Annotated in this window: 54 protein-coding genes (2 of these 54 only partly in view); 26 read left to right on the top strand and 28 right to left on the bottom strand. The window is 64.3% G+C overall.

Going from position 1 to position 55,576, the window contains the following annotated elements; translation table 11 throughout:
- From JFY56_RS18490 to JFY56_RS18475, 4 genes are all read left to right on the top strand, one after another.
- Positions 1 to 190, top strand: partial view of a YkvA family protein gene (locus JFY56_RS18490; protein ID WP_208315423.1) — the end only. It extends 236 nt beyond the left edge of the window; 190 of the gene's 426 nt are visible here — the last part of the coding sequence; its start codon lies off the left edge, out of view; the stop codon is at positions 188 to 190.
- 191 nt (positions 191 to 381) lie between these two features.
- Positions 382 to 705 (top strand): helix-turn-helix domain-containing protein, encoded by a 324-nt coding sequence (locus JFY56_RS18485; RefSeq protein ID WP_208315421.1) that lies wholly within the window; start codon positions 382 to 384, stop codon positions 703 to 705.
- Positions 702 to 1,067: a hypothetical protein gene (locus JFY56_RS18480; RefSeq protein WP_208315419.1), complete on the top strand. Its 366-nt coding sequence runs from the start codon at positions 702 to 704 to the stop codon at positions 1,065 to 1,067. Before JFY56_RS18485 ends, JFY56_RS18480 begins: the two co-directional genes overlap by 4 nt.
- A 6-nt stretch (positions 1,068 to 1,073) precedes the next feature.
- Positions 1,074 to 1,553, top strand: coding sequence for an SEL1-like repeat protein (locus JFY56_RS18475; RefSeq protein ID WP_208315616.1), 480 nt, complete (start codon positions 1,074 to 1,076; stop codon positions 1,551 to 1,553).
- A gap of 237 nt (positions 1,554 to 1,790) precedes the next feature.
- On the opposite strand, the gene JFY56_RS18470 is transcribed toward JFY56_RS18475, so the two are convergent.
- The gene (locus JFY56_RS18470) at positions 1,791 to 3,872 is read right to left on the bottom strand and encodes a carboxy terminal-processing peptidase (protein WP_208315412.1); all 2,082 of its coding nucleotides are present in this window, start codon (positions 3,870 to 3,872) and stop codon (positions 1,791 to 1,793) included.
- Positions 3,873 to 4,014: 142 nt separating this feature from the next.
- Between JFY56_RS18470 and JFY56_RS18465 the strand changes: the two genes are divergently transcribed.
- A complete protein-coding gene (locus tag JFY56_RS18465) occupies positions 4,015 to 4,977 on the top strand; it encodes an NAD(P)H-quinone oxidoreductase (RefSeq protein ID WP_208315410.1) in 963 nt (320 codons plus the stop codon).
- Between the two features lie 107 nt (positions 4,978 to 5,084).
- Here the strand turns inward: JFY56_RS18465 and JFY56_RS18460 are convergent, their stop codons facing one another.
- Complete coding sequence (locus tag JFY56_RS18460; RefSeq protein ID WP_208315408.1) at positions 5,085 to 7,271, bottom strand: patatin-like phospholipase family protein; 2,187 nt, start codon at positions 7,269 to 7,271, stop codon at positions 5,085 to 5,087.
- 66 nt (positions 7,272 to 7,337) lie between these two features.
- Between JFY56_RS18460 and JFY56_RS18455 the strand changes: the two genes are divergently transcribed.
- Both JFY56_RS18455 and rfaD read left to right on the top strand, forming a co-directional pair.
- Positions 7,338 to 7,622 carry a SelT/SelW/SelH family protein gene (locus tag JFY56_RS18455; RefSeq protein WP_208315406.1) on the top strand — a complete coding sequence of 95 codons (285 nt, stop codon included), beginning with the start codon at positions 7,338 to 7,340 and terminating at the stop codon, positions 7,620 to 7,622.
- A gap of 333 nt (positions 7,623 to 7,955) precedes the next feature.
- Complete coding sequence (gene rfaD / locus JFY56_RS18450) at positions 7,956 to 8,951, top strand: ADP-glyceromanno-heptose 6-epimerase (RefSeq protein ID WP_208315404.1); 996 nt, start codon at positions 7,956 to 7,958, stop codon at positions 8,949 to 8,951.
- 133 nt (positions 8,952 to 9,084) lie between these two features.
- Here the strand turns inward: rfaD and JFY56_RS18445 are convergent, their stop codons facing one another.
- From JFY56_RS18445 to JFY56_RS18430, 4 genes are all read right to left on the bottom strand, one after another.
- Complete coding sequence (locus tag JFY56_RS18445) at positions 9,085 to 9,930, bottom strand: DMT family transporter (protein WP_208315615.1); 846 nt, start codon at positions 9,928 to 9,930, stop codon at positions 9,085 to 9,087.
- Positions 9,931 to 9,937: 7 nt separating this feature from the next.
- Positions 9,938 to 10,273, bottom strand: coding sequence for a tRNA-binding protein (locus JFY56_RS18440; RefSeq protein ID WP_208315614.1), 336 nt, complete (start codon positions 10,271 to 10,273; stop codon positions 9,938 to 9,940).
- A 90-nt stretch (positions 10,274 to 10,363) separates the two neighbouring features.
- Positions 10,364 to 11,128, bottom strand: coding sequence for an AraC family transcriptional regulator (locus JFY56_RS18435; RefSeq protein ID WP_208315402.1), 765 nt, complete (start codon positions 11,126 to 11,128; stop codon positions 10,364 to 10,366).
- Positions 11,129 to 11,241: 113 nt separating this feature from the next.
- Positions 11,242 to 11,490, bottom strand: coding sequence for a hypothetical protein (locus JFY56_RS18430; protein WP_208315400.1), 249 nt, complete (start codon positions 11,488 to 11,490; stop codon positions 11,242 to 11,244).
- A gap of 432 nt (positions 11,491 to 11,922) precedes the next feature.
- Between JFY56_RS18430 and JFY56_RS18425 the strand changes: the two genes are divergently transcribed.
- Positions 11,923 to 12,903: an IS110 family RNA-guided transposase gene (locus JFY56_RS18425; RefSeq protein ID WP_208315398.1), complete on the top strand. Its 981-nt coding sequence runs from the start codon at positions 11,923 to 11,925 to the stop codon at positions 12,901 to 12,903.
- Between the two features lie 90 nt (positions 12,904 to 12,993).
- A complete protein-coding gene (locus JFY56_RS18420) occupies positions 12,994 to 14,118 on the top strand; it encodes a GNAT family N-acetyltransferase (protein WP_208315396.1) in 1,125 nt (374 codons plus the stop codon).
- On the opposite strand, the gene JFY56_RS18415 is transcribed toward JFY56_RS18420, so the two are convergent.
- The 5 genes from JFY56_RS18415 to JFY56_RS18395 form a co-directional block, all read right to left on the bottom strand.
- Complete coding sequence (locus tag JFY56_RS18415) at positions 14,119 to 14,406, bottom strand: DUF2790 domain-containing protein (RefSeq protein ID WP_208315394.1); 288 nt, start codon at positions 14,404 to 14,406, stop codon at positions 14,119 to 14,121.
- A gap of 386 nt (positions 14,407 to 14,792) precedes the next feature.
- A complete protein-coding gene (locus JFY56_RS18410) occupies positions 14,793 to 16,625 on the bottom strand; it encodes an ABC transporter ATP-binding protein (RefSeq protein WP_208315392.1) in 1,833 nt (610 codons plus the stop codon).
- Positions 16,626 to 16,799: 174 nt separating this feature from the next.
- Entirely contained in the window at positions 16,800 to 17,360 is a 561-nt protein-coding gene (locus JFY56_RS18405) for a peptidylprolyl isomerase (protein WP_208315613.1), read from the bottom strand.
- Positions 17,361 to 17,362: 2 nt separating this feature from the next.
- On the bottom strand, positions 17,363 to 18,175 hold the full coding sequence (locus JFY56_RS18400; RefSeq protein ID WP_208315390.1) for an alpha/beta fold hydrolase: 813 nt from the start codon (positions 18,173 to 18,175) through the stop codon (positions 17,363 to 17,365).
- 12 nt (positions 18,176 to 18,187) lie between these two features.
- On the bottom strand, positions 18,188 to 19,111 hold the full coding sequence (locus tag JFY56_RS18395; RefSeq protein ID WP_208315388.1) for a LysR family transcriptional regulator: 924 nt from the start codon (positions 19,109 to 19,111) through the stop codon (positions 18,188 to 18,190).
- Between the two features lie 48 nt (positions 19,112 to 19,159).
- On the opposite strand from JFY56_RS18395, the gene JFY56_RS18390 reads away from it, so the two are divergent.
- Both JFY56_RS18390 and JFY56_RS18385 read left to right on the top strand, forming a co-directional pair.
- On the top strand, positions 19,160 to 19,477 hold the full coding sequence (locus JFY56_RS18390; RefSeq protein ID WP_208315386.1) for a 3-phosphoglycerate kinase: 318 nt from the start codon (positions 19,160 to 19,162) through the stop codon (positions 19,475 to 19,477).
- Positions 19,478 to 19,628: 151 nt separating this feature from the next.
- The gene (locus JFY56_RS18385; protein WP_208315384.1) at positions 19,629 to 20,228 is read left to right on the top strand and encodes an FMN-dependent NADH-azoreductase; all 600 of its coding nucleotides are present in this window, start codon (positions 19,629 to 19,631) and stop codon (positions 20,226 to 20,228) included.
- Between the two features lie 177 nt (positions 20,229 to 20,405).
- Here JFY56_RS18385 and JFY56_RS18380 read toward each other — a convergent pair whose 3' ends face one another.
- Positions 20,406 to 21,314, bottom strand: a complete 909-nt coding sequence (locus JFY56_RS18380) for a LysR substrate-binding domain-containing protein (protein ID WP_208315382.1) — start codon at positions 21,312 to 21,314, stop codon at positions 20,406 to 20,408.
- A 101-nt stretch (positions 21,315 to 21,415) separates the two neighbouring features.
- Between JFY56_RS18380 and JFY56_RS18375 the strand changes: the two genes are divergently transcribed.
- The 6 genes from JFY56_RS18375 (at position 21,416) to JFY56_RS18350 (ending at position 29,564) form a co-directional block, all read left to right on the top strand.
- The gene (locus JFY56_RS18375) at positions 21,416 to 22,501 is read left to right on the top strand and encodes a tartrate dehydrogenase (RefSeq protein WP_208315380.1); all 1,086 of its coding nucleotides are present in this window, start codon (positions 21,416 to 21,418) and stop codon (positions 22,499 to 22,501) included.
- A gap of 237 nt (positions 22,502 to 22,738) precedes the next feature.
- Positions 22,739 to 24,361 carry a BCCT family transporter gene (locus JFY56_RS18370; RefSeq protein WP_208315378.1) on the top strand — a complete coding sequence of 541 codons (1,623 nt, stop codon included), beginning with the start codon at positions 22,739 to 22,741 and terminating at the stop codon, positions 24,359 to 24,361.
- Between the two features lie 140 nt (positions 24,362 to 24,501).
- Positions 24,502 to 25,623, top strand: a complete 1,122-nt coding sequence (locus JFY56_RS18365; RefSeq protein WP_208315377.1) for an aromatic ring-hydroxylating oxygenase subunit alpha — start codon at positions 24,502 to 24,504, stop codon at positions 25,621 to 25,623.
- Between the two features lie 60 nt (positions 25,624 to 25,683).
- Positions 25,684 to 27,132 (top strand): NAD-dependent succinate-semialdehyde dehydrogenase, encoded by a 1,449-nt coding sequence (locus tag JFY56_RS18360; RefSeq protein WP_208315375.1) that lies wholly within the window; start codon positions 25,684 to 25,686, stop codon positions 27,130 to 27,132.
- Positions 27,133 to 27,196: 64 nt separating this feature from the next.
- Positions 27,197 to 28,168 (top strand): PDR/VanB family oxidoreductase, encoded by a 972-nt coding sequence (locus JFY56_RS18355; RefSeq protein WP_208315374.1) that lies wholly within the window; start codon positions 27,197 to 27,199, stop codon positions 28,166 to 28,168.
- Positions 28,169 to 28,478: 310 nt separating this feature from the next.
- Positions 28,479 to 29,564, top strand: coding sequence for a PAS domain S-box protein (locus tag JFY56_RS18350; RefSeq protein WP_208315373.1), 1,086 nt, complete (start codon positions 28,479 to 28,481; stop codon positions 29,562 to 29,564).
- Positions 29,565 to 29,645: 81 nt separating this feature from the next.
- Here JFY56_RS18350 and glpD read toward each other — a convergent pair whose 3' ends face one another.
- The 4 genes from glpD to glpK form a co-directional block, all read right to left on the bottom strand.
- Positions 29,646 to 31,193, bottom strand: coding sequence for a glycerol-3-phosphate dehydrogenase (glpD, locus tag JFY56_RS18345; protein ID WP_208315372.1), 1,548 nt, complete (start codon positions 31,191 to 31,193; stop codon positions 29,646 to 29,648).
- Positions 31,194 to 31,420: 227 nt separating this feature from the next.
- Positions 31,421 to 32,179, bottom strand: coding sequence for a DeoR/GlpR family DNA-binding transcription regulator (locus tag JFY56_RS18340; protein WP_208315371.1), 759 nt, complete (start codon positions 32,177 to 32,179; stop codon positions 31,421 to 31,423).
- Positions 32,176 to 32,946: a Mut7-C ubiquitin/RNAse domain-containing protein gene (locus JFY56_RS18335; protein WP_208315370.1), complete on the bottom strand. Its 771-nt coding sequence runs from the start codon at positions 32,944 to 32,946 to the stop codon at positions 32,176 to 32,178. Before JFY56_RS18335 ends, JFY56_RS18340 begins: the two co-directional genes overlap by 4 nt.
- A 93-nt stretch (positions 32,947 to 33,039) precedes the next feature.
- Positions 33,040 to 34,545: a glycerol kinase GlpK gene (gene glpK, locus JFY56_RS18330; RefSeq protein ID WP_208315369.1), complete on the bottom strand. Its 1,506-nt coding sequence runs from the start codon at positions 34,543 to 34,545 to the stop codon at positions 33,040 to 33,042.
- A gap of 120 nt (positions 34,546 to 34,665) precedes the next feature.
- Here glpK and ybaK point away from each other — a divergent pair, with 120 nt between their 5' ends.
- Together ybaK and JFY56_RS18320 are read left to right on the top strand one after the other, a co-directional pair.
- A complete protein-coding gene (gene ybaK, locus JFY56_RS18325; RefSeq protein ID WP_208315368.1) occupies positions 34,666 to 35,136 on the top strand; it encodes a Cys-tRNA(Pro) deacylase in 471 nt (156 codons plus the stop codon).
- Positions 35,137 to 35,229: 93 nt separating this feature from the next.
- Positions 35,230 to 36,012, top strand: coding sequence for a PhzF family phenazine biosynthesis protein (locus JFY56_RS18320; protein ID WP_208315367.1), 783 nt, complete (start codon positions 35,230 to 35,232; stop codon positions 36,010 to 36,012).
- 138 nt (positions 36,013 to 36,150) lie between these two features.
- Here JFY56_RS18320 and JFY56_RS18315 read toward each other — a convergent pair whose 3' ends face one another.
- Positions 36,151 to 37,251: an ABC transporter ATP-binding protein gene (locus JFY56_RS18315; protein WP_208315366.1), complete on the bottom strand. Its 1,101-nt coding sequence runs from the start codon at positions 37,249 to 37,251 to the stop codon at positions 36,151 to 36,153.
- 123 nt (positions 37,252 to 37,374) lie between these two features.
- Entirely contained in the window at positions 37,375 to 38,292 is a 918-nt protein-coding gene (gene argF, locus JFY56_RS18310; RefSeq protein WP_208315365.1) for an ornithine carbamoyltransferase, read from the bottom strand.
- Between the two features lie 543 nt (positions 38,293 to 38,835).
- On the opposite strand from argF, the gene JFY56_RS18305 reads away from it, so the two are divergent.
- The 3 genes from JFY56_RS18305 (at position 38,836) to grxD (ending at position 42,032) form a co-directional block, all read left to right on the top strand.
- Positions 38,836 to 39,273, top strand: coding sequence for a hypothetical protein (locus JFY56_RS18305; RefSeq protein ID WP_208315364.1), 438 nt, complete (start codon positions 38,836 to 38,838; stop codon positions 39,271 to 39,273).
- Positions 39,274 to 39,488: 215 nt separating this feature from the next.
- Positions 39,489 to 41,582, top strand: a complete 2,094-nt coding sequence (locus JFY56_RS18300; protein ID WP_208315363.1) for a molybdopterin oxidoreductase family protein — start codon at positions 39,489 to 39,491, stop codon at positions 41,580 to 41,582.
- Between the two features lie 123 nt (positions 41,583 to 41,705).
- Positions 41,706 to 42,032 (top strand): Grx4 family monothiol glutaredoxin, encoded by a 327-nt coding sequence (gene grxD, locus JFY56_RS18295; RefSeq protein ID WP_208315362.1) that lies wholly within the window; start codon positions 41,706 to 41,708, stop codon positions 42,030 to 42,032.
- 195 nt (positions 42,033 to 42,227) lie between these two features.
- Here grxD and bfrB read toward each other — a convergent pair whose 3' ends face one another.
- Positions 42,228 to 42,704, bottom strand: coding sequence for a bacterioferritin BfrB (gene bfrB / locus JFY56_RS18290; protein WP_208315361.1), 477 nt, complete (start codon positions 42,702 to 42,704; stop codon positions 42,228 to 42,230).
- A gap of 202 nt (positions 42,705 to 42,906) precedes the next feature.
- Entirely contained in the window at positions 42,907 to 43,125 is a 219-nt protein-coding gene (locus tag JFY56_RS18285) for a bacterioferritin-associated ferredoxin (protein WP_208315360.1), read from the bottom strand.
- 256 nt (positions 43,126 to 43,381) lie between these two features.
- Here JFY56_RS18285 and JFY56_RS18280 point away from each other — a divergent pair, with 256 nt between their 5' ends.
- Positions 43,382 to 43,984 (top strand): peroxiredoxin, encoded by a 603-nt coding sequence (locus JFY56_RS18280; RefSeq protein WP_208315359.1) that lies wholly within the window; start codon positions 43,382 to 43,384, stop codon positions 43,982 to 43,984.
- Positions 43,985 to 44,258: 274 nt separating this feature from the next.
- Here JFY56_RS18280 and rnt read toward each other — a convergent pair whose 3' ends face one another.
- Together rnt and pyrC are read right to left on the bottom strand one after the other, a co-directional pair.
- Positions 44,259 to 44,933, bottom strand: a complete 675-nt coding sequence (rnt, locus tag JFY56_RS18275; RefSeq protein WP_208315358.1) for a ribonuclease T — start codon at positions 44,931 to 44,933, stop codon at positions 44,259 to 44,261.
- Positions 44,930 to 45,976, bottom strand: coding sequence for a dihydroorotase (pyrC, locus tag JFY56_RS18270; RefSeq protein WP_208315357.1), 1,047 nt, complete (start codon positions 45,974 to 45,976; stop codon positions 44,930 to 44,932). The genes rnt and pyrC overlap by 4 nt, the downstream gene beginning before the upstream one ends.
- A gap of 132 nt (positions 45,977 to 46,108) precedes the next feature.
- Between pyrC and JFY56_RS18265 the strand changes: the two genes are divergently transcribed.
- The 3 genes from JFY56_RS18265 (at position 46,109) to gloA (ending at position 48,931) form a co-directional block, all read left to right on the top strand.
- Positions 46,109 to 47,026 carry a flagellar protein MotY gene (locus JFY56_RS18265; protein WP_208315356.1) on the top strand — a complete coding sequence of 306 codons (918 nt, stop codon included), beginning with the start codon at positions 46,109 to 46,111 and terminating at the stop codon, positions 47,024 to 47,026.
- 138 nt (positions 47,027 to 47,164) lie between these two features.
- Positions 47,165 to 48,379 carry an argininosuccinate synthase gene (locus JFY56_RS18260; protein ID WP_208315355.1) on the top strand — a complete coding sequence of 405 codons (1,215 nt, stop codon included), beginning with the start codon at positions 47,165 to 47,167 and terminating at the stop codon, positions 48,377 to 48,379.
- Positions 48,380 to 48,538: 159 nt separating this feature from the next.
- Positions 48,539 to 48,931, top strand: a complete 393-nt coding sequence (gene gloA / locus JFY56_RS18255; RefSeq protein WP_208315354.1) for a lactoylglutathione lyase — start codon at positions 48,539 to 48,541, stop codon at positions 48,929 to 48,931.
- Positions 48,932 to 49,385: 454 nt separating this feature from the next.
- Here the strand turns inward: gloA and JFY56_RS18250 are convergent, their stop codons facing one another.
- From JFY56_RS18250 to JFY56_RS18225, 6 genes are all read right to left on the bottom strand, one after another.
- The gene (locus JFY56_RS18250) at positions 49,386 to 51,470 is read right to left on the bottom strand and encodes a YjbH domain-containing protein (protein WP_208315353.1); all 2,085 of its coding nucleotides are present in this window, start codon (positions 51,468 to 51,470) and stop codon (positions 49,386 to 49,388) included.
- Positions 51,467 to 52,240 (bottom strand): capsule biosynthesis GfcC family protein, encoded by a 774-nt coding sequence (locus JFY56_RS18245; RefSeq protein WP_208315352.1) that lies wholly within the window; start codon positions 52,238 to 52,240, stop codon positions 51,467 to 51,469. The genes JFY56_RS18250 and JFY56_RS18245 overlap by 4 nt, the downstream gene beginning before the upstream one ends.
- Complete coding sequence (locus JFY56_RS18240) at positions 52,237 to 52,899, bottom strand: YjbF family lipoprotein (protein ID WP_328824917.1); 663 nt, start codon at positions 52,897 to 52,899, stop codon at positions 52,237 to 52,239. The genes JFY56_RS18245 and JFY56_RS18240 overlap by 4 nt, the downstream gene beginning before the upstream one ends.
- An 18-nt stretch (positions 52,900 to 52,917) precedes the next feature.
- Positions 52,918 to 54,024 (bottom strand): polysaccharide biosynthesis/export family protein, encoded by a 1,107-nt coding sequence (locus JFY56_RS18235; RefSeq protein ID WP_208315350.1) that lies wholly within the window; start codon positions 54,022 to 54,024, stop codon positions 52,918 to 52,920.
- A 176-nt stretch (positions 54,025 to 54,200) separates the two neighbouring features.
- A complete protein-coding gene (locus JFY56_RS18230; RefSeq protein ID WP_208315349.1) occupies positions 54,201 to 54,527 on the bottom strand; it encodes a hypothetical protein in 327 nt (108 codons plus the stop codon).
- Between the two features lie 400 nt (positions 54,528 to 54,927).
- Positions 54,928 to 55,576, bottom strand: the final stretch of a protein-coding gene (locus tag JFY56_RS18225) for an undecaprenyl-phosphate glucose phosphotransferase (protein ID WP_208315348.1). It continues 767 nt past the right edge of the window; the window shows 649 of its 1,416 coding nt (coding positions 768–1,416); its start codon lies beyond the right edge, outside the window; it ends in the stop codon at positions 54,928 to 54,930.

Here is a 55,576-nt window from a genome sequence, read left to right as displayed (position 1 = left end):
CCCTGTGGATGCGATCCCGGACTGGATCCTGGCGTTCGGCCTGCTCGACGATCTGGCGGTGCTGGCCTGGGTGGTCCGTCGCTGGCAGTCGGAACTGGATGCGTTCAAGGTCTGGCGCGACAACCAGAGCGCGGAAGTGCGCGCATCCCTGAAAACCCTTCCGCTGCCGGAAAAGGTCGAACGAACCTGATCCGGCAGCGGCAATTCCATACGGGCAAGCGGCCGGAGTTTCGCGAACCACGGGCCGGGGCCGTTGTCCGACATTCTCGCGCTGCACGCGTAGGCGGCCAGACGCTGTTTCATGGTCGATACTGAACGTGCAGGGCATGCCAATTCAGACGGTCCCGTAGCTGTCAGTGACGGCTTGCAAGGAGTGTTGTCATGAACGTTCAAGTGATCACGCGTGACGGCGAAGCAGAGTATGCCGTTCTGCCCTGGGCAGACTACCAGGCGTTGCTGGCAGCGGCCGGCGTGAAGGCGGCGCAGCCTGCTTCTTCCACCATCGGTGCGGTTGCGGCCGACGCCAGTTCCGACTGGCGCGGGTTGCGCGAAGCGCGCGGCTATTCGCTGGAGCACGTGGCGCGCTCCGTGGGGATCAGCCCGTCCTACCTGGAACTGATCGAAAAAGGCGAACGCGAGGCCAGCGAAGCCATCCAGCATGGGTTGCGGCGGGCCCTGGGTGTGACTGCGGGGTCCGGCTCTTGAGCGTACACATCAGCCGTAGACACTGGCAGGGTCTGCTGGAGGAGCTCGAGGACGCCCGGCGCCAGCGTCATCTGCTCACCTACCGTGCCCTGATCGAGCGGCTGCAGTTGCCGACGCCGGCCATGACCACCCTGACTGCCGCCCTGGAACATCTGGCCGCCCTCGATGCGCGTGCCGGACGGCCATTGCGCAGTTCGCTGGTGATCAGCCAGGGAGCGAGCCGTCTGCCGCGCACCGGGTTCTTCGAGTGTGTGGAGCGTCTTGGGCGTTTTTCCGGGGCGCCTGATGGACCGGCCGCCGCCGGTTGGCATGCCTCTGAAGTGGTCCGGGTGTTCGAGTTCGATTATCCGGTGGATTTGTGAATGGCGATGCTCAACGAGCGCTTCTGGCGCCTGCGCGCCCAGGCGGGCTACACCGTGGCGCGACGCCTGATGGGCTGGCCCTGGCTGGTCAGGCAGCCGCGCGCCTGGCAGTGGATGCAGGGGCAGTTCGCGCGCATGGCGAATCTTGGCGATCTGCCGGCACAGAGTTTCTACGGGCACCTGCTGCTGTTCCGCGGGCAGGGCTTCGGCGCCCGCGAGGAAGGGCTGCGCCTGTTGCGCCTGGCCGCGGTAGGCGGTGACGCCAAGGCCGCCTATCAACTGGGTGTCCAGGCGCTGGCAGGGGACACCCGCGCAGCGGCGAGTGCCGTCGAAGCGGCCCGTTACTGGGAGCAGGCGGCAGAGGCGGGACATCCGCTGGCGGCGCGCAAGCTGGCGGAACTGTACCGCCAGGGCGGCCCTGGCCTGGCGCCGGACGAGGCTCAGGCGGCGCGCCTGGATCAGCGCGCGGGCCAGTTGGGGCTCTGAGTAAAACCTCCTTTGCTGGCGTTCCCGTAGGGCGGGTGCAACCCGCCATGGCGCTATGGTTCCTGCATGTTGGCAGGTTGCACCCGCCCTACAAAAAAGCGGTTCATCGCGGATTATCAGGGAAGCCAGGTAAGGCGGGTGAAACCCTCCGGTCCGGAAGAGTCATGACGGGTTGCGCCGCCCCGCAAAAAAGAAGGGCCGGTGGTTAGCCGGCCCTCTTTTTTGCATGACGTCCGCTCAGTGCTTGGCGACTGCGGAGTCGAGGTTCAGGTAGTCGATCAGGATGTGCCCGGACTCGGTCAGGTAGGCGTCGTCCTGCGGTTTGGTCTTGCTGTCGTCGTCCGGCAGGGCGTTCTCGTCTTCCTTCTTGAGTTCCTTCAGCGGTTCCTGGCCCTTGGACTTGCGCAGGGTGTTCTCCATCGCCAACTGGCGGTTCTCGATGCTGGTCTGCTGGGCGCGGCGCTTGGCTTCGTTGAGGGTGACGGTCTTCTCGCGCATCAGCTCCTGGGCCAGGGCCAGGCGCTCACGGGCATAGACGAAGTCGGCATTGCTCAGGGTGCGTGCGTCGTGGCGGCTGCGCAGCTGTTCGAGGAACGGCCGGAACGGGTTGGCTTCCACTTTCACCACCGGACGGATGGTGTCCCACGGCATCGAGTCGGGCAGGGCGCTTTCGCCGATTTCCTTGTCGTCGACGATGGACGGGTAGGTGATGTCCGGGATCACGCCCTGGTGCTGGGTGCTCTGTCCGGAAACCCGGTAGAACTTCGCCAGGGTCAGTTTCAGCTCGCCATGGTTGAGCGGCTGGATGGTCTGCACCGTGCCCTTGCCGAAGGTCTGCCCGCCGAGGATCAGCGCGCGGTGGTAGTCCTGCATGGCGCCGGCGAAGATTTCCGAGGCGGAGGCGGACAGGCGGTTGACCAGCACGGCCATCGGGCCGGTGTAGAACGCGTTGCCTTCGTCGTCGTCGAGCACGTCGACGCGGCCGTCGCTGTTGCGCACCAGCACCGTCGGGCCCTGGTCGATGAACAGGCCGGTCAGCTCGGTGGCTTCCTGCAGGGAGCCGCCGCCGTTGTTGCGCAGGTCGATGACGATGCCGTCGACATGCTCCTTCTGCAGCTCGCCGATCAGTTTCTTCACGTCACGGGTGGTGCTCTTGTAGTTCGGGTCGCCGGAGCGATAGGCCTTGAAGTCGAGATAGAAGGCCGGCACGTCGATGATGCCGAGCTTGTAATTGCGGCCTTCGTGGTCGATGTCGATGACTGATTTCTTCGCCGCCTGGTCTTCCAGCTTCACCGCCTCGCGGGTGATGGTGACGATCTTGCTGGTCTGGTCGTTCGGCGCATTGCTGGCCGGGATGACCTCCAGGCGCACCTGCGAGCCTTTCGGGCCGCGGATCAGCTTGACCACTTCGTCCAGGCGCCAGCCGACCACGTCGACTATCTCGTCCTTGCCCTGGGCGACGCCGATGATCTTGTCGGACGGGGAGAGCTGCTTGCTCTTCTCCGCCGGACCGGCCGGCACCAGGCGGACGATCTTCACGAAGTCGTTGTCGCTCTGCAGCACCGCGCCGATGCCTTCCAGCGACAGGCTCATGTTGATGTCGAAGTTTTCCGCGCTGTCCGGCGACAGGTACTGGGTGTGCGGGTCGTAGGTCTGCGCGAAGGCATTGATATAGGCCTGGAAGATGTCTTCGCCGCGAGTCTGCTCCAGGCGCATCAGCTGGTTCTTGTAGCGCTTGGTCAGTTGTTCCTGGATGGCCTTGTCATCCTTGCCGGAGATCTTCAGACGCAGAACCTCGTCCTTCACCTTGCGCCGCCAGAGGTCGTCGAGCGCCGTGCTGTTCTTCGCCCAGGCAGCTTTCTCGCGGTCGATTTCGAGGGTTTCGTCGGCCTTGAAGTCGATCTTGTCGACGCCCTTGCCAAGCATCGCCAGGGCGAAGTCGAGGCGCTCCTTCACCCGGTCGAGGTGGCGCTTGTACATGGTGAAGCCGGGGTCCAGCTCGCCGGTCTTGAGGAAGTCGTCGAACTGGGTGCGCCAGGGCGCGAACTCCTTGATATCGGCGGCGGTGAAGTACATCCGCGCCGGATCGAGGTTTTTCAGGTAGCTGTCATAGATCTTCGCCGAGCGCTCGTCGTTCAGCGGCGGCTTGCTGTAGTGGTGCCGCTTGAGCAGCTCCACGATGTTGAGGCTGGCGATCACCTGCTCCCTGTCCGGCTGCAGGCCGCTCCAGGCGTTCGGGCTGGAGGTGGCGGCGAACGACGTCAGGGCGGTCGCGCCAAGGACGAGCAACAGGGCGGTGCGGGGTAAAAATCGCTTCATGCTGATTCGACTGAGGGGAAAGTTATGACGCATATTAGGCCGTGTTTGCCGGCGCCGGGTTCACTCGACAGCAGGAATCGGCGCGAAGAGAAAAATTGGCCCGCCGCATGGGCAGGCACCTGGGAATCACTATGGAGGCAGCGTGAAAGCATTGCAAGGCATCGACGGACAGGTTGCATGGGGGGAGCGTGCCGCTCCGACCTGCGGGGCCGGGCAGATACGCATAAAGGTGGTGGCAGCGGGCCTGAATCGCGCCGATCTGCTGCAGAAAGCGGGGCTTTATCCGCCTCCGCCGGGGGCCAGCGACATCCTCGGTCTGGAGTGTTCCGGAGTGGTCAGCGAGGTCGGGGCGGGCGCGGCCTGGCAGGTGGGTGATCGCGTCTGCGCGCTGCTTGCCGGCGGCGGCATGGCCGAAGAGGTGGTGGTCGACGGGCGGCATGCGCTGCCGGCGCCCGATGGACTGTCGCTGGCGGAAGCGGCGGCGCTGCCGGAGGTGTATGCCACGGCCTGGCTCAACCTGTTCCAGCTCGCCGCGCTGCAGCCGGGCGAGAAGGTCTTGCTGCATGCCGGCGCCAGCGGCGTCGGCTCCGCCGGCATCCAGCTGTGCAAGGCGTTCGGCAACCCGTGCTGGGTGAGCGTGGGCTCGGCCGAGCGGCTGGCCTACTGTGAATCCCTCGGCGCCGAGGGTGGTGCCCTCCGCGGAGAGAGCCTGCAGGACCTGCGCGATTTCGCGCCGTTCGACGTGATTCTCGACCCGGTCGGTGCCAACTATGCGGCGCTGGACCTGGAACTGCTGCGACTGGACGGCCGCTGGGTGATCATCGGCCTGATGGGCGGGCGCAAGGCCGAACTCGACCTGGCCCAGGTGCTGGGCAAGCGCATCCAACTCATCGGCTCGACCCTGCGTACGCGCAACGACGAGTTCAAGGCGCAGTTGATTGCCGATCTGCGGGAAAAGGTCTGGCCGCTGTTCGCTGCCGGCAAGCTGAAGCCGCAACTGGAGCGCAGTTTCGCCGCCAAGGATGCGGAAGCCGCCTTCGAAGCACTGGCCAGCAACCAGGTGCAGGGCAAGGTGGTGCTGGTGCTGGATGAAAGCCTGGGCTGATGCCCCTCGGGCGACCTTCATTCCTCTCCGGGAGTCGTAGGGCGGGTGCAACCCGCCACGCCCTTGCCCTTGATACGGCGGGTTGCACCCGCCCTACAAATCCTGCCTTAGAAATTCCGTCCCAGCTCGATATACAGCGCATGCTCGCTGGCGTCGTTCAGGCCGTAGCTGAATGACAGCGGCCCCAGCGGCGTCTCGAAGCCGAACATCACGCTGCCGGCATTGATGTAGCCGGTATCGAAGCTGTTGTCCTCGTTCCACACCCGCCCGCGTTCCAGGCTGCCGCCGACGTAGAGCGGGAAGTCCAGCGGCAGGAACGAGCGCTCGGTGAGGCGCCGGTAGTAGATGACCCGGCCGAGGCTGTAGTTCTGCCCGGCCAGCGCGTCCTGGCGGAAGCCCGAGAGCTGCCGCGCGCCGCCGAGCAGGAAGCTGGACACCACCACGTTCGCCTCGTCCAGCGTGCGTCCGTAGCCGCCGCCGAACACGAAGGTGTCGGCGTCGAAGCTGATCGCCTTGTCCAGGCGCAGGTCCCACTGCCGGTAGCGGTCGTCGTCGCCCAGCGAGGGCGTGTGCTGGCTGAGGGTCAGGCGGATGTTCTCGCCTTCGCTGGGGATGTCGACGTTGTCCATGGTGTCGAACGAATACTTCAGCTCGTAATAGCCTTCGTCGAAGCTGAAGTCCGGCAGGTCCTGGTCGCCGACGCGCAGCTTGGCGTTGCCGAACGCCTGCGCCACGCCGAAGCGGATCTCGCCGTTGTTGGCGATCTGCCGGCCGAGGTTGAGGCCGTAGCCGTAGCGGTCCAGGCGGTACTCGGCGATCGGGTCGTTGTCGAGAGTGGCCTCGATGTTCTGCGCCTCGTTGAGCAGGTAGGGCGCCACGAAATAGCGCGAGCCGACGTCCAGCGGCTGGTAGAACTCGCTGTAGATTTCCTGGTGGTTGCCGATCTGTACGCGCGTCAGCCATTCCGCGCCGAGCCGGTTGATGCCGTTGACCCGGTAGCTGGCGCCGACGTTGAAGGTGCTGTCGCCGCGCAGGTCGTCCGACAGGTTCAGGCCCAGGCGCAGGTAGTCGGTGCCGCTGCGCTTGCCGTGGGCGTGGATGACCAGCACGTTGCCGCCCTGTTCGCGGACCACGCGGTACTGCACCTGGTCGAAGTAGTCGAGGCCGTACAGCGTGCTCATGTCGCTCTGCAGGCGGTCGAGGTCCAGCCGCTCGCCGATCGGCTGGCGGATGTAGTGGCGGATCACCGCGTCGCTGACCTTGGAGTCGTTCTCCACGCGGATGTCGCTGATCACCGGCTTGCGCCTGCCCGGGGTGCGGGCCTCGGCCAGCGCGCCGGTTTCGCCGTCTGCCGAAGGGCGCAGTTCCGCCAGGCGCGGACCGAGGACGGTGGTGGCGCGGTAGCCGGCGTCGATCAGTTGCTCGATCTTGTCGAAATCGGTGGAGCCGTAGGCGCTCAGCGGCGGCTGGATCAGCACGTCGGTGTTCTTCAGCGTGGCGAGTTGGGCTTCGGAATTGGAACGGGTCATCAGGGTGATCGACTGGTTCATCACATCCAGCACCGTGTGCAGGCTCTTGCGGTCCTGCAGCGGGCTGCCGATATCCACCGCGATGACCACGTCGACGCCCATCCGCCGCGCCACGTCGATGGGAATGTTGTCGACCATGCCGCCGTCCACCAGCAGCCTGCCGCCGACCTCCACCGGCGCGAACACCGCCGGGATCGACATGCTGGCGCGGATCGCCTGCGGCAGGTGGCCGTGGTCGAAGACCACCTTGTCGCCGCTGGAAATATCGGTGGCGACGGCGCGGAAGGGGATCGCCAGCTTGTCGAAGTCGCGGGTGTCGCTGGTGTGCACCAGCAGGCGCTCCAGCAGCATCGACAGGTTCTGCCCCTGGATCACCCCCAGCGGAATGCCGAGGGTGCCGTCGTCGCGGAAGCTGAGCTTCTGCTTGACCAGGAAATCGCGGTCGTCCTGCTTGCGGCGGAACGGGATGTCCTGGCGAGGCGGGGAGTCGGAAAGCGTCTGCTGCCAGTCCAGGCCGAGGGCGATGCTTTCCAGCTCCTGCGGGCTGTAGCCGGATGCGTAGAGACCGCCGATCACCGCGCCCATGCTGGTGCCGGCGATGGCGTCGACATGGATGCCCTGTTCGTCCAGCGCCTTCAGCACGCCGATATGCGCCAGCCCGCGCGCAGCCCCGCCGGAAAGCACCAGGCCGATTTTCGGCCGCTGTTCGGCGGCGCTGAGGAGCATGGGCAGGAAAAGCAGCAGGGCGAGCAGCAGGCGTCGCATGGGTGGGACCGTATACGCAGGCGAGGCCGGTATTATAGGTGGATACTCCCTAGCCAGAGCCGTGCCATGCCCGCCGCCAAAGCCGAAATCGTCATCACTTATTGCACCCAATGCCAGTGGCTGCTGCGCGCCGCGTGGCTGGCCCAGGAGCTGCTGAGCACCTTCGCCGACGACCTCGGCAAGGTCAGCCTGGAACCGGGCACGGGCGGGGTGTTCCGCATCACCTGCGACGGCGTGCAGATCTGGGAACGCAAGGCCGACGGCGGCTTTCCCGAGGCCAAGGTATTGAAGCAGCGGGTACGCGACCAGATCGATCCGCAGCGGGACCTGGGGCATAACGACCGGCCTTGATCCGCCCGGTTCGTTTCGGGCGCATGGCGCCCTCCTACAAAACATGGCCCGGCCGACCGTAGGAGCAACTGTCTTCGCATCGTCGCGAGATGCCCCTAGGCGTAGGGTGGACAACGCTCCGCTTGTCCACCTTCCCGGCCCCACGACAAGGTGGAAATGCTTCGCGATTTCCACCCTACGCTCTTGCCATACCTGTAGGGCCATGCCCGCGATAATCAAACCGCTTGGGAGCGAATTTACTTAGCAAGCTAACTTTCATGCCTTAAGTCAAAGGCCGTAGGCGCTTGTACGAATAGTCTGGCGACACCCCATTCTCCGAACCGAGTGTCCCACATGAGCATCATCGTCACTGGCGCCGCCGGCTTCATCGGCAGCAACCTGGTCAAGGCGCTCAACCAGCGTGGTGAAACCGACATCATCGCGGTGGACGACCTGACCGAGGGCGACAAATTCCGCAACCTCGCCGATTGCGAGATCAGCGACTACCTGGACAAGCGCGATTTCGTCGAGCGCTATTCCCGGGGCGTGTTCGGCGTGGTCCGCGCGCTGTTCCACCAGGGCGCCTGCTCCAGCACCATGGAGGGCGACGGGCGCTACATGATGGACAACAACTATCGCTACAGCTGCGATCTGCTCAGCGCCAGCCTGTCGCTCGGCGTGCCGTTCCTCTATGCGTCGTCGGCGGCGGTGTACGGCGGCGGCAACGTGTTCCGCGAGGATCGCGCCTTCGAGCAGCCGCTGAATGTCTACGGCTACTCCAAGTTCCTCTTCGACCAGCGCGTGCGTCGCGAACTGGAGCATGCCCGCAGCCAGGTGGTCGGCTTGCGCTATTTCAACGTCTACGGCCCGCGCGAGCAGCACAAGGGACGCATGGCTTCGGTGGCCTTCCACTGCTTCAACCAGTACCGCGCCACCGGCAAGGTGCAACTGTTCGGCCGCTATGGCGACTATCCGGCCGGCGGCCACCTGCGCGATTTCGTCTCGGTGGAGGATGTCGTCGCGGTCAACATGCATTTCTTCGACCAGCCCGCGCAGAGCGGCATCTTCAACCTCGGCAGCGGCCGCGCGCAGCCGTTCAACGATGTGGCGCTGGCGGTGATCAACACCCTGCGCGCCCAGGACGACCAGCAACCGCTGACGCTCGAACAGGCTATCGCCCAGGGCGTCCTGGAGTACAGCGAGTTTCCCGAGCAACTGCGCGGCAAATACCAGTGCTACACCTGCGCCGATATCGACCTGCTGCGCGAAGCCGGCTACCGCAAGCCGATGTTCACCGTCGAGCAGGGCGTGGAGCGCTACTGCCGCTGGCTGATCGACCGCGACGCCTGATGACCTGATCCCGATCCGGCGTCGGCCCCGAACAGGCCGCCCCGCATGCAGTCGTGCGATGAAATCCTCGAAGTTGCCTCCCCAGGTATGAGGGTTTCGCAGTACGCACAGTTGCGGGGCGGCCTTCTTTTTTCTATTTCGCCAGGCGCGCGCTGATGAAGGTGGCGAGGATGATCAGCGCGCCGCCGGCGAGCATGCGCGGGCCGGGTTGTTCGCCGAACAGCACGGCGGCGAAGGCGATGCCGTAGACCGGTTCCAGGGCGAAGATCACCGCTGCCGTGCGCGCCTTGATCAGGCGCAGGCTGGCGACGAACAGGCTGTGCGCCACGCCGGTGCAGAGCACGCCGAGCAGGACCAGCCAGAGCCAGTCGAGCGCGCGGATCTTCGGCAGTTCGACGAACACCAGCGGCAGCAGGCAGGCGAGGATGGTCAGGTTCTGGCACAGCGCCGCCAGGATCGGGTCGACGCCTTTCACGCTGACCCGGTTGGCCAGCGACAGCAGGGCGAACAGCAGCCCGGACAGCACGCCCCAGAGCAGGCCGGCGGTGGCGCCGGAGGTGAAATCCAGACTGGGCGTGACCATCACCAGACCGACGCAGACCAGCGCGACGACGCCGTACTCGCCGCGCGTGATGCGTTCGCCGAACAGCAGCCCTTCGAGCAGCACGGTGAAGGCCGGGAAGCTGGCAAAGCCGAGAGTGGCGACGGCGACGTTGCCGACCTTCACCGCAAGGAAGAAGGTCAGCCAGTGCGCACACAGCAGCAGGCCGCTGCCGACCAGCATCGCCGCCTGGCGCAGGTCGGGGCGGGATTGACGGGAAAGGTGGCCGGCGAAGCCGCCGAGAGCCAGCACGCCGAACAGCGCGCGGCCGAAGACGATCACCAGTGGGCCGGCGAGGATCAGTTTGCCGAAGATGCCGGAGAGCCCGAACATCAGCGCGCCGATGTGCAGGCCGAGGAGGGCGGAGCGGGGTGTCAGCTGCATGTCAGGCCAGGCGCGCCCCATTGGACAGCGACTTATCGAAGCCGGCCAGCACCACCTTGTCTTCGCTGTCGTAGACGCCGGTCACCAGCACTTCCGAGCGCACGCCGGCGATGGATTTCGGCGCGAAGTTGCACACGCAGAGCACCTGCCGGCCGATCAGTTGTTCGACGGCGTAATGCGCGGTGATCTGCGCGCTGGAGGTCTTCATCCCCAGCGGGCCGAGATCGACCTGCAGCACATAGGCGGGTTTGCGCGCCTTCACGTTGGGTTCGGCGTGGACGATGGTGCCGACGCGCAGTTCGACGCGTTCGAAGTCCTGCCATTCGATGGTTTGCATGGGTTCGGTCTGCATGGGTTCGCTCTGCATGGGCTTCCTCCTGGATGCCGCAGAGTCTAGGGCGCCGGGCAGGCTTTGTCTGTCGCGCGGCTAGCGGGAATTGTCGCGCGCCTCTCGGCGCACCTCGCGCGGGGTGGCGCCGAACTCGCGAACCAGCGCCGCGGTGAAGGCGCTCTGCGACGCGTAGCCGACCCGCGCGGCGATCTCGCCTACCGGCAGGTGCGTGCCACGCAGCATTTCGAGGGCATGGTGCAGGCGCCGGCTGCGCACGTAGTCCATAGGCGTCTGCCCGGTTTCGGCGAGGAAGCGGGCGTGGAAACGCGCGCTGGACAGCCCGGTCAGTCGTGCCAGATCGGCGACCTGCAGCGGGTGGCCGCTGTGGCGGTCGATGTAGCTGTCCAGGCTTGCCAGCGGCAACTGTGCCGCTTCGGCCGTTCTCTCGCAGTCGGCGGCCAGGCTGGCGAGCAGGAGGATGGCGCCCTGGCGGGCGATCACCGGGTCCTGCAGCGGACTGCCGGCGAGCCAGCCGACCAGTTGTTCCTGGTTGGGGCTGAGCCGCACCGGTCCCGGCCGCTCCAGCAGGCGTCGACCGGCGTCGGCGTGGAGGCCGAGGGTCTGCAGCAGGTCGTCCTCGTCTTCCAGGTCGAGCACCAGGCAATGGCTGCCCTGTGGGCTGGCGCAGGCGTGATGGGTCTCGCGCGGGACCACTGCGAGGGTCTGGCAGGTCACCAGGCTGCCGCGCCCGCCGATCTCGAAATCCAGGCGGCCGCTCAGACCGAGCACCAGTTGGGCGTGCTCGTGGCTGTGGGCGAGGTGCTCGTGGTTGTAGCGGCGCAGGGAGAGAATCGGACTCATTGCAGGCTCCGGCGGTCAGGCCGACAGTCTACTGTGCCGGGTCCGCTGGTGGCACTGCGTTCGGCAGGAGCGTGCCGGGCGGCGGGTGCTACAGCCGCCCGGTTCGATGTGGTTCAGAACAGCTGCCGGTCATGATCCAGGCACTGGTCGACCAGCCATTTGCCGTGGGCGATGGAAGCGTGCTGGGCCTTTTCCAGCTCGGCCATGAAGGCGTATTCCAGCGGCAGCGGCTTGCGCTTGGTGGTCTGCCCGTCCGGCGTGGTGATGTGGCATCCGCCGGCCCAGGGCGTGGGGATGCCCGGATGCTCGACGACATCGGCGGTGATGATGTAGTCACGGTGCGTGCATTGCATCAGGCTCATGAGATCGTCCTCGGTGTTGGTCCGCCATCGAGGTCGTGGGGAAGGCCTGATGGCGGGGTGGATGTCCCGGCTGTGAACAGCACTTCCTGCGTAACTGCCACCATAGACCAGTTGGGCGCGCGTGCAGCCGGCTGCCGACGAGTTGCCTTTTTCGTGCCCGTACCAGTAGGTTGGGCTGAGGTACGAAGCCCAACGAAATGGGTGCAGGCCCTGGCAGATGTTGGGCTTCGCTGCGCTCAGCGCCAACCTTGTATCTCTCCAGGGCAATGAGATTAGCTACCTCCTTGCCCGGAGCCGGGTGAGCACCGCGCCAACCTGAGAGTTCGACTCTGCGTTGTAGATTGTGCCCCCGGCTCTCTTTCTCCTAATCCTGAATGGTATCCAAGCCCCTCCACGGGAGTGAGGCTGCATGAACAAGGCAAGGATCGAGAGATGACCGTAATCGGTATCGACGTCAGTAAGCAGAAGCTGGACTGTCTGTGGTTGCGAGACCCGGAGAGTCTGAAGATCAAAACCAAGGTATTCGCCAACCAGCCGAGCGGCTTTGCGGCCTTGATCGACTGGTGCTGCGCCCAGACCGGAGAGACGGCTGGGCAGTTGAGAGTGTTTCTCGAGGCGACCGGGGTCTATCACGAGGCCCTGGCGTATTACCTGCATGACCGTGGGGTGCAGGTCTTCGTCCTGAACCCGGCCCACGTCCGCGATTACGCGCGCAGCCTGGGGGTACGCGGTAAGACCGACAAGCAGGACAGCCTGGTGTTGGCGCGTTATGGCTCCAGCCATCAGGTTCGTCGCTGGCAGCCGGAGCGACGTGAGATCCGCGAACTGAAGGCGATGATCGCGCGCTACGAGGCGCTGCAAGAGGACCTCCAGCGCGAAGCCAATCGCCGTGAGAAGGCGGAAATCACCGGCAGCAGCATCAGTGTCCTGGCCTCCATCGACACGATGCTCAGCGCCTTGCGCCAGGAAGCCGAGCGCCTCAGGCAGGACATCGACGATCACATCGATCGACATGACGGCCTCAAGCGCGATCGCGAACTCCTGCAAAGCATCCAGGGGATCGGCGAGGTGCTTTCACGCCACCTGCTAGCGATGCTGCACAGCCGCGACTTTGCGAGCGCCCGACAATGTGCCGCCTTTGCAGGGCTAGTCCCGAGACCCTGGGAATCCGGCAGTTCGGTGAAGGGCCGGGCGCATCTGACCAAGACGGGGCAGCCCCGGCTGCGGGCCAAGCTGTACATGGGCGCGATCGTCGCCAAACGCTACAACCCGACGGTGCGGGCGCTGTACCAGCGCCTGCTGGCCCGAGGAAAAGCCAAGAAAAGCGCCTTGGGCGCCGCCATGCGCAAGCTGTTGCAGATTGCCTACGGTGTGCTCAAGACGCAGACCCACTATCAGCCGCAACCAACTTGAACAGCTGGTTGCAACTGATTGGAGAGATGGTATCTACGCGACCTTGCTTCCGGCTTTTCTTCTCCGGTGACTCGCGCCAGACTCACGTCCATGCCAATCCAGACCCTTTCCCGCCTCGCCGACGTGGATGCCCGCCAGTGGGATGCCCTGCTGCCGGACGCCCAGCCGTTCCTCCGCCATGCCTTCCTCGCCAGCCTGGAAGACAGCGGCAGCGTCGGCGCGCACAGCGGCTGGCGGCCGGCGCATCGCCTGTTCCCGGGCGATGACGGCAGGTTGATGGCCGCGCTGCCGGCCTACCTGAAGAGCCATTCCTACGGCGAATACGTGTTCGACTGGAGCTGGGCCGACGCCTGCCAGCGCGCCGGTATCCGCTATTACCCGAAGCTGCTGGTCGGCGTGCCGTTCACGCCGGTCGCTGGCGCGCGGCTGCTCGGCGAGGCGGGCGCGTTGCGAATGCTGCTTGGTTCGCTGACGGAAGGGATGGCTGACGGGCGCTGGTCCGGCGTGCATGTGAACTTCACCGATCCCGCCGCCGATGCGTTGCTGGCGACCGAGCCCGGCTGGCTGGAGCGGCTGGGCTGCCAGTATCACTGGTTCAATCGCGGTTATCGCGATTTCCAGGACTTCCTCGACGCGCTCAGCTCGCGCAAGCGCAAGCAGATCCGCAAGGAGCGCGAGCAGGTGGCCGGGCTGGGCATCGACTTCCTCTGGCTTGGCGGGCACGAACTGAGCGAGGCGGAGTGGGATTTCGTCCATGCCTGCTATTCCAGCACCTACCACGTGCGCGGCCAGGCGCCGTATCTGACGCGGGATTTCTTCAGCCTGCTGGCCGAACGCATGCCCGAGGCGATCCGCGTGGTTTTCGCCCGGCGCGGCGCACGGCCGGTGGCCATGGCTTTCAGCCTGGTCGACGGCGATACCTTCTATGGGCGCTACTGGGGCTGTCTGGCGGAGTTCGACCGGCTGCACTTCGAAACCTGCTTCTACCAGGGCCTGGACCAGGCCATCGCCGCGGGGCTTCGGCGTTTCGACGCCGGAGCCCAGGGCGAGCACAAGTTGATCCGGGGTTTCGAGCCGGTGATCACCCGCTCCTGGCACAAACTGGCCCACCCCGGCTTGCGTGCCGCCGTGGACGATTTCCTGCATCAGGAGCGGGGAGGGGTGCTGGCCTACGCCGAGGAGGCGCGCGGCCTGCTGCCCTATCGGCAGGGTTGATCAGCCGATGGTCTGTTCGGGGGGAGTGGTGAGCGTGGAGCCGCCCCATTCGAGGAAGCGAAGCTTGCGGACTTCGCCGTCGCTGTCTTCGTAGACGAGGGTTACCGGCACGACGCCTGTCTTCTGGGAGGTGTCGGTGCGGTGCAGCACCTTCTGGACATCGATCTCCATCCCGTAGTGGTAATCCACCGGTTCGACACCAGCTCCGTGATTCTGCAGGCCATCCTGGGCGAATACGCTGGGCGCGAGGCTGGAGAGCAGGGCGCTTACAACCGAGGCCATTTTCATAGGCTTGTTTTCCTCTGTTGGGTTTCGCTGACAAGGACTTTATCTGACCGGGCCGAGGGGGTTAGTTCATCCGGTTCGAAGGGGTTGTGGAATTTGGATGGCCATTTGCCGGCGGAAATCGCCCGTGCTTGAGGTGGTGCGACCGTTCGTCACATGTTGGGAAATTTTCAGTACGAAGGGTCGGGCGGGGCGTTGTTTCGCGGGCATGGCCCGCTCCTACAGTCGAGATCAAACCGTAGGAGCAATTGTCTTGGAACGGAGACGTAGGGTGGACAACGCGAAGCTTGTCCACCTTCTGTTTCTGCGTGGCGCGCTGGTGGAAAAGGCTTCGCCGTTTTCCACCCTACAAAGCGCGCTATCCCGTAGGCGGGCCATGCCCGCGATGGTCAATCCACCCCAACGAACCCGCCCGTCTGGTGCTGCCACAGGCGCGCGTAGAGGCCGCCGTGGTCGAGCAGTTCGGCGTGGCTGCCGCTTTCGACGATGTGGCCGCGATCCAGCACCACCAGGCGGTCCATGCGGGCGATGGTGGAGAGGCGGTGGGCGATGGCGATTACCGTCTTGCCGCGCATGAGGGTTTCCAGGCTTTCCTGGATCGCTGCTTCCACTTCCGAATCGAGCGCCGAGGTGGCTTCGTCGAGGATCAGGATCGGCGCGTCCTTGAGCAGCACGCGGGCGATGGCGATGCGCTGGCGCTGGCCGCCGGAGAGTTTCACGCCGCGCTCGCCGACATGGGCGTCGAATCCGCGCCGGCCCTGGGCGTCGCTGAGCTGCGGGATGAACTCGTCGGCGCGGGCTTTGCGCACCGCTTCCAGCAGTTCGGCATCGCTGGCGTCGGGGCGGCCGTAGAGCAGGTTGTCGCGGATCGAGCGGTGCAGCAGCGAGGTGTCCTGGGTGACCATGCCGATCTGCGCGCGCAGGCTTTCCTGGGTCACGCCGGCGATGTCCTGGCCGTCGATGAGGATGTGCCCGCCCTCGATGTCGTAGAGGCGCAGCAGCAGGTTGACGAGTGTCGACTTGCCGGCGCCGGAAGGCCCGACCAGGCCGATCTTCTCGCCCGGCCGCACCCGCAGGTCGAGTTCCTGGATCACCCCGCTGCCCTTGCCGTAGTGGAAGGTGACCTGCTCGAAGCGCACCTCGCCGCGCGTCACCTGCAGCGGCGCGGCATTCTCGCGGTCGACCACCTGGCGCGGCAGGGCGATGGTCTGCATGCCGTCCTGCACCTGGCCGATGTTCTCGAAGATGCCGCCGACCACCCACATGATCCAGCCGGACATGTTGTTGATGCGGATGACCAGGCTGGTGGCCAGGGCGATGGCGCCGACCGAGATCAGCCCGACGCTCCACAGCCACAGGGCCAGGCCGCAGGTTCCGGCGATCAGCAGGCCGTTCATGGCGGTGATGGTCACGTCCATCGCGGTCACCACGCGGGAGGCCATTTGCGTCTTGAGCGTCTGGTCGTCCAGCGCCTCGCGGGCGTAGTCCTCTTCCTTGCTGGTGTGGGCGAACAGCTTGAGGGTGGTGATGTTGGTGTAGCCGTCGACGATCCGTCCCATCAGCTTCGAGCGCGAATCCGAGGCGGCCACCGAGCGCCGTTTCACCTGCGGCACGAAGTGGGCGAGGGCGGCGATGTAGCCGACGATCCACAGCGCCAGCGGAATCATCAGGCGCCAGTCGGCTTCGGCGAACAGCACCAGCGCGCTGGCCGCGTAGACGGTCACGTGCCACAGCGCGTCCACCGTCTGCACCGCCGAATCGCGCAGCGAGTTGCCGGTCTGCATGATGCGCTGGGCGATGCGCCCGGCGAAGTCGTTCTGGAAGAAGCCGAGACTCTGCTTGAGCACGTAGCGGTGGTTCTGCCAGCGGATCAGGTTGGTCATGCTCGGGTTGATCGCCTGGTGCACCAGCAGGTCGTGCAGGGCGTTGAACAGCGGGCGCAGGACCAGCGCGACCACCGCCATCCAGGCCAGTTCGCGGCCATGCAGGCGGAAGAAGTCGGCGGCGGCGGTGCTCTGCGCGAGGTCGACGATGCGTCCGAGGTAGCTGAACAGCGCCACCTCTATCAGCGCGACGATCAGGCCGACCAGCAACAGGGCGAGGAACGCCGGCCAGACCTGGCGCAGGTAGTGGGCGTAGAAGCGCACCACCTCGGCGGGCGGCATGCGGTCGGCGGAGGGGCGGAAGGGGTCGATCAGTCTTTCGAAACGGCGGAAGAACATGGTTTGCTCTCGTCAGCCATCATCCTTGGCATTGGCCCCTCGGTCTGGGAGCTAGCGAGCTAGAGCCAGACAAGGCGAAAGCGAGCGAAGACGCGGAGTTTACTATTGTAAATGAGCAGTCTGAGCTCGCTTTCAACGCAGTATGGCCGACGCGCAGCAGCTACCTATGGAAACTCATAGGCGCTTGGCGGACAGGATTACGATCGGCTCGCGCGGCACATCCTGGTACATGCCGCGGTTGCCGGTCTGCACCTTGGCGATCTGCTCGACCACGCCCATGCCGCGCACCACCTTGCCGAACACGGCATAGCCGAAGTCCCGTGCGCCATGGTTGAGGAAACCGTTGTCGCTCAGGTTGATGAAGAACTGGCTGGTGGCCGAGTTGACGTCGCTGGTGCGCGCCATGGCCAGGGTGCCGGGCTCATTGAGCAGGCCGTTGTCGGCCTCGTTCTTGATCGGCGCCTGGGTGTCTTTCTGCTGCATGTTCTCGGTGAAGCCGCCGGTCTGCACCATGAAGCCGGGGATTACCCGGTGGAAGATGGTGCCGTTGTAGAACCCGCTGTCGACGTAGCCGAGGAAGTTCTTCACCGAGACCGGCGCCTTGGCGGCGTCCAGTTCCACTTCGATTTCGCCGAGCGTGGTGGACAGCAGCACGTGCGGTCTGGCCGGATCGGCGGCGAGCACGGAGCTGGCGAGAAGCAGGGTCGAGGCAGCGAGCAGCAGGCGTTTGAACAGGGTCATTGGCATTTCCTTGCGGGTTGCGAGAGGTCGACCTGCTCGAGGAAGTCGAGCAGGGTGCGGTTGAATTGTTCGGGCTGGTCCAGCGGCGTGGCGTGGCGCGAGTCCTCGATCACCACCAGGCGCGCGCTCGGCAGGCGGTCGACGTAGGCCTGTTTCAGCGATACCGGGGTGTAGTCGTTGTCGGCGCTGATCACCAGCGTCGGACAGGTTATTTGCCCCAGCCGCTCCTGCACACCCCAGCCGATGATGGCGTGCAGGCTGGAGAGGTAGGCGCGCTTGTCGTTCTGCGGCCAGCGCTGCTCGATCTTGCGCCGCAGCTCGGCCTGCTCCGGTTTCGGGAAGAGCATCTTGCCGAGCGCCTTGCCGACCGTGTTGAGGCCCATCACCCGGGCGAGGAACAGCCGCCGCGCCATTTCCAGGTATTCGCGGACGGTGCGTAGTTTCACCTCCGGCGCGCTGTTGACGATGGTCAGGCTGCGCAGCAGGTCGGGGCGGCGGGTAGCCAGTTCGAAGCCGATCATGCCGCCCATGCTGATGCCCACCAGATGCAGCGGGGCGAGGGCGAGATGCTCGATCAGGGCGATCACGTCGGCGGAGAAACCGGCGATGCTGTAGCGCTCGTCCGGCTTGTCGGACTGGCCATGACCGCGCACGTCGACGGCGATCACCCGGTGGTGCTTTTCCAGTTCGGGGATCTGGTATTCCCAGTCGCGGGTGCTGGAGCCCAGCCCGTGAACCAGCAATACCGGCGTCCCGTCGCCGCTTTCCACATAGTGCAGGCGCTGGCCTGCGTGATTGAACCAGGGCATTGGCTATCTCCTTCAGGCGAGATCCGGCGCGGCGAAATGCGCGTCCAGGGGGACTTCGGCAAAGGTCTTGATCAGCTCGACGAGGATCTGCGTGGCCGGGCCGAGGGGTTTTTCCTTGTTCGGGTACAGGTAGAAACGGCTCTGCCGGTTGCCGCCCTGGTTCAGTGGCAGCGGCTTGAGCAGGCCGTCCTTCAGCTCGCGCTCGATCATGTGGCGCGGCAGCCAGGCGAAGCCGAGGCCGTTGCCGACGAAGGTCGCCGCGGTCGCCAGGCTGCCCACCGTCCAGCGCTGCTCGGCGCCGAGCCAGCCGACGTCGCGCGGCTGCAGGCGGCCGGAGTCGCGGATCACCACCTGCATGTGGGCTTCCAGGTCCTGGTGGGTGACTTCCCGTTGCAGGCGGTGCAGCGGGTGGTCGGGGTGGGCGACGGCGACGAACTCCACCAGGCTGAGATCGGCGCCGAGGTGGCCGGGGATGTTCAGGCTGCTGATGGCGAGGTCGGCGGCGCCCTGGATCAGCGCTTCCTCCACGCCGGACAGCACCTCCTCGCGCAGCAGTACCCGGCAGCCGCGGCTCTGCGGCATGAAGGCGGACAGCGCGCGCACCAGGCGCTGGGTCGGGTAGGCGGCGTCCACCACCAGGCGCACTTCCGGTTCCCAGCCCTGTTCCATGTGGTGGGCCAGTTCTTCCAACTGGCTGGCCGATTTCACCAGTTGCCGCGAGCGGCGCAGCAGCACCTCGCCGGCCTCGGTCAGCACCGCCTTGCGCCCGTCGATGCGCAGCAGGGGCACGCCGAGCTGTTCCTGCATGCGCGCCACGGTGTAGCTGATCGACGATTGCGAGCGGTGCAGCGCCTCCGCCGCCTGGGCGAAGCCGCCGTGATCGACCACGGCCTGCAGTGTGCGCCATTGATCCAGGGTTACGCGGGGCGCTTTCATCCTCGCTTCCTCTTGCCTTAATCTGGATGGCCCAATCTGGAGACCATCATGAAAAGAATCTGCTGTGTCCTGCTTGCCGCACTGCCGCTGACCGCCATGGCCTTCTATCCCATTGAGGTGGAGAAGCAGCTCAACGGCGCCGAGGTGTCCTACGACACCCAGGATGCCGGTGGCAACGTGGCCGCGCTGCTGCTGCGCAACAATGGCGAGCGTTCCGCCTCGTGCAAGGCCGTGTTCGCCAACGGCCCGGAAAACCCCCGGACCCGCAAGGTCGTGCTGGAACCCGGCAAGAGCGCTAACCTCACTTCCAGCTTCAAGCAGCAGATCATCAAGCTGCGCATCAAGCTGACCTGCGAGCCGGTGTGAGCCGTCGCGGGGCATGTTTCCCAGACTAGGAGCCGCTTGCGGATAAATCAACTTAATCGATTGTTGAGAGCGATTTTTTGCGCTTTTTTATCGATTAGCCATTCCCTAGTCTTCACTCCATCGCAGCTAACGACCGATGGAGGTCGAATCCATGTCCCGCGTCCTGGTTATCGAAAGCAGTGCCCGCAAGGAAGGTTCCGTTTCCCGCCAACTGACCCGTGATTTCATCGCCCAGTGGCAGGCCGCTCACCCGGCCGACGAGATCACCGTCCGCGACCTGGCCGTCGAGCAGGTGCCGCATCTGGACGCCGATCTGCTGGGCGGCTGGATGAAGCCGGCCGACCAGCACAGCGACAGCGAGGCGGCCGCGCTGCAGCGTTCCAACCTGCTGACCGAGGAACTGCTGGCGGCGGACGTGCTGGTCCTGGCGGCGCCGATGTACAACTTCGGCATCCCCAGCACCCTGAAATCCTGGCTGGACCACGTGCTGCGCGCCGGCGTCACCTTCAAGTACACCGAGAACGGCCCGCAGGGCCTGCTCAGCGGCAAGCGCGCCTTCGTCCTGACCAGCCGCGGCGGCATCTACGCCGGCGGCCCGCTGGACCACCAAGAGCCCTATCTGCGCCAGGCGATGGCCTTCATCGGCATCCATGACGTCACCTTCATCCACGCCGAAGGCCTGAACATGGGCGCCGAGTACGCCGAGAAGGGCATGAGCAAGGCCCGCGCGCAGCTCGCCGCCGTAGCCTGATCGAAACTTCCGCCTCTCCTTGCGCGCCCCCTGCTCCTTGGCGCAACCGCGGCCGACCTCTGCAACATCGGAGGTCGGCCGTTTTTTATTTGGTAGGTTGGCGCTGAGCTTGCGAAGCCCAACGCCGGGTGGGTACGGAATGTTGGGCTTCGCTGCGCTCAGCGCCAACCTACGGTCCTACGTTTCCGCATACCGCTCTGCAAAATATTGGCGGAGGAATTCCACCGCGACGCGCACCTTCGCCGAGCTGGACAATGGCGCCGCATGCACCGCCCAGATATCCGCCGGTTGCCGGTACTCCGGCAGCAGGTGCACCAGCGCGCCGCTGGCCAGGCTGTCGCGTACGTCCCATAGCGAGCGCAGCAGCACGCCGCGTCCGTCCAGGCACCACTGGTGCACCACCTCGCCGTGGTTGGCGGAGAGCGGTCCAGTGACCTTCACGCTTTCCTCGCCGGCCGGGCCTTGCAGGCGCCAGATGCCGAAGGGGTGGTCGCGTTCCTTGATGACCAGGCAATCGTGCTGCGCCAGCTCCGCCAGGGCGCGCGGCGTGCCGCGACGTTCCAGATAGGCGGGGGAGGCGCAGAGCACCCGGCTGTTCTTCGCCAGCGGCTTGGCGATCAGGTTCGGTGCGATCTCGTTGCCGATGCGTATATCCAGGTCGAAGCCTTCGTCGATCAGGTCGACCAGGCGGTCGTAGACGTCCAGGCGGATATCCAGTTGTGGGTAGCGCGCCGACAGCTCCGACAGCGCCGGGGCGACGAAGCGCCGGCCGAGGCCGAAGCTGCTGACGATGCGCAGCTGGCCGCTTGGCTCGCGGTGCAGGGCGGAAACCTCGTCGCCCATGCGCTGCACCGCGTCGAAGATGCGCAGCGCCCACTGGTAGACCCGCTCGCCATCCTCGCTGACCGACACGCGCCGGGTGGTGCGGTGCAGCAGGCGCACGCCCATGTCCTGTTCGAGCAGGCGGATGCGCTTGCTGATGAACGCGGTGGACATCCCCAGCTCGCTGGCGGCGGCGGCGAAGCTGGAGCGCTTGGCGACTTGCACGAAGACGTTGAGGTCTTCCAGGTTCGGCAGATTGTTCACAGAGCGTGCACCAAGAATCAATGGATCGAGTGATTATGTCTTCCTGAAACGCTTATAGCATGGCTTTCACTCGTTTCACTTCCCTCAAGAGTGTGCCCGGCATGAGCAAGACATTCAGGATCGCCGCGATTCCCGGCGACGGTATCGGCAACGAAGTCCTTCCCGAAGGCGTCCGTGTGGTTCAGGCCGCGGCGCAGAAGCATGGGCTGAATCTGGAAATCGAACACTTCGAGTGGGCCAGCTGCGACTACTACCTGCAGCACGGCAAGATGATGCCCGACGACTGGTTCGAGCAGCTGCAGCGCTTCGACGCCCTGTACTTCGGCGCGGTCGGCTGGCCGGACAAGGTGCCGGACCATATCTCCCTGTGGGGCTCGCTGCTGAAGTTCCGCCGCGAGTTCGACCAGTACGTGAACATCCGTCCGGTGCGCCTGTTCCCCGGCGTTCCGTGCCCGCTGGCCGGCAAGCAGCCGGGCGACATCGACTTCGTGGTGATCCGCGAGAACACCGAGGGCGAATACTCCTCGCTCGGCGGCCGCATGTTCGAAGGCACCGAGAACGAATTCGTCCTGCAGGAATCGGTGTTCACCCGCCGTGGCGTCGACCGCATCCTCAAGTACGCCTTCGATCTGGCGCAGACCCGCGAGCGCAAGCGCCTGACCTCGGCCACCAAGTCCAACGGCATGGCGGTCAGCATGCCCTACTGGGACGAGCGCACCGAGGCGATGGCTGCCGGTTATCCGGAGATCACCTGGGACAAGCAGCACATCGATATCCTCTGCGCCCGCTTCGTGCTGCAGCCGGAGCGTTTCGACGTGGTGGTGGCCTCCAACCTGTTCGGCGACATCCTCTCCGACCTCGGCCCGGCCTGCGCCGGCACCATCGGTATCGCGCCGTCGGCCAACCTCAACCCCGAGCGCAAGTTCCCCTCGCTGTTCGAGCCGGTTCACGGTTCCGCGCCGGACATCTACGGCAAGAACATCGCCAACCCGATCGCCATGATCTGGTCCGGCGCGCTGATGCTGGACTTCCTCGGCAACGGCGAAGGCGCCTGCCGCGCTGCGCATGACGACATCCTCCGCGCCATCGAGCAGGTGATCGCCGAAGGCCGCGTGACCCGCGACATGGGCGGCGAGCAGTCGACCCGGCAGGTCGGCGAGGCGATCGCCGGGCTCGTTCAGGGCTGAAACCCGGCGCTGCCGCACCTCGGCAGGTGACGACCGATCGTCACCTGCTACCAAGGGAGGGGGTGCGGCAATCTTGCACACAGGAGGCTTTGCGTGCACACTGTTAACCAATGGATTTTAGTAAACCAAAGGTTAACAGGAGCAATAGACAAGGACAACCCAAACGAATAACGGCTTCCCCGGAGCGCCTTGCCTGATCTCCGCCGGAAGTATCCCAACGATCTCCGGAGACGAAAAATGTCCCACAAGAATAAAAAGATCGACGTGTTCCTGATAACCGTGAGCCTGATCGCCGTGCTGCTCACCGTCGTCGGCCTTGCAGCATTCCCCGCGGAAGCGGAACGGGCGGCCAACCAGCTGTTCGAACTGTCCACCCGCGCCTTCGGCACCTCCGTCCAGTTGCTCGTATTCGGCAGTTCGCTGGTCGTTCTCTACCTGGCGTTCAGCAAGTACGGCAACATCCGCCTCGGCAGCGGCAAGCCTGAATACTCCACCGCGACCTGGGTGTTCATGTTCATCTGCGCCGGCATGGGCTCCTCGACCCTCTACTGGGGCGTCATGGAGTGGGCCTACTACTACCAGACTCCGGGCCTGAACATCGCCGCCGGCACCCGCGAAGCTCTGGAGCACAGCGTCAGCTACTCGTTCTTCCACTGGGGCATCAGCGCCTGGTCGATCTACGCGCTCGCTTCGCTGGCGATGGCCTACCACTTCCACGTGCGCAAGAAGAGCGGCCTGAACCTCGCCTCGATCATGGAAGCCGTCACCGGTTTCAAGGCCACCGGCCCGTTCGGCCGCACGGTCGACCTGATCTTCCTGCTGACCATGATGGGCGCGCTGACCGTCTCCCTGGCGCTCACCGCATCGACCCTGACCCGCGGTCTGAACGGCCTGCTCGGCACTCCGGACACCTTCGCCGTGCAGCTCGGTGTGATCGGCGCCGTCGCCATCCTGTTCTCGCTCAGCTCCTACATCGGCATCGATGGCGGTCTGCAAAAGCTGAGCAAAGTCGTCTGCTACGGTGCCCTGGTGTTCGCTGCTGTGGTCCTGCTGGTCGGTCCGACCCAGTTCACCATCAACAACACCGCCAACGCCGTCGGCCTGATGCTGCAGAACTACGTGCACATGAGCCTGTTCACCGATCCGGCCGGCGACGGTGCCTTCACCCGCAACTGGACGGTGTTCTACTGGCTGTGGTGGGTGTCCTACGCGCCTGGCGTGGCCATGTTCGTGACCCGCGTTTCCCGTGGCCGCAAGATCAAGGAAGTGGTGTTCGCCCTGCTGATGGGCGGTAGCTTCGGCTGCTGGTTCTTCTTCGGCGCGCTGGAAAGCTACAGCATGCACCAGTTCATCAACGGCGCCATCGACGTGCCGAAGATCCTCGCCGAGCAGGGTGGCGAAACCGCGGTTGAAATGGTGTTGACCTCGCTGCCGATGGGCAAGGTGTTCCTCGCCGTGTACCTGTTCATCATGGCGGTGTTCTGCGCCTCGCACATGGATGCCGCGGCCTACGCGGTGGCTGCCACCAGCACCCGCAACCTGCAGGAAGGCGACGACCCGACGCCGACTCACCGTCTGTTCTGGTGCGTGACCCTGACCCTGGTGCCGCTGGCCATGCTGTTCGCCAAGGCCTCGCTGTCGACCATGAAGACTGCCGTGGTGCTGACTGCGATCCCGTTCATGGCGATCCTGCTGGTGAAGATCTACGGCTTCTTCAAGTGGATGATGCAGGACTACGCCCATGTGCCGGCCCACATCATCGAGGAAGAGTCCGTGCGGCTCGCCAACGAGGAGGAAGTGCAGCACGTCGCTGTCTCCGCCGAACCGGCCCGCAGCACCGCCGCAGTAGCCGCCCAGTAATTCCAGAGAGTCCCGCCCCGAGCTGTTGGGGGCGGGACCCGACCGGGCAAATTTTTTTGCCCTGCTTGTTAACCAATAGATACCTGTTAACTGATGAGTGATTAGGGCGCCGCAAGGTGCCTCAGCCAGGAGAAACAACAATGAACGAATTCACCCGCCTGCCTGCCGATTTCTGCGCCAACCCCGAAGAGGCCTTCACCATCCCGGCGAAGTTCTATACCAGCCCGGCCGTGTACGAGCACGAGAAGGAAGAAATCTTCGCCAAGAGCTGGATCTGCGTGGCCCACCGCAGCGAAGTGGCCGAGAACAACGCCTACATCACCCGCGAAGTGATCGGCGAAAGCATCATCGTCGTACGTGGCCGCGACAGCGTGCTGCGCGCCTTCTACAACGTCTGCCCGCACCGCGGCCACCAACTGCTGGAAGGCAGCGGCAAGGCCAAGAACGTGATCGCCTGCCCGTACCACGCCTGGACCTTCAAGCTCGACGGCGAACTGACCCACGTGCGCAACTGCGACTCCGTGCAGGGCTTCGACAAGGGCGAGTACGGCCTGGTACCGCTGCGCGTCGAGGAATACGCCGGCTTCATCTTCATCAACATGGACATGGACGCGGGCACCGTCGAAGACCAGCTGCCGGGCCTGCAAGCCCGCATGCGCGAGGCCTGCGCGGTGATCGACGACCTGCAACTGGCGGCGCGTTTCGTCACCGAGACCCCGGCCAACTGGAAGTCCATCGTCGACAACTACATGGAGTGCTACCACTGCGGCCCGGCTCACCCGAGCTTCGCCGACTCCGTGGACGTCGGCCAGTACACCCACACCCTGCACGGCAACTGGACCCTGCAGTACGGCATCGCCAAGTCCTCCGAGCAGTCCTTCAAGGTCGATGAATCGGTGACCGATCCGTCCTTCTGCGGCTTCTGGGCCTGGCCGTGCACCATGTTCAACGTGCCGCCGGGCGCCAACTTCATGACCGTGATCTACGAGTTCCCGGTCGATGCGGAAACCACCCTGCAGCACTACGACATCTACTTCCTCAACAAGGACATCACCGAGGAACAGCAGACCCTGATCGACTGGTACCGCGACGTGTTCCGTCCGGAAGACCTGCGTCTGGTCGAGAGCGTGCAGAAGGGCCTGAAGTCCCGTGGCTACCGCGGCCAGGGCCGGATCATGGTGGACAAGGAGCGCAGCGGCATCAGCGAGCACGGCATCGCTCACTTCCACAACCTGATCGCCGTCGCCCACCTGGACGACTGAGTGACCAGCGCCGCCGGCCTTTTCGGGCCGGCGGCCCATAAGAAGAAAGGTGCCTTGCTCATGAAACTCACAGACAACAACCTCTTCCGCCAGCAGGCCTATATCGCCGGCCACTGGTGCGACGCCGACGATGGACGCACCGTCCCGGTGACCAACCCGGCCAACGGCGAACTGCTCGGCAGCGTGCCGCTGATGGGCGGCGCGGAAACCATTCGCGCCATCGAAGCCGCCGACGCCGCGCTGGAAGGCTGGCGCGCGAAGACCGCCAAGGAACGCGCGCAGATCCTGCGCCGCTGGTACGAACTCCTGCTGGAAAACGAAAACGACCTCGCCCAGCTGATGACCCTGGAGCAGGGCAAGCCGCTGCACGAAGCGCTGGGCGAAATCCGCTACGCCGCCTCCTTCGTCGAATGGTTCGCCGAGGAAGGCAAGCGCATCTACGGCGACGTGATTCCCAGCCCGGCGGCGGACAAGCGCCTGCTGGTGATCAAGCAGGGCATCGGCGTCTGCGCGGCGATCACCCCATGGAACTTCCCCGCCGCGATGATCACCCGCAAGGCCGGCCCGGCACTGGCCGCCGGTTGCAGCATGGTGATCAAGCCGGCCAACGAGACGCCGTTCTCCGCCCTGGCGCTGGTCGAGCTGGCCCATCGCGCCGGCGTTCCGGCCGGCGTGCTCAGCGTGGTCACCGGCGACGCCCAGGCCATCGGCGCGCAACTCACCGGCCATCCGCTGGTGCGCAAGCTGACCTTCACCGGCTCGACGCCAGTCGGTCGTCTGCTGATGGGGCAGTGCGCCGAGACCATCAAGAAGGTCTCGCTGGAGCTGGGCGGCAACGCGCCGTTCATCGTCTTCGACGACGCCGACATCGAGGCCGCCGTCGAGGGCGCGCTGATCGCCAAGTACCGCAACGCCGGCCAGACCTGCGTGTGCGTCAACCGCTTCTACGTCCACGACAAGGTGTACGACCAGTTCAGCCAGCGCTTCGCTGAGCGCGTGCGCGAACTGACCGTCGGCCATGGCAACCAGGAAGGCACGCAGATCGGTCCGCTGATCAGCGAGAAGGCTGTCGGCAAGGTCCGCAGCCTGATCGACGACGCCGTCGCCAAGGGCGCCGAAGTGGCGCTCGGCGGCAACGGCCACGCGCTGGGCGGCAACTTCTTCGAGCCGACCATCCTCACCGGCATCCGTCCGGGCATGGAGCTGCTGCAGGAAGAAATCTTCGGCCCGGTGGCGGCGCTGGTGCGCTTCTCCTCCGATGACGAAGTGGTGCGCCTGGCCAACGACACGCTGTACGGCCTGGCCGCGTACTTCTACAGCCGCGACATCGGCCGCGTGTTCAAGGTCGCCGAGAAGCTGGAGTACGGCATGGTCGGCGTGAACACCGGCCTGATCTCCAACGAGGTCGCGCCGTTCGGCGGGGTCAAGCAGTCCGGCCTCGGCCGCGAAGGCTCGAAGTACGGCATCGAGGACTACCTGGAAATGAAATACCTGTGCCTGGCCGTCTGAGCCGGCGCGGGTCTTTTCTGCGGGCGGCACAGGCTGCCGCCCATTGCTGCAAGTGAGGTGAATGATGGCTAACAAATACGAAATGTTCACCGTGCGGGTGACCGCAGTGGAACAGGTTACTCCCCTGATCAAGCGCTTCACCCTGGCGCGCGACGATGGGCAGGCGCTGCCGGAATTCACCGGCGGCAGCCATGTGATCGTGCAGATGCAGGGCTCCGACGGGCAGCAGTTCAGCAACGCCTACTCGCTGATGAGCGATCCGGCGGACACCCGTACCTACCAGATCGGCGTGCGCCTGGAAGAGCAGTCCAAGGGCGGCTCGGCCTTCATGCACCAGCAGGTGGAAGCCGGCACCGAGCTGACCATTTCCACCCCGAACAACATGTTCGCCATCGACCCGGCTGCCGGCCGCCACGTGCTGATCGCCGGCGGCATCGGCATCACCCCGTTCATGTCGCAGATGCCCGAGCTGCGCGCCAGCGGCGCCGACTACGAACTGCACTACGCCTTCCGTGCCCCGGAACACGGCGCGTTCCAGGGCGAGCTGGCGGATGGTCCGCATGGCCATCGGGTGAATTTCTATATCGACAGCCTCGGCCGCAAGCTCGACCTGGCAGCGCTGTATGCCGGTCTGGATGAGGGCGCGCATGTCTACGTCTGCGGTCCCAAGCCGCTGATCGACGCGGTGATCGAGGGCGCGAAGAAGGCCGGCATCGCCGACAGCCGCGTGCACTGGGAACAGTTCGCCGCCACCCCGGTGACCGGCAGCGCCTTCACCGTGGTGCTGGCGCGTTCCGGCAAGGAACTGCAGGTCGAGGAGGGCATGACCATCCTCCAGGCCATCGAGAACGTGAAGGCCGCCAAGGTGGAATGCCTGTGCCGCGAAGGCGTCTGCGGCACCTGCGAGACGCGCATTCTCGAAGGCGAAGTGGATCACTTCGACCAGTACCTCAGCGATGAAGAGAAGGCTGCGCAGGAAACCATGATGCTCTGCGTATCGCGTGCGCGGACGGCGCGGTTGGTGCTGGATCTGTAAATTGGGTAGGGCGGGTGCAACCCGCCAACTCCCTTACCCTGCTGGCGGGTTGCACCCGCCCTACATCGCTGTAATTCGAAAACGCCCTCACCCTAACCCTCTCCCGGAGGGAGAGGGGACTCCATCGGCGTGAAGCGAAGCACCGTGCCTGATCTCATGTACCGTACAACCCCCTCTCCCTCCGGGAGAGGGCAGGGGTGAGGGCAGCAAGCAACTCCAACCTTCCCCTGTCGTGCATCGGTTTCCTGTAATCCACAAGTTAACCGCCATGTATACTCCCTGATCAGCACTCTAGGGACCGGACCATGTCATGACGGAAAACACCTTCGCCTTCCGCCTCAAGGAACTGCTCGAACACCACAAGCTGACCCTGCAGGCCGTCGGCACCGCGCTGGGCATCTCGCGTACCGCGGTGCACAAGTGGACCCGTGGCGGCGAGATCGACTACGACAACCTGCGCAAGCTGGCCGATTTCCTCAAGGTCAACTGGATCTGGCTGCGCTACGGCGAAGAAGCCCTGCGCGCCGTGCAGGATGCCGAGGTGGTCGAGCTGCCGATGACCGACGTGCGCCGTCGCTACACCGCCGAAATCATGGAAAGCGAAGCGCGCATGAAGCTGGCCCAGGAAAACGCGCGCATCGTCACCTGGGAATGGAACCTGATCACCGACGAAGTCACCTACTCGCCGAACGTCGAGGAGGTCTACGGCTGGCCGGTGAACCGCAACGAAGACTTCTGGCCGCACCTGCCGCCGGAAGACGTCGAGGCGATGAAGGTGATGTACGAGAACACCATCGCTACCGGCAGCAGCAGCGAATACGACTTCCGCATCCTCCGTCCCGATGGCGAGATGCGCTGGATTTCTTCCCGCGCGAGCATCGTCAAGGACAGCGCCGGGCGCTCGGTGAAGATGGTCGGCATCAGCATGGACAACACCGCGCGGATGATCGCCGAAGAGGAACTGCGCCACAGCGAGGAACGCTTCCGCGCGATCTTCGAACTGGCCTTCGGCGCCATGGCCTACATCGGCCTGGACGGCACCTGGCTGCGGGTCAATGACAGTCTTTGCGAGCTGCTCGGCTACAGCGCGGAAGAACTCTACGGCATGACCTTCCTCAACCTCACCCACCCCGACGATATCGACGAGAACATGCAGTACCTGATGCGCCTCCTAGCCGGCGAGATCGACCGCTATGTGGTGGAGAAGCGCTTCCGCCGCAAGGACGGCAGCCACGTCTGGGTCCACGCCAAGACCACCCTGCAGCGCCGCCAGGACGGTCGCCCGGATCATCTGATCAGCGTGTTCGAGGACATCAGCGCCAGCCGCGCCGAACGCGAGCGCCTGCAGGCCCGCATCGCCGAACTGGAAGCCCGCCTCGCCGCGAATGTGTCGTAGGTTGGGCTGAGGTACGAAGCCCAACAACGGCATCCGGCCCGACAGATGTTGGGCTTTCGCTGCGCTCAGCGCCAACCTGCTTCAATACGTCGCCGGCAGTTTCTTCACGTCGCCGGTCGGATGCGCCTTGCGAAGATACCTGTCGAGGCGAGCCCGTTCCGCCGAGCCCATCAGCATGCCGATCTTGCTGCGCCGCCAGAGGATATCGTCCACCTCGCGCGCCCACTCCTGTTCGCACAGGTAATCCACCTCACGGGCATACAACCCGCCGCCCAGGTATTCGCCAAGATCGTCCCGGCCCTGCACGTTTTCCAGCAGCCGCCAGGTGCGGGTGCCGTAGCTGCGTGCCCAGCGCCGGGCGATGGAGGTATCGAGCCAGCCGAAGCGTTCGATGAGTTGCCCGGCCAGCGTGCCGGTATCGCTCATCTGCTCGCCGCCGGGCAATGGGGCGGTGGCGGTCCAGGCCGGTCCCATGTTGCCGGCGAAGTGCGGGGCGAGTTGCGCCAGCGCGGCTTCGGCGAGCTTGCGGTAGGTGGTCAGCTTGCCGCCGAACACCGACAGCAGCGGAGCCTCGCCGGGCGCGTGCTGCAGGGTCAGGGTGTAGTCGCGGGTGATCGCCGACGGATCGTCCGATTCGTCGTCGCACAGCGGGCGCACGCCGGAGTAGCTGTACAGGATGTCGTCCGGCCCCAACTGGTGCTTGAAGTGGGCATTGACCACATTGAGCAGGTAGTCGGTTTCTTCCGGGCTGATCTGCACGTGGTCCGGATCGCCCTGGTACTCGCGGTCGGTGGTGCCGATCAGGGTGAAGCGGTCGAGATAGGGCAGGGTGAACACCACGCGGCGGTCCTCGTTCTGCAGCACATAGGCGTGCTCGCCGTCGTACAGGCGCGGGACGATCAGGTGGCTGCCCTGGATCAGGCGGATGCGGCGCGGCGAACGCAGCCGGAGCTCTTCGCGGATGAAGCTCGCCACCCAAGGACCGGCGGCGTTCACCAGCGCGCGGGCGCGGATCGAGTAGAGGCTGCCGTCGCTGCGCTCCAGATGCAGGTGCCAGAGCCCCTTGCTTTGCCGTGCGCTGACGCAGCGGGTGCGGGTGTGGATATGCGCGCCGTGCTCGCGGGCGCTGATGGCGTTGAGCACCACCAGGCGGGCGTCGTCCACCGCGCAGTCGGAGTATTCGAACCCGCGGCGGATTTCCGTCTTGAGCGGGCTACCGGCGCCGAAACGCAGGCTGCGCGTGGCCGGCAGCTTTTCCCGCTTGCCCAGATGGTCGTAGAGGAACAGCCCGGCGCGGATCAGCCAGGCCGGACGCAGATGCGGACGGTGCGGCAGGACGAAGCGCAGCGGACGGACGATATGCGGTGCCTTGCGCAGCAGCACTTCACGCTCGGCGAGGGATTCGCGCACCAGGCGGAATTCGCGGTGTTCCAGATAGCGCAGGCCGCCGTGGATCAGCTTGCTGCTGGCGGAAGAGGTATGTCCGGCGAGGTCGTCCTTTTCGCAAAGGAACACCGACAACCCGCGCCCTGCGGCATCCGCCGCAATGCCGACGCCATTGATGCCACCGCCGATCACGGCGATGTCGTAGACCTCGGCGAGGGGGCTGGAATGCTTGCTGGCGCCCATTCGAATGACCCCCTCTGAACGAAAGTGAACGGCACGATGTTCGGTTCCGAAAATATAGTTCAGCGGGCAGGACGGGACGAGCCATTGACGCCCCGGCGGACTGCTGTTCGTCCGAAACCGCGTTGCCATTCGTTGGGCATGCTTGCGACGTAGGTTGGCGCTGAGCGAAGCGAAGCCCAACGATGCCAGGTTCGACAGATGTTGGGCTTCGCAAGCTCAGCGCCAACCTACGAGACGATTTCCAGATGCACCTTGTGCCTGGCCATCAGCCGCGCCAGGGCGGTCGGTGGTGCGCTGTCGGTGATGACGCGGTTGACCAGCGAGATCGGTCCCAGGCGGACCATGGCGTTGCGTCCGAACTTGCTGGAGTCGGCGGCGAGGAAGACCTGCCGGGCGTTGGCGATGATCGCCTGGGACACGCGCACTTCCTGGTAGTCGTAGTCGAGCAGGCTGCCTTCCTCGTCGATGCCGCTGATGCCGACCAGGGCGAAGTCGACGCGGAACTGCTGGATGAAGTCCACCGCCGGCTGGCCGACCACGCCGCCGTCGCTGCGCACGGTGCCGCCGGCCACCAGCACTTCGAAGTCGTCCTTGCCGGCGAGAATGGCCGCCACGTGCAGGTTGTTGGTGATGACCTTCAGGTGCTTGTGGTTGAGCAGGGCGCGGGCGATGGCTTCGGTGGTGGTGCCGATGTTGATGAACAGCGAGGCGTTGTCCGGGATGTGGCTGGCGACGGCTTCGGCGATGCGCTGCTTCTCCTCGCGCATCTGGTCGGCACGGGTGGAGTAGGCGGTGTTCTCGATGCTCGAATCGTAGGCCGCGCCGCCGTGGTAGCGGCGCAGCAGTCCCTGCTCGGCGAGCTGGTTGATGTCGCGGCGGATGGTCTGCGGAGTGACGGCGTACTGCTGGGCCATCTCCTCGATGCTCAGGTAGCCGCGTTCGCGGACCAGGTCGAGGATGTTCTGCTGTCGCGGGGGCAGGTTCATCGGTTGTTCTCGCTGCCGGGGAAGTTGGGCTGTTCCAGCAGCGGCTCCAGCAGCGCGCACATGCTGCGCCAGTGGCTGCCTTCCCAGTACAGCCGCTGGCAGGCATCGCAGGTGAGGAAGCGCTGGTAGCAGGTGCGGACCTGCGGCGGAAGCTGGTCGACGATCTCCTCTTTGTCGACATCGCGCAGCGGCAGGTTGCAGTGCAGGCACAGGCTGAACGGTTGCGCGCTGCGGGCGAGGTCCAGCCGCTCGAACATTTCGCGCAACTGCTGCACCGGTTTCAGTGCGTGCACGTAGCAGCCGTGGGTGATGATCTTGCGCTTGAGCAGTTCGCGGTCGCGGCTGAGGACGATGCGGCCCTGCGCCTCGGCGATGGCGGCAATCTGGTCGTCCTCGAAATGGTTGTCGTAGAGCGTGTCGAAGCCGCACATGCGCAGCAGCCGGGCCAGCCCGCCGAGATGAGCGTCGGCGACGAAGCGCAGGCTGCGCAGCGGCTTGTCGCGGATGCGCAGCAGCGGCGTGATGTCCAGCGCCTCGAACTTGGGGTAGATGGCGACGCGGTCGCCATCGCATAGCAGATGGCCGAGCCCGACCGACTCGCCCTGGACCAGTACCAGTTCCACTTCGGTATGCGGCACGCCGAGCGCCTCGATCATGTGCTTGACCGTCGCCGCCCGCGCGCAGCGGCAGGTGAACGCCTGGCGCCGGCGCTCGACCGGGAGGAAGTCGTTGAGCTCCTCGTAGAAGCGGAAGGTGGCGTGGACCATGATCGGACTACCTCCGACGAATGCCTCCGTAGGGCGGGTGCAACCCGCCATGGCGCCTCCGGATTGCCGGGTTGCACCCGCCCTACGCATGTATCAATCATCCTCCGCCCAGCCACGGGTGCGTTCGACCGCCTTCTGCCAGCCGGCATACAGCCGCGTACGCCTGGCCTCGTCGCATTGCGGCTCGAACACCCGTTCGATCACCGCCTTGTTCTTCAGCTCATCCAGGCTGCTCCAGAAACCACAGGCCAGCCCGGCCAGCAGCGCCGCGCCGAGGGCGGTGGTCTCGCGCATCTGCGGGCGCTCCACGGCGGTGCCGAGGATGTCGGCCTGGAACTGCATGAGGAAGTTGTTGGCCACCGCGCCGCCGTCCACCCGCAGGGCGCGCAGCGGTTCGCCGGCGTCCTGCTGCATGGCGTCGAGCACGTCGCGGGTCTGGTAGGCGATGGATTCCAGGGTGGCGCGGATCAGGTGGGCGGTCTTCACCCCGCGGGTCAGGCCGAACAGCGCGCCGCGCGCGTACGGGTCCCAGTAGGGCGCGCCGAGGCCGGTGAAGGCCGGCACCATGTACACGCCATTGCTGTCCGCGACCTTGCTGGCGAAGTATTCGGAGTCGTGGGCATCGTTGATCACCTTCAGCTCATCGCGCAGCCACTGGATCGACGAACCGGCGTTGAACACCGCGCCTTCCAGCGCATAGCCGACCTCGCCGCGCGGCCCGCAGGCGAGGGTGGTGAGCAGGCCGTGGCTGGACTTCACCGCCTTGCTGCCGGTGTGCATCAGCAGGAAGCAGCCGGTGCCGTAGGTGTTCTTCGCCTGGCCCGGTTCCACGCACATCTGCCCGAACAGCGCGGCCTGCTGGTCGCCGGCGATGCCGCCGATAGGCACCTGCAGGCCGCCGAGGCTGGCCTGGCCGTAGATCTCGGACGACGGGCGCACCTGCGGCAGCATCGCGCGGGGGATGTCGAGGGCGGCGAGCAGGCGCTCGTCCCAGTCGAGCGTGTGGATGTTGAACAGCAGCGTGCGCGAGGCATTGGTGTAGTCGGTGACGTGTACCTTGCCGTCGGTGAGCTTCCAGATCAGCCAGCTGTCGATGGTGCCGAACAGCAGCTCGCCGCGCCGGGCGCGTTCGCGGCTGCCTTCGACATGGTCGAGAATCCATTTCAGCTTGGTGCCGGAGAAGTACGGGTCGGTCACCAGCCCGGTGCTGTCGCGGATGTAGTCTTCCAGGCCGTCGCGCTTGAGCTGCTCGCAGATGTCCACGCTGCGCCGGCATTGCCAGACGATGGCGTTGTGGATCGGCTTGCCGGTGTGCCTGTCCCACACCACGGTGGTCTCGCGCTGGTTGGTGATGCCGATCGCCGCCACCTCGTCGAAGCCGATGCTGGCCTGGGCCAGGGCTTCCACCAGGGTGGCGCTCTGGGTGGCCCAGATTTCCATGGGATCGTGCTCGACCCAGCCGGCCTGCGGGTAGATCTGGGCGAATTCGCGCTGGGCCATGCTGGCGACGTTGGCGTCGCGGTCGAAGACGATGGCGCGGGAGCTGGTGGTGCCCTGGTCGAGGGCGACGACGTATTTCTTCTCGTGATTGGCGGTCATGGTCGCGGCCTTGCTGTACGTATCAACGAGGGTAGCAACTGGGCACCTGAATGCGATGCAACCTGTGCCGTCCTGGCTTAATGTTAAGACTTCGCATTCACCGTTCGACCGAGTGGAAACATGACCCCAGCCATCGACCTGCTGAAGAAAGCCCGTGCCGAACACCGCGTGCTGAGCTACGAACACGACCCGAAAGCCCTGTCCTATGGCCTGGAGGCTGCCGAAAAGCTCGGCCTGGAACCGGCGCAGGTGTTCAAGACGCTGCTCGCCGCCAGCGAGAAGGGCGAGCTGCTGGTGGCGGTGGTGCCGGTGGCCGGAACCCTTGACCTGAAGGCGCTGGCGCATGCCGCCGGGGTGAAGAAGGCTGATATGGCCGATCCGAATGCCGCCCAGCGCGCCACGGGCTATCTGGTCGGCGGGATCAGTCCGCTGGGGCAGAAGAAGCGCCTGCGGACCTTCATCGACGAATCCGCACGCGGTTTCCCGACCATCCATGTCAGCGCTGGCCGGCGCGGGCTGGAGGTGGAGTTGAGCGCCGAAACGCTGGCCGGACTGACCTCGGCGCAGTTCGCCGCCATTGGACGCGGCTGAGGCGCTGTTATGCCGGGAAAAGTAGGCGCTGTATGGCTGCATGCCGCTGCGCTGCAGGCATGCTGGGCAACTATTTGAACAGGGGAGACTTCAATGCGACTCGAGTTCCATCAGGTGGATGCCTTCACCGACCGTCCCTTCAGCGGCAACCCGGCAATCGTCTATCGGCTGGATAGCTGGCTGTCCGATGAGCTGATGCAGAACATCGCTGCCGAGCACAATCTTGCCGAAACCGCGTTCGTGGTGCGGGAGACCGAAGGCTGGCGCATCCGCTGGTTCACGCCGAAGGTCGAGATGCCGTTGTGCGGCCATGCGACGCTGGCGGCCGCCCACGTGCTGTTCGAGGTGTTCGGCGAGCCGGGGGACGGGATCGAGTTCGCCTCGCTGTCCGGTCCGCTGCGGGTGATCCGCGAGGCGGGGATGCTGGCGCTGGACTTCCCGGCGCTGGTGCCCAGTGCAGTGGGCAGCACGATGGAGCTGGAGCGGGCGCTGGGCGTCACGCCAATCGATGTGCTTGGCGCCGACAAGCTGCTGGTGCTGCTGGAGTCCGAGCAGGCGGTGCGCGACTGCACACCGGATTTCGCCGCCCTGGCGCGCCTGCCCTGGCAGGGAGTGATCGTCACCGCGCCGGGCGACAGCCACGACTTCGTCTCGCGCTTCTTCGCCCCGGCGATCGGCATCGACGAGGACCCGGTGACCGGTTCCGCCCACTGCAGCCTGATTCCCTACTGGTCGCAGCGGCTGAGCAAGAGCCAGCTGCGCGCCTACCAGTGTTCCGCGCGCGGCGGCGAGCTGCAGTGCCGATTGGCAGGGGACAGGGTGATCATCGCCGGGCCATCCGTACTGGTCGCCAGCGGCACGCTGATGGTCCGGTAGGTTGGCGCTGAGCTTGCGAAGCCCAACGGTGCCATGGCGTAGGATGGTCTAGTAGGTTGGCGCTGAACGAAGTGAAGCCCAACGGTGCGAAGCCCGACAGATGTTGGGCTTCGCAAGCTCAGCGCCAACCTACGGTAGCTACAGGTTTACCGCTGTCTGGGCGGGCTGTTCCGTCTCTTGCGCCGCCACGCCATTCCTCGCGGCGAACAGCACCAGGTGTTCGGCGGCGACGCGTATGCCGACGTGGTCGCCGATCTGGTGGTCGGCGTGGCTGGGGAAGATCGACTCCAGCTGCGTGCCGGTGGGGAGTTCGAGGCGATAGAGAATCGTCGCGCCGAGGAAGGATTTGCCGGCGATCCGCGCTTTCAGTTCGCCCTGTGGGGCCGGCACCAGGTCGTCGGGGCGTAGCAGGACGTCCACATGGCTGCCCTGCGGCAGGAGGTAGGCGCGATTGCCGTGCAGCACGCCGAGTTCGGTCTGCACGCTGTCCGGGCCGAGCATCTGGCCGCTGATGAAGTACCCCTGGCCGACGAAGCTGGCGACGAAGGGCGTCTGCGGCTCGTGGTAGAGGTTGTACGGAGTGTCCCACTGCTCCAGGCGGCCGTTGCGGAATACCCCGACGTGGTCGCTGACGGCGAAGGCTTCTTCCTGGTCGTGGGTGACGAGGACGGCGCTGGTGCCGCGCTCCTTGAGGATTTCCCGCACCTCGTGGCTGAGCTCGCGGCGCAGCTCCACGTCGAGGTTGGAGAAGGGTTCGTCAAGCAGCAGCAGCAGCGGCTCCGGCGCCAGGGCGCGGGCCAGGGCCACGCGTTGCTGCTGGCCGCCGGAAAGCTCATGGGGGTAGCGCTTGCCGAGGGTGTCGAGCTTCACCAGGCGCAGCAGTTCGGCGACGATTTCGCGCTGCCCGGGGTGCTTGCGGATGCCGAAGGCGACGTTGTCTTCCACGCTGAGGTGGGGGAACAGCGCGTAGTCCTGGAACACCATGCCGATCCGCCGCCGCTCCGGCGCGAGGGTGAAACCCGGGCGGGAAATCACTTCGCCGTTCAGCACGATCTGCCCCGCCTGAACCGGCTCGAAACCAGCGATGGCGCGTAGCGTGGTGGTCTTGCCGCAGCCCGAGGGGCCGAGCAGGCAACCGATGTCGCCGGCATTCAGGTGCAGGTTTACCCCTTGCACCACGCGCTGCTGCTCATAACCACAGGAAAGGTCTTTCAGGTCGAGCAGCAGGCGCTGAGTCATCGATAGCGGGTCGTCGGTAGGTGAAGCGAAATCAGCCGACAGGGAATCGGCCACAAAGGCCAATTATACCCATTTTCAATCTCAATCTCGAAACCGGCGCCGCATGGTACGGGCGCCGACTTGTCAGGCGTAGTGGGCGTGCTCGACCAGCAGTTCGAGCAGGGCTTTCTGGGCGTGCAGACGGTTTTCCGCCTGGTCCCAGGCTACCGAACGCGGGTCGTCCAGCAGGTCTTCGCTGATCTCTTCGCCACGGTGCGCGGGCAGGCAGTGCATGAAGATCACGTCGTCCGCCGCGGCGTCGAGCAGTTCGCGGGTGACCTGATAGGGACGGAAGGTGCGCAGGCGCGCCTTGGCCTCGTCTTCCTGACCCATCGAGGCCCATACGTCGGTGCTCACCAGATGGGCGCCGGCCACCGCTTCGCGCGGGTCGCGGAAGATGCGCACGCGCTCGCCGGCCTGGGCGAGCAGGGCGGCGTTCGGCTCGTAGCCTTCCGGGCAGGCCACGTGCAGCTGGAAGTCGAAGCGGATGGCTGCCTCGATGTAGCTGTTGCACATGTTGTTGCCGTCGCCGATCCAGGTCGCGATCTTGCCCTGGATGTTGCCGCGATGCTCGAAGAAGGTCTGCATGTCGGCCAGCAGCTGGCATGGGTGCAGGTCGTCGGACAGGCCGTTGATCACCGGCACGCGGGAGTTGGCGGCGAACTCGGTGAGGTTGCTGTGGGCGAAGGTGCGGATCATCACCGCATCGACCATCCGCGACATCACCTTGGCGCAGTCGGCGATCGGCTCGCCGCGGCCGAGCTGGGTGTCGCGCGGCGAGAGGAAGATCGCCTGGCCGCCGAGCTGGATCATGCCGGCCTCGAAGGAAACCCGGGTCCGGGTCGAGGCCTTCTCGAAGATCATGCCCAGCACGCGGTTCTTCAGGGGCTCGTAGAGGACTCCTCGATCACGCAGGTCCTTCAGCTCACTGCCGCGGCGGATCAGGCCGATCAGTTCGTCGGTCGTGTAATCCAGCATCGAGAGGAAGTGACGTGCGCTCATGGTTTACCTACTACTTATTCTCAGTATCGGACCGAGGTACTGGCCGATTTCGTGAGAAAAACGGGCTGAACCTGCGGCGGGACCGCATGGAGCGGAAAAAAGGGGAAGGCGCGATCTTATAAGGAAATGTCGCGGCTTTACAACAGGCGGCGAAACGGCAGTGTTTCCGCGCCGATGCGCAGTTATTCGGTCATTTTCCGGGAGGGAGGGGCAGGGCAGGAGGGAACTGAAATAAAAGAGCCATCACGACAAGCTGGGGGAGACGTGCGTCGTGATGGCTTCTGCATGAGCACAATCAATCAGTCGCGGTAATGATCCTGCGGAATCCCGCGGGCCGGGCTGTCATGAGTCAAACGATCGTTTGCCGTTCGTCCGGCTTTCGCCAGGGCACGCGACATCCATTTATCCATAGGGCAGTTTCCTGTCTGGTTTATCAGAATTTTCCTGCGAGCTTATGGAATCGTCTGGCAGATTCAGTGGACATCCGACTGATATTTTTTCGCCGCCATCGGATTGTTGGCTCGAATTGATAAGGAGTTTTTCATGAAGAAGTTCTGGATGTCCGCAGTAGCCGCCGCGGTGATCGCAACCGCCAGCGGCTGCACCAGCTATAACATCAGCCAGCCGTCCGCGCCGGTCGACAGCGCCGTCAAGACCGATCTGAAGGCCGATGTCAGCGTTGGTGAGCAGATCAGCGGACAGTCCTCCGTCAGCATTCTCTTCGGCTTCCTCAAGCTGGGCGGCGACACCCAGTTCGCCGATGGCGTGGCCTACGGCGGCGAAAGCGGTGGCCTCGGTCTCGGCGCCTTCGATCCGGTATCCAGCGCCAAGGCGGCCGCCGCGTTCAAGGCAGTGAAAAGCTCCGGTTCGGATCTGATCGTTGCCCCGCGCTATGAAGTAACCGTGCAGGATTACTTCATCTTCAAGACCGTCGACGTCAAGGTCGTCGGCAACAAGGGCAGCATCAATAGCATCCGTTGATGCAGCCTGACCGGTGAGGCTCACTCACCGGTCCCTGCGCCGCTGTCGATCCCCAGGGCAGCGGCGTTTTCCTGTTCTTCCTCCATCCCTTCACCTGATACCCCGGGATTCATCCGGCTGAGAGTGGTGGCGTTCGCCTGACACTCGTTCCATAGTGCCTGCTCGACCAGAAAAAACGGCCCGCAAGCGGCCGGCAGAACAACAAGAGGCGAGCCATGAGCAAGACCCTCCATCACCGTGCGTGCCATCTCTGCGAAGCGATCTGCGGCCTTACCATCGAGACCGAGGACGAGCGCATCCTGTCGATCAAGGGGGATGCCCAGGACAGCTTCAGCCGCGGCCATATCTGCCCCAAGGCGGTGGCCCTGCAGGACATCCAGGACGATCCCGATCGCCTGCGCCAGCCGGTGCGTCGTGTCGGCAGCGAGTGGCAGCCGATTGGCTGGGATGAGGCTTTCGAACTGGCCGCCACCCGGCTGGCGGAGATCCGTGAGCGCCACGGTGGCGATGCGGTCGGCGTCTATCAGGGCAACCCGAGCGTGCACAACTACGGGCTGATGACCCACAGCAACTACTTCCTCAGCCTGCTGAAGACCCGCAATCGTTATTCGGCGACCTCGGTGGACCAGTTGCCGCATCACCTGGTCAGCCAGCAGATGTACGGGCATGGCCTGCTGATTCCGATTCCGGATATCGATCACACCGATTTCATGCTGATCCTTGGCGGCAATCCGCTCGCCTCCAACGGCAGCATCATGACCGTGCCCGATGTGGAGAAACGCCTGAAGGCGATCAAGGCGCGCGGTGGCAAGGTAGTGGTGGTCGATCCGCGCCGCAGCGAAACGGCGGCGATAGCCGACCAGCACGTGTTCATCCGCCCCGGGCAGGATGCGGCGCTGTTGCTGGGCATTCTCGACACCCTGCTGAGCGAGGGGCTGACTCGCGATACCCACTTGCCGGTTGACGGCCTGGACAAGGTGCGCGCCGCGCTGGCGCCGTTCCGTGTCGAGGCGATGGCCGAGCGCTGCGGCGTGCCGGCACAGACCATCCGCCAGCTCGCCCGCGACTTCGCCGCCGCCGACAAGGCGGTGTGCTACGGGCGCATGGGCGTGTCCACCCAGGCATTCGGCACGCTGTGCCAATGGCTGGTGCAACTGATCAACCTGTTCACCGGCAATCTCGACCGGGTTGGCGGAGCGCTCTGTACGACGCCGGCGGTGGATCTGGTGGCGACCACCTCGGGCGGCGCCTTCAATCGCTGGCAGAGCCGCGTCTCCGGACTGCCGGAATATGGCGGCGAATTGCCGGTGGCGGCGTTGGCGGAGGAAATGCTGACCGAGGGCGACGGGCAGGTTCGCGCGCTGGTCACCGTGGCGGGCAATCCTGTGTTGTCCACACCCAATGGTCGCCGTCTGGAGCAGGCGCTGGATGGCCTGGAGTTCATGCTCAGCGTGGATTTCTACATCAACGAAACCACCCGTTACGCCGACCTGATCCTGCCGCCGACCGCACCGCTGGAGCACGATCATTACGACACCTCGTTCAACCTCCTGGCGATACGCAACGTCACCCGTTTCAACGAGGCGGTCCTGCCCCGGCCCGAGGGAGCGCTGGACGACTGGGAAATCTTCGTCGGACTGGCCAAGGCTTATGCAGCGCGCACCGGCGTCGAGCTGAAGCCCACCGTGCCGCCGGCGCAGATGATCGAGATGGGGCTGCGTTTCGGTCCTTACGGTGAAACCTCCGAAAGTAAGCTCGACCTGGCCCGCTTGCGCCAGCATCCGCACGGTCTCGATCTCGGCCCGTTGCAGCCAAATCTGACCTCGCGCCTGAAAACCCCCGAGCGCAAGGTGCTAGCTGCGCCGGAGCTGTTCCTCGATGATCTGCGGCGCTTCGCCGATAGCGAGCCTGTGCGTGCCGACCAGTTGCTGCTGATCGGCCGCCGCCATGTACGCAGCAACAACTCCTGGATGCACAACTACCACCGGCTGGTGAAGGGCAAGCCGCGTTATCAGTTGCTGATGCATCCGCAGGATCTGGCGCGTCGCGGACTGGTCGATGGCCAGCGGGTACGGGTGAGTTCGCGGGTCGGCAGCATCGAGGTGGAGGTGGCGGCCAGCGACGAGGTGATGGCCGGGGTGGTGAGCCTGCCGCATGGCTGGGGGCACGCCCGGCCGGGTGTGCAATTGTCGATCGCCAGCGGGCAGGGTGGGGCGAGCGTCAACGACCTGACCGATGAGCGCCATCTGGATGCCCTGTCCGGCAATGCGGCGCTGAATGGCGTGCCGGTGGAGGTCGAAGCCGCCTGACGGCCAGCACTGTCCAAAGCCGAGCGTCATGCTCGGCTTTCCGATACAATGGCGTCAGATATGCCGGCCTGCGCTTTCAGAAGCCCGATTGCCGGATAGCGGATAGTTCAGCCGAGGTAAGCCATGGATATTATCGACACCATCAAAGAGCAGATCACCAACAACCCCGTCATTCTGTACATGAAGGGCTCGCCGAACGCCCCGCAATGCGGCTTCTCGGCCCGCGCGGCACAGGTGGTGATGGCTTGCGGCGAGAAGTTCGCCTATGTCGATATCCTGCAGAACCCGGAAATCCGCGCGAACCTGCCGAAATACGCCAACTGGCCGACCTTCCCGCAACTGTGGGTCGGCGGCGAACTGGTTGGTGGCAGCGACATCCTCGCGGAAATGTTCGAGAAGGGTGAACTGCAACCGCTGATCAAGGCGGCTGTGGGCAAGGCGGAAGCCTGATTCCCCGCTCCAACGAAAAAGCCCCGCGATGCGGGGCTTTTTCATATCTGTGGCTACGTAGGTTGGTGCTGAGCTTGCGAAGCCCAACGATGCCCATGTTGGGCTTCACTTCGTTCAGCGCCAACCTACGCACAGCTCCAATAAAAAACCCCGCTTCGTGCGGGGCTTTTTATTGGAAGCGAATTTGAAGATGGATCAATCGTCTTCGTGCATATGCGACTGCAGATAGTTTTCCAGGCCAACTTTCTGGATCAGGCCGAGTTGGGTTTCCAGGTAGTCGATATGTTCTTCTTCCGACTCGAGGATACTTCTCAGCAGATCGCGACTTACATAGTCATGCACGCTTTCGCAATACACGATGGCGTCGCGCAGATCCTTGGCGGCCTTCATTTCCAGGTTCAGGTCGCACTGCAGCATTTCCTGGGTGTTTTCGCCGACCAGCAGCTTGCCCAGGTCCTGCAGGTTGGGCAGGCCTTCGAGGAAGAGGATGCGTTCGATGAGGCGATCGGCATGTTTCATCTCGTCGATCGACTCGTGGTACTCGTGCGCGCCGAGGCGTTTCAGGCCCCAGTCGTTCCACATGCGCGAGTGCAGGAAGTACTGGTTGATGGCGATCAACTCGTTGCCGAGGATCTTGTTCAGATGCTGAATGACTTTCTTGTCGCCTTTCATGCCGAGTCCTGCCGTGTGGAGTGGGTAGGCTGAAAAGTTTGTTCTTCTTATAACCAGTTGTCAAACATAAGCCATTGAATTCAATATAAAAAGGAATATGAATGCGAATGCTTCAATTCTTCGTTTGCAAATTAAGTGGCTGAATTGTAGACATAAAAAAACCGGGCATCTGCCCGGTTTTTCATTTAATGCTTTTCGATTATCAGCCGGCGGCGTAGGCCAGCGAATAATTCATGGCTTGTGCACCATGCAGTTCGCCAAGAGTCTCGCGAACCACCTGCTTGGCGAGGCAGGCGCATTTCCCGCACTGGGTGCCGACGCCGGTGCTCTCGCGAACTTCGCGGTAGCTGCAGCAGCCTTCTTCATAGATGGCGTCTCGGATCTGGGTATCGGTAACACCTTGGCAGAGGCAGACGTACATAACGGCGGACTACTGGGATCAGTTGAAGTTGATGCGATACTAATCTTAATGAGAATGATTGTCAAAGTTGGTCGCTACTGCGCCTGATGAGCGGTCATGCGGCACCGGCGTACCGGGAAAAGCGCTGGGCGGGTCTGGAGGGCGCGTGTATGATTGCCGGCCCCTCAAAACCGGGCTGGAACCACTGTCAGCAAGGCGTCATTCAGGCCTGACAGGCTGATCCATCCCGACCCGCCTCATGCTAAGGAGACATGGAATGAGCGTACTCGTAGGCAAGAAAGCACCTGACTTCACCGTAGCTGCCGTACTCGGCAATGGCGAAATCGTCGACAGCTTCAACCTGTCCTCGGCCATCGAAGGCAAATACGGCCTGGTGTTCTTCTACCCGCTGGACTTCACCTTCGTCTGCCCGTCCGAGCTGATCGCCCTGGACAAGCGCATCCCCGACTTCAAGGCACGCAACGTCGAAGTGATCGGTGTTTCCATCGACTCCCACTTCACCCACAACGCCTGGCGCAACACCCCGGTAGACAAGGGCGGCATCGGCGCGGTCCAGTACACCCTGGCTGCCGACATCACCCACGAAATCGCCAAGGCCTATGACGTCGAGTCCGAAGGCGGCGTAGCCTTCCGTGGCGCGTTCCTGATCGACAAGAACGGCGTGGTGCGTTCGCAGATCGTCAACGACCTGCCGCTGGGCCGCAACATGGACGAGCTGCTGCGTCTGGTCGACGCCCTGCAGTTCACCGAAGAGCACGGCGAAGTCTGCCCGGCCAACTGGAAGAAGGGTGACAAGGGCATGACCGCTTCTCCGGAAGGCGTGGCCAAGTACCTGGCCGAGAACGCTGCCAGCCTGTAATCGCAGGTTGTGCAATGAAAGAGCCCCGCCAAGTGCGGGGCTTTTTATTGGGTAGGTTGGCGCTGAGCGCAGCGAAGCCCAACATCGGCCGAACCGTTGTACCGTTGGGCTTCGCGTTGCTCAGCGCCAACCTACGTGCGGCGAGGCCCATCGACAGCGGTTGGGGTTTCGTCTCGTAGGTTGGTGCTGAACGCAGTGAAGCCCAACATCTGCCGAACCGTTGCAGCGTTGGGCTTCGCTGCGCTCAGCGCCAACCTACAAGACTGAGAACGGCTCAGTCGTCGTCATCCATCCAGCCGCCGAGTTCCTTCCAGCGGTTGACGATGCCGCAGAACAGCTCGGCGGTCTTCTCGGTGTCGTAGCGCGCCGAGTGTGCCTCGCGGTTGTCGAAGTCCATTCCAGCGGTCTGGCAGGCTTTCGCCAGTACGGTCTGGCCATAGGCGAGGCCGGCCAGGGTCGCGGTGTCGAAGCTGGAGAACGGGTGGAACGGGTTGCGCTTGATGCCGGTGCGCTCGACGGCGGCATTCAGGAAACCGAGGTCGAAGCTGCTGTTGTGGCCGACCAGGATCGCCCGCTTGCAGCCGTTGGCCTTGATGGCTTTGCGCACGCCGCGGAATATCTCGTGGAGCGCCTGTTCTTCCTGCACTGCCATGCGCAGCGGGTGGTCGAGCTTGATGCCGGTGAATTCCAGCGCGGCGGGCTCGATGTTGGCGCCTTCGAACGGCTCGACGCGGAAGAAATAGGTGTGTTCCGGGAACAGGAAACCCTTTTCATCCATGCCGACGGTGACCGCGGCGATTTCCAGCAGCGCGTCGGTGGCGCAATTGAAGCCGCCAGTCTCGACGTCCACCACCACCGGCAGATAACCGCGGAAACGCTGCGCCATCGGATGGCGCGGACCGGTCGGGAAGTTGCCGTCGAACTCCTCGTCGTAACTCTCCTGGCTCATGCTCCGGCCTCCAGCAGGCGCCAGCGCAGCGTCTCGCCGGCACGCAGCGGGATCAGTTCCTGCTCGCCAAAGTGCAGGCTGGCCGGAGCCTGCCATTCCTCGCGGACCAGGGTGATGCTGTCGGTGTTGCGCGGCAGGCCGTAGAAGTCCGGGCCGTGGAAGCTGGCGAAGGCTTCCAGCTTGTCCAGCGCATTGCGCTGCTCGAAGGCCTCGGCATACAGCTCGATGGCGGCGTAGGCGGTGTAGCAGCCGGCGCAACCACAGGCGGCTTCCTTGGCGTGACGGGCATGCGGAGCGGAGTCGGTGCCGAGGAAGAATTTCGGGTTACCGCTCACGGCCGCATCCAGCAGGGCTTCCTGGTGCACGTTGCGCTTGAGGATCGGCAGGCAATAGAAGTGCGGACGAATGCCGCCGACCAGCATGTGGTTGCGGTTGTACAGCAGGTGATGCGCGGTGATGGTGGCGCCGACGTTGGCCGAGGCTTCCTTGACGAACTGCGCGGCGTCGCCGGTGGTGATGTGTTCGAACACCACCTTCAGCGTCGGGAAGCGCGCGACAACGCGGCTCATGTGTTCGTCGATGAACTGCTTCTCGCGGTCGAACACGTCCACTTCGGAACGGGTCACTTCACCGTGCACCAGCAGCGGCATGCCGACTTCGGCCATGGTCTCCAGCACCGGGAAGATCTTGTCGATGCTGGTCACGCCGGAGTCGGAGTTGGTGGTGGCGCCGGCCGGGTAGAGCTTGGCGGCGTGGACGAAGCCGCTGGCCTTGGCGGTGCGGACTTCCTCGGAAGTGGTGCGGTCGGTGAGATAGAGCACCATCAGCGGCTCGAAGCGGCTGCCGGCCGGGCGGGCGGCGAGGATGCGCTGACGATAGGCGTCGGCCTCGTCGGCATTGCGCACTGGCGGTACCAGGTTGGGCATGATGATGGCGCGGCCGAAGGTGCGCGCGGCATCGCCGACGGTGCGGGCGAGGGCGGCGCCGTCGCGCAGGTGGATGTGCCAGTCGTCGGGGCGCAGGAGAGTCAGGCGGTCGGACATGCGAATTCCAGGGACATTTTGCAGCGGGTCAAGAGGTGAAATGCTACCGGAAAAGCCCGCCGCCGGCACTCGCTATCAAGTTTCCCCGCATCCGGCCGATGTATTTCCGAACCGCACCATCCGGAGCCGCCCGTGCGCCAGCCTTTCATTTTCCTGCTCACTCTCTGCGCGAGCCTGCCGGTTTCCGGGCTGACCTTCCAGACGCGCCTGGAAAGCGCGGAATGGAAAGTGGAGGGCGATCAGTTCGAGTGCCGGCTGTCCCAGCACGTGACCAATTTCGGCGTGGGCGAATTCGTCTGGCGCGCCGGCGAGCGGCCGACCTTCCGCCTGAAGCCCGAGCAGACCCGTCTCGGGCGCGGCTATGCCAGCCTGCTGGCGGCGGCACCGGCATGGCGGCCGGGGCAGGGCGATATCGATCTCGGCCAGGTGGCAGTGAGCAACGGAGACGTGGCGCTGCGCAGCAGCCAGCAGCAGGCGGGGCGTCTGCTCAGCGGGCTGCTCCAGGGACGCAGTCCGGAGGTGCGCCATCGCACGTCGGATGGTGATGACCTGTTGGTACGTCTGCTGCCAGTGAGCTTCGCCGCGGGCTATGCGCAGTTCCGGACGTGCTCGGCGAAGATGCTGCCGGTGAATTTCGATCAGGCGCGGCTGTCGCAACTCGGCTTTTCCGCGGGCGGCACCGAACTCGACAGCGCGGCCCGCAGCAGACTGGATGTCATTCTCCGCTACATGAAGGCCGATCCCTCGGTGAACCGCATCCAACTGGATGGTCATTCCGACAACAGCAGCAACCGCCTGACCAATCGCGATCTCTCGCGGCGCCGGGCGCTGGCGGTGATGGAGTACCTGAAGGCCAACGGCGTGCCGGAGGAGCAGATCACCCTGCGCTTCCACGGCGAACGCTATCCGCTGGTGGCGAACAATTCCGCAGCCAATCGGGCGCGCAATCGACGAGTCACCCTGCAGATATCCCGCGAGCCGGAGCCTGCGAAGCCCGCAGATGCCGCTTCCACAGGGGATCTGGCAGCCTTGCCGGGCGGCCGGGAATAGCCGGCTGCGTCGATTGACTTGTCGCAACCTTAATTTAATTTGTCGCTTTGTCGTCAAAGCCTGTCGCGCCCCTGTAAATAATCCTGATCGGGCAGTAGAATCAGGCGTTTTCGTGACAACCCCCGTGGAGTTGATGGCATGGCGGACGTGAAGAAGGTAGTCCTGGCGTATTCCGGTGGCCTGGATACCTCCGTGATCCTGAAGTGGCTGCAAGATACCTATCAGTGTGAAGTAGTGACTTTCACCGCCGATCTCGGCCAGGGTGAAGAAGTCGAGCCGGCCCGCGCCAAGGCCAAGGCGCTGGGTGTGAAAGAAGTCTTCATCGAAGACCTGCGCGAAGAGTTCGTCCGCGACTTCGTGTTCCCGATGTTCCGCGCCAACACCATCTATGAAGGCGAGTACCTGCTGGGTACTTCCATCGCCCGTCCGCTGATCGCCAAGCGCCTGATCGAAATCGCCAACGAGACCGGCGCCGACGCCATCTCCCACGGCGCGACCGGCAAGGGCAACGACCAGGTTCGCTTCGAGCTGGGCGCCTACGCGCTGAAGCCGGGCGTCAAGGTCATCGCACCCTGGCGTGAGTGGGACCTGCTGTCCCGCGAGAAGCTGATGGACTACGCCGAAACCCACGGTATCCCGATCGAGCGCCACGGCAAGAAGAAGTCGCCGTACTCCATGGACGCCAACCTGCTGCACATCTCCTATGAAGGCGGCGTGCTGGAGGACACCTGGACCGAGCACGAAGAGGACATGTGGAAGTGGACCAAGTCCCCGGAAAACGCCCCGGACAAGCCCACCTACATCGAGCTGACCTACCGCAAGGGTGACATCGTCGCCATCGACGGCGTCGAGATGACCCCGGCCACCGTGCTGGCGACCCTCAACCGCATCGGCGGCGAGAACGGCATCGGCCGCCTCGACATCGTCGAGAACCGCTACGTCGGCATGAAGTCCCGCGGCTGCTACGAGACCCCCGGCGGCACCATCATGCTGCGCGCCCACCGTGCCATCGAGTCGATCACCCTGGACCGCGAAGTCGCTCACCTGAAGGATGAGCTGATGCCGCGCTACGCCAAGCTGATCTACACCGGCTACTGGTGGAGCCCGGAGCGAGAGATGCTGCAGTCGATGATCGACGCGTCCCAGGATTTCGTGAACGGCGTGGTTCGCCTGAAGCTGTACAAGGGCAACGTCATCGTGGTCGGCCGCAAGTCCGACGACTCGCTGTTCGACGCCAACATCGCGACCTTCGAGGAAGACGGCGGCGCCTACAACCAGGCCGACGCCGGCGGCTTCATCAAGCTCAACGCCCTGCGCATGCGCATCGCCGCGAGCAAGGGCCGCAAGCTGTAAGGCCCTTTGTAGGAGCGGGCCATGCCCGCGAAGCTTTTGCATTCTCCAGCATTCGCGGGCATGGCCCGCTCCTGCAAAAATAAAAACCCCGGCCTCAAGTGCCGGGGTTTGCATTTATAGACCCGCACAACGGGCCACCTGATGACGAGGAGAACATCGATGAGACTGCTGCACACCATGCTGCGCGTCGGCGACCTGGACAAATCCATCGCCTTCTATACCGAAGTCCTGGGCATGACCCTGCTGCGCCGCAAGGACTACCCGGACGGCCAGTTCACCCTGGCGTTCGTCGGCTATGGCAGCGAGGACGAGAACAGCGTCATCGAGCTGACCTACAACTGGGGCGTGGACACGTACGAACTGGGCACCGGCTACGGCCACATCGCCTTGGAAGTGGACGACGTCTACAAAGCCTGCGAAGACATCCGCTCCCGCGGCGGCAAGATCACCCGCGAGCCGGGCCCGATGAAGCACGGCACCAGCATCCTGGCGTTCGTCGAGGACCCGGATGGGTACAAGGTCGAACTGCTGTCGCCGCAGCGGCGGGATTGATCTAACGGCGGGAATAACTGTAGGAGCGGGCCATGCCCGCGATCACCGTGTCGCGATTTCGCGGGCATGGCCCGCTCCTACAGGTATGGCAAGAGCGTAGGGTGGAAATCGCGAAGCATTTCCACCTTGTCGAGGGGCACCTCGCGACGATGCGATGGATGGTATTGCGTCGCCGGTTCCCTCACCCCAACCCTCTCCCAAAGGGAGAGGGGGTATAACGGCATCGGGGTCAATGCCGTGCCACCCGACAACTCCGAATAGTCCCCTCTCCCTTGAGGGAGAGGGCTAGGGTGAGGGGGAAGGCCTCGCGACGATGCAAGACAGTTGCTCCTACGTCACTCCACGATATGGAATGGCGGGTTGCACCCGCCCTACGCCTTGCGTCATTTCCACGCGGAACCGTAGGGCGGGTGAAACCCGCCATGTTCATGGCGCGGTCAAGGTCCCCAATTATTTATTCCACGATCTTGCTGAAGCTACCGTCGAACATATCCACATTGCGCCCGTCAGTCAGGGTGTACAGCGAATAGCTGCGGCCCAGACGTGCACCACCGTCACGGGTCAGCGGGGCCCAGGCGAGGTTGGCGCGGCGCATGGTGGAGCTGCTCATCAGTTCGTCGAAGGGGATCGATATATAGATGCCCTTGTCGAAACTACCCTCGCCGTACTCTTCCTTGGATGCCGTGGTCAGGGTGACCCAGCCGCCGAAGCGCACGCCATTGCTGAACTCGCGCGACAGGTCGATGGTGGTGCCCCAGTCTCGGGCCAGGTAGCGGCCGACGCTGACCGCCGCCAGTACATCCTGGAAGTCGGTCTTCAGATAGCCGGTGATGTTCCCGGTGATCACGTCGTAGTCGCGCAGGCCGAAGCCCTGGTCGAAATCGCGCTGGCGCACGAAGTTCAGGTCGGCGCCCAGCGCCCAGCGCTCGTTCAGCGGGCGATAGAGCATCTCGCCGCCCACGCCGGCGTACATCGACTCCAGGTAGCCGCCGTAGACCATGCCGTAAAGGTCCTCATCCAGACGCTTCACCTTGTTCAACTGGAACGACGGCATGGTGACGTCCGAAGTGGTCACGTACTGGCGGATGTCGGTGCGCACGCGCGGCAGGCCGCTGGGGGCGTCGTACTTGAACTTGTCGAAGTTGTTCAGCAGGTTGCCGCTGAGCATGCCGCTCCACCAGGTATCCGGCGTGAAGCGGTATTCGGCGCTGAGGTCGGCGGTGAACTGGTAGAGCAGGAAGCCGTCGGGGCCGCCGACGTTCTGCTTGTAGCCCAGGCCCAGGCCGTAGGTGAACGGGTCCGGCTTCTGTTCGAAGAGGACTTCCTCCTGGTGCGGCAGTGGCCAGTTCTGTTCGGTGGCGCGACGCAGGTCGGCCAGCGGGCGGTCGTGCTGTACCACCTCGCGGAAGGTCTTGCGCGGCAAGCTGGTCTCGGCGACCGGCATGTCGTAGCGCTTGTCGACCACGGTGAACCACTGGATATCGTCGCTCACGCTGTTGTCGAGGATGCGCGCGGTACGGCCGACGGCCTTGGGCGGGTAGAGGTAACGGGTCTGCTCGCCGTAGACGATGATCTCCGAATCCTTCCGCGCGATGCGTTCGACCTTGTAGCCGGCGTTGTTGCGCAGGCGCTGTGAAACGCCAGCCCAGTCGACCTGATCGGCATTGACGTTCGGCGCACTGGCCGGCAGTTTTTCCGCCGGTGGGTCGTAGGTCTTGGGCGGTGCCGAGCGGGTGGCGAAGTTGGTGTGCAGGGTGATGCCGAACATCGCCGTGTTGCCACGCTCCCAGGCTGCGTGCAGGTCTACCGAGTCGCCTGCCTTGAAGACGAAGCCGAGGTTGACCGGGGAGTCCTGCTTCTGGTTGTTGTCCTGCGGTTCGTTTTCGTAGTTGTTGCCTTCGTATTCCAGCTTGACCGACAGCCGGTCCCACGGGGTTTGCCAGAGCACGCCGCCGAAGAGGGCAGGGGAGCCGCGGAACCAGCCGTTGGTGTTGACGTCGCCAGTGCCTTCGGCTGCAGGGCGCTCATCGTACTTGTCGTCGATCCAGCCCAGCGGGTTGTCGAAATCGCCACGATTGCCAATGTAACCCCAGGCGATACCCAGGCTCATATCGAAATCGCCAAAGCGCTTGTTGCCGACGAAGTATTCGCTGGAGAACAGGCCGGTACCGCCAACGTCGCGGGCGCCAACGGCGACCTCGGGCAGCCAGTGGCTTTCCTTGAGCAGACGGAGCTTGGCATCGACCGCCTTGTCCTTGTAGCTCTGGTCACCGCTGAGGCTTTCCGGACCATAACGGCGGTTGCTGACCGAGGTATAGCGGAATGAGGTTTCCAGCCAGTCGAAGGGTTGCAGCGAGAAGCTGTAGCGCGAGTAGGGATCGGTGCGGTTGGCGTTGATGCTGACTTCACCGGCCGGCGCCATACGCGCGGTCGGGGTTTGCAGCAGGCCGACGCCGCCGAAATCGTGCTGTGTATAACGTGGCTCGCCGTGTGCCACGGACCAGGGCATCAGCAGACAGAGTGCATAGCGGAGCTTCATTGCGCCACCTCGGACAGCGGTTGGGTGGCGAGGAATTCCGCAAGCTCCTGGTTCAGATCCGGGGCGGGGCTATCGGGGCCGGCAGCCTTGATCGGAACCAGGATGGTCGAGCCGGGGGCGGGCGGTGCGCTGTCCTGGCGGTTCCACAGGGCGATGCCGAGTCGGCTGACATTGCCGTCCGGTTGAATCAGGTACAGCCAGTCACCATCGGCTTCGGCGCGCTGGGCGCACTGCTGCAGATAGAGGCGAGCAGCTTGCAGCGGTATATGGGCGAGCGTGCAGTCGGCCTGCACCGCGCCGACCACGCGGACGTGATTTGGGCGTGGCGAAAAGATGAATACATCCCCGGCGCCAACCAGAGCGTTCTGCTCCGAATCGACTTCGACCCCGACTGGGTCCAGCAGATGCGGCAGGCGACCAGTCACCGGCAGATCGGTGATTTGCTGATGCAGGCGCCCGAGCAGTTCGGCCAGGGCCGGCTGGTCATCCAGCAGCGCCTTGCGCTTCAGCAATTGCAGATCGAACAGGATGCCGGCCTTGAGGCGGCCCTGCTGTTTGAGCAGAGATTGGTGCAGCCACGCCGCACCCAGCCAGTAGGATTCCGGGTTGACCTGGGCAGCATTGAACACGGTGCTCAGACGGGTATCCGGCGTGATGGTCTGCAGGCCCGGCCGCTTCGCATCGCCGCGTACCTCGACCTGATCACTGGCCGATGCGGCGTGGCAGAGCAGTGCCGCAGCGAGTGCCATCAGGAGATTGCGACAGTTCATTGCGCAGTCCCCCGGTATGGCCGTATCTGGGTGATCATCACCTGGAGTTTCGGCGTGACCTGCTGACGGCTGGCCATGACGAAGCCGTCCGCTGGGTCGACCCAGTAGCTGTTCACGGCATCGAGGCCGCCAACCGGAGCGCTCAGCGACTCATCGACACGCAACAGCGTGTGACTGCGACCGAGGATGTCGATCTGCTCCAGGCCCTTCTTCTCGAAGCTGCTCTGTACGGGAATGCCGACCTGATAACCGTCTGCGAAATCCACCCAGCGCTGGCTGGTGGTGCCGTCGGCGACCTTATGCAGCCCGGTGGAGAACGGCGAGTCGGCGGCCAGGCGGGTGGCGGCCAGGTTGTGGCCGAAGCCGACGGTGCGTACCACCAGACCGTCGCGCATCATCAGGATCTGATGAGTGGAAGCGACCCAGAACTGCAGGCCGTCCTGCTGGCGCACCAGCGCCATCACGGCTTCGCCGCCGGGGTTGGCCTGGAGTTTGATCTGGTAATAAGGCACGGCATCGACCTGTGCCTGGGTCAGCTCAAGCGGCTGCGGTCCCTCGGTCGCGGCGCGCAGGGTATCCCAGGATGCTTTCATCAAGGGATTGCATGCGCACAGCGAGAGAGCCGCCACCGCCAGAGCGGCGTAGCGGAGAATATTCACGATTGACCTGAGCCTGGATTAGTTGTTGTCGCTCATGTCGCTCTTGATATTCGCCCCGGTGCCCAGAATGGTCGCCGAGCCAAGCAACTGGCTGATGAAGCGGTTCCAGCGGGTGACACCAGCAGGGCCGACATAGATCACGTCCTGAGGCTGCAGGTTGAAGCGCTGGGCGAGGATGAAAGCGGTCGGCGACTGTGCGTCCAGTTGGAAGACCTTGGCTGGTTCTTTCTCCAGATTCTCTACGCCGCGGATCACGTACACCGCCTTTCCGTTGGAGGTCGTCTGGTTCAGGCCGCCTACGGTGCCAATGGCATCGGCCAGGTTCAGGTTGCGGGTCTTGTAGGTGAGGGCTCGCGCACCGTTCACCTCACCCATCAGGTAGACCTTCTTGTTGTCGTTATAGGGCAGGTAGATCTGGTCGCCGTCCTTCAGGTAGATGCTGTACAGCTCGGAGTTCTGGTAGTTCAGCGAATCCAGGTCGAGCAGATACTCACGGCCATCGCGCTTCAGGATCAGCCCGGAAAGGTCGGCAGCACCGGTGTTGACGCCGCCATTGCCGATAGCCTCCATCAGGTTCAGCGGCGTAGTGGTGATCGGCTGCGGACCGCTTTTGCCGAAGGCACCGTTGAGCACCACCTTCTGGCTGGCGTAGCGCAGCACGCTGACGTCCACCTGCGGGCTTTCGACGTACTGGGCCAGGCGGCCGGAAATGTCGGCGCGCAGTTGCTCGATGGTCCGGCCGGATGCGCGGACATTGCCGATATAGGGGTAGAACAGCGAACCATCCGGGCGGACCAGGCGGCCGTTGGCGTCGATCTGTTGCTGCGGGCCGGACGGGGCAGTTAGCTCAGGGTGGTCCCATACGGTGATGTACAACAGGTCGCCAACGCCGATGCGGTAATCCTCGGGTTGATATGCCAGCAACTCGGCAGGAACCTTCGCGCGTTGTTCCGTCGCGGCATCCATGGCCAGCAGCTTCGGAGTGATCTGTACCAGCTCGACGCGGCTGCTCTCCGGAGAGTCGTCGCGAATGATGCGGCTGGTATCCATGTGTTGGCCAGGGGCGAACATGCAACCCTGAAGGGTGATAGCTGCGAGTACTGCGGCGGACAAAGAGCGAATCATGGTGAAGGACTACACAAAGAGGTCAATACGAAACCACCTCGGCAGGGCGTCGAGTTGGAGTGAAGTGTGGGAAAGTGGGTGGTTATTATCGGAAAAGCAGAAAGCCCAGCAAGAGCGACTCCTTTTCAGGAAACGCTCTTGCCGGGATCAACAGGCCGGGATGGGGCCGATGTTGCTTAGTTGGTGGTACCGGTAGTGCCGGTGGTACCGCCAGTGCCGCCACCGGTGGTGCCCGGAGTGTTGTCGCTGCCACCGCCGCTGCTGTTGGAGGCAGCTACGCCTACTGCAACGGCTGCTGCACCAATACCGACAGCGGCACCAACGGTCAGGCCGCCAGCGATGGGAGTGGACAGGCCCAGGGACGAGGTAGCACCCGGAGCTGCAGCGGAGGTGGTCGAGCCAGTGCCCGACGCCGAAGTCGATTCGGAATTGGTGCCGGTTTCAGCAGCCAGCAGCGAAGTGCTGAAGCTCGCCATTACGGCGAGGGCCAGAAGTTTCTTCATATCAAGACTCCTTGTGGGATAGGTTCTTTAGTTTACAGAAGGTTAAGGGTGGCATGTCGCCAGCGCAAGCAACAAGCGCTAACTTCATGGTTGTAACAACACTACAACACTTTGATTTTCTTGATCGTTCCTATGTTTTGACTCCCTCTCCCCTGCCGGGAGAGGGCCGAGTAGGTTGGCGCTGAACGAAGTGAAACCCAACAATTGCCGGCAGCCGTGCCGTTGGGCTTCGTACCTCAGCCCAACCTACGAACCCGCATGCAACCCGCCAAATCCGATGTGTTGGATCAAATTGGCGGGTTTCACCCGCCCTACGCCTCTAACTCCCAGAGAGCGTCACGTAGGATGGGTTGAGCTTGCGATACCCATCGATTTTCCGGAGGGCCGTCACTCGAATCCCTCAATACGCATTCTTATGCACGAAGCCTTTGAACACCGTGAGGAACACGATCTTCAGGTCCCACCAGAGTGACCAGTTATTGATGTAATGGAGATCGTGCTCGATACGCTTCTGCATCTTGTCCAGCGTATCCGTCTCGCCACGCCAGCCATTCACCTGTGCCCAACCGGTGATGCCCGGCTTCACCTTGTGACGCAGCATGTAGCTGCCAATCTGGGTGCGGTATTCCTCATTGTGCGCCACCGCATGCGGGCGAGGGCCGACGATGGACATGTCGCCGAGCAGCACATTGATGAACTGAGGTAACTCGTCCAGCGAAGTCCGGCGAATGAACGCACCCACCTTGGTAATACGGTTGTCGTTGCGCGTGGCCTGGACCACATCTGCGCCGTTCTCCATCACCCGCATACTGCGGAACTTCCACACCTGGATCGGACGGCCATCGATGCCATAACGCTTCTGCCGGAAGAACACCGGGCCTGGGGAACTGAGCTTCACCGCTGCCGCAATGAACGCCATGGGAACGGCAATCAGGCAGAGGATTAGTGAGGAGAGAACGATATCCTCCAGCCGCTTGATGATCGCCTTCGCCCCGGTCATCGGGCTATCGAAGATGCTGATGGTCGGCACGCCATTGATGTTCTGGCTG

Origin of the sequence: Pseudomonas schmalbachii (assembly GCF_017589465.1) — a bacterium.
Taxonomy (GTDB): Bacteria; Pseudomonadota; Gammaproteobacteria; order Pseudomonadales; family Pseudomonadaceae; genus Pseudomonas; species Pseudomonas schmalbachii.
Note: the sequence above shows the minus strand (reverse complement) of the source record. Positions and strands in the feature narration are given on the sequence as shown.

Excerpts from the sequence above, each read along its gene's own strand:
- JFY56_RS18485 (WP_208315421.1), top strand. The coding sequence starts at position 382 with ATGAACGTTCAAGTGATCACGCGTGACGGCGAAGCAGAGTATGCCGTT.
- JFY56_RS18475 (WP_208315616.1), top strand. The coding sequence starts at position 1,074 with ATGCTCAACGAGCGCTTCTGGCGCCTGCGCGCCCAGGCGGGCTACACC.
- JFY56_RS18470 (WP_208315412.1), bottom strand. The coding sequence starts at position 3,872 with ATGAAGCGATTTTTACCCCGCACCGCCCTGTTGCTCGTCCTTGGCGCG.
- JFY56_RS18460 (WP_208315408.1), bottom strand. The coding sequence starts at position 7,271 with ATGCGACGCCTGCTGCTCGCCCTGCTGCTTTTCCTGCCCATGCTCCTC.
- JFY56_RS18455 (WP_208315406.1), top strand. The coding sequence starts at position 7,338 with ATGCCCGCCGCCAAAGCCGAAATCGTCATCACTTATTGCACCCAATGC.
- rfaD (WP_208315404.1), top strand. The coding sequence starts at position 7,956 with ATGAGCATCATCGTCACTGGCGCCGCCGGCTTCATCGGCAGCAACCTG.
- JFY56_RS18440 (WP_208315614.1), bottom strand. The coding sequence starts at position 10,273 with ATGCAAACCATCGAATGGCAGGACTTCGAACGCGTCGAACTGCGCGTC.
- JFY56_RS18435 (WP_208315402.1), bottom strand. The coding sequence starts at position 11,128 with ATGAGTCCGATTCTCTCCCTGCGCCGCTACAACCACGAGCACCTCGCC.
- JFY56_RS18430 (WP_208315400.1), bottom strand. The coding sequence starts at position 11,490 with ATGAGCCTGATGCAATGCACGCACCGTGACTACATCATCACCGCCGAT.
- JFY56_RS18425 (WP_208315398.1), top strand. The coding sequence starts at position 11,923 with ATGACCGTAATCGGTATCGACGTCAGTAAGCAGAAGCTGGACTGTCTG.
- JFY56_RS18420 (WP_208315396.1), top strand. The coding sequence starts at position 12,994 with ATGCCAATCCAGACCCTTTCCCGCCTCGCCGACGTGGATGCCCGCCAG.
- JFY56_RS18415 (WP_208315394.1), bottom strand. The coding sequence starts at position 14,406 with ATGAAAATGGCCTCGGTTGTAAGCGCCCTGCTCTCCAGCCTCGCGCCC.
- JFY56_RS18410 (WP_208315392.1), bottom strand. The coding sequence starts at position 16,625 with ATGTTCTTCCGCCGTTTCGAAAGACTGATCGACCCCTTCCGCCCCTCC.
- JFY56_RS18400 (WP_208315390.1), bottom strand. The coding sequence starts at position 18,175 with ATGCCCTGGTTCAATCACGCAGGCCAGCGCCTGCACTATGTGGAAAGC.
- JFY56_RS18395 (WP_208315388.1), bottom strand. The coding sequence starts at position 19,111 with ATGAAAGCGCCCCGCGTAACCCTGGATCAATGGCGCACACTGCAGGCC.
- JFY56_RS18390 (WP_208315386.1), top strand. The coding sequence starts at position 19,160 with ATGAAAAGAATCTGCTGTGTCCTGCTTGCCGCACTGCCGCTGACCGCC.
- JFY56_RS18385 (WP_208315384.1), top strand. The coding sequence starts at position 19,629 with ATGTCCCGCGTCCTGGTTATCGAAAGCAGTGCCCGCAAGGAAGGTTCC.
- JFY56_RS18375 (WP_208315380.1), top strand. The coding sequence starts at position 21,416 with ATGAGCAAGACATTCAGGATCGCCGCGATTCCCGGCGACGGTATCGGC.
- JFY56_RS18370 (WP_208315378.1), top strand. The coding sequence starts at position 22,739 with ATGTCCCACAAGAATAAAAAGATCGACGTGTTCCTGATAACCGTGAGC.
- JFY56_RS18365 (WP_208315377.1), top strand. The coding sequence starts at position 24,502 with ATGAACGAATTCACCCGCCTGCCTGCCGATTTCTGCGCCAACCCCGAA.
- JFY56_RS18360 (WP_208315375.1), top strand. The coding sequence starts at position 25,684 with ATGAAACTCACAGACAACAACCTCTTCCGCCAGCAGGCCTATATCGCC.
- JFY56_RS18355 (WP_208315374.1), top strand. The coding sequence starts at position 27,197 with ATGGCTAACAAATACGAAATGTTCACCGTGCGGGTGACCGCAGTGGAA.
- JFY56_RS18350 (WP_208315373.1), top strand. The coding sequence starts at position 28,479 with ATGACGGAAAACACCTTCGCCTTCCGCCTCAAGGAACTGCTCGAACAC.
- glpD (WP_208315372.1), bottom strand. The coding sequence starts at position 31,193 with ATGGGCGCCAGCAAGCATTCCAGCCCCCTCGCCGAGGTCTACGACATC.
- JFY56_RS18340 (WP_208315371.1), bottom strand. The coding sequence starts at position 32,179 with ATGAACCTGCCCCCGCGACAGCAGAACATCCTCGACCTGGTCCGCGAA.
- JFY56_RS18335 (WP_208315370.1), bottom strand. The coding sequence starts at position 32,946 with ATGGTCCACGCCACCTTCCGCTTCTACGAGGAGCTCAACGACTTCCTC.
- glpK (WP_208315369.1), bottom strand. The coding sequence starts at position 34,545 with ATGACCGCCAATCACGAGAAGAAATACGTCGTCGCCCTCGACCAGGGC.
- ybaK (WP_208315368.1), top strand. The coding sequence starts at position 34,666 with ATGACCCCAGCCATCGACCTGCTGAAGAAAGCCCGTGCCGAACACCGC.
- JFY56_RS18320 (WP_208315367.1), top strand. The coding sequence starts at position 35,230 with ATGCGACTCGAGTTCCATCAGGTGGATGCCTTCACCGACCGTCCCTTC.
- JFY56_RS18315 (WP_208315366.1), bottom strand. The coding sequence starts at position 37,251 with ATGACTCAGCGCCTGCTGCTCGACCTGAAAGACCTTTCCTGTGGTTAT.
- argF (WP_208315365.1), bottom strand. The coding sequence starts at position 38,292 with ATGAGCGCACGTCACTTCCTCTCGATGCTGGATTACACGACCGACGAA.
- JFY56_RS18305 (WP_208315364.1), top strand. The coding sequence starts at position 38,836 with ATGAAGAAGTTCTGGATGTCCGCAGTAGCCGCCGCGGTGATCGCAACC.
- JFY56_RS18300 (WP_208315363.1), top strand. The coding sequence starts at position 39,489 with ATGAGCAAGACCCTCCATCACCGTGCGTGCCATCTCTGCGAAGCGATC.
- grxD (WP_208315362.1), top strand. The coding sequence starts at position 41,706 with ATGGATATTATCGACACCATCAAAGAGCAGATCACCAACAACCCCGTC.
- bfrB (WP_208315361.1), bottom strand. The coding sequence starts at position 42,704 with ATGAAAGGCGACAAGAAAGTCATTCAGCATCTGAACAAGATCCTCGGC.
- JFY56_RS18285 (WP_208315360.1), bottom strand. The coding sequence starts at position 43,125 with ATGTACGTCTGCCTCTGCCAAGGTGTTACCGATACCCAGATCCGAGAC.
- JFY56_RS18280 (WP_208315359.1), top strand. The coding sequence starts at position 43,382 with ATGAGCGTACTCGTAGGCAAGAAAGCACCTGACTTCACCGTAGCTGCC.
- rnt (WP_208315358.1), bottom strand. The coding sequence starts at position 44,933 with ATGAGCCAGGAGAGTTACGACGAGGAGTTCGACGGCAACTTCCCGACC.
- pyrC (WP_208315357.1), bottom strand. The coding sequence starts at position 45,976 with ATGTCCGACCGCCTGACTCTCCTGCGCCCCGACGACTGGCACATCCAC.
- JFY56_RS18260 (WP_208315355.1), top strand. The coding sequence starts at position 47,165 with ATGGCGGACGTGAAGAAGGTAGTCCTGGCGTATTCCGGTGGCCTGGAT.
- gloA (WP_208315354.1), top strand. The coding sequence starts at position 48,539 with ATGAGACTGCTGCACACCATGCTGCGCGTCGGCGACCTGGACAAATCC.
- JFY56_RS18250 (WP_208315353.1), bottom strand. The coding sequence starts at position 51,470 with ATGAAGCTCCGCTATGCACTCTGTCTGCTGATGCCCTGGTCCGTGGCA.
- JFY56_RS18245 (WP_208315352.1), bottom strand. The coding sequence starts at position 52,240 with ATGAACTGTCGCAATCTCCTGATGGCACTCGCTGCGGCACTGCTCTGC.
- JFY56_RS18235 (WP_208315350.1), bottom strand. The coding sequence starts at position 54,024 with ATGATTCGCTCTTTGTCCGCCGCAGTACTCGCAGCTATCACCCTTCAG.
- JFY56_RS18230 (WP_208315349.1), bottom strand. The coding sequence starts at position 54,527 with ATGAAGAAACTTCTGGCCCTCGCCGTAATGGCGAGCTTCAGCACTTCG.